The sequence below is a fragment of the Streptomyces sp. NBRC 110611 genome (genome assembly GCF_001590865.1).
Classification (GTDB): domain Bacteria; phylum Actinomycetota; class Actinomycetes; order Streptomycetales; family Streptomycetaceae; genus Streptomyces.
Map to the genome: position 1 here is coordinate 111580 of NZ_BBUY01000012.1, position 57671 is coordinate 169250.

48 protein-coding genes and 1 pseudogene (2 of these 49 only partly in view) are annotated in these 57671 nt (G+C 71.3%); 22 read left to right on the plus strand and 27 right to left on the minus strand.

Going from position 1 to position 57671, the window contains the following annotated elements; genetic code table 11:
* The 5 genes in view from AZE13_RS23200 to AZE13_RS23220 are tightly spaced (at most 53 nt apart) and all read left to right on the plus strand, a layout consistent with a single transcriptional unit that may run on beyond the window.
* Window positions 1–253: the final stretch of an extracellular solute-binding protein gene (locus tag AZE13_RS23200; protein ID WP_066935309.1), read on the plus strand. Its footprint begins 1028 nt before the window's first position; the window shows 253 of its 1281 coding nt (coding positions 1029–1281); its start codon lies off the left edge, out of view; its stop codon occupies window positions 251–253.
* A 53-nt stretch (window positions 254–306) separates the two neighbouring features.
* Complete coding sequence (locus AZE13_RS23205; RefSeq protein ID WP_398780206.1) at window positions 307–1185, plus strand: carbohydrate ABC transporter permease; 879 nt, start codon at window positions 307–309, stop codon at window positions 1183–1185.
* A 2-nt stretch (window positions 1186–1187) separates the two neighbouring features.
* Window positions 1188–2024, plus strand: coding sequence for a sugar ABC transporter permease (locus AZE13_RS23210; RefSeq protein WP_066935315.1), 837 nt, complete (start codon window positions 1188–1190; stop codon window positions 2022–2024).
* Window position 2025: 1 nt separating this feature from the next.
* Window positions 2026–3669 (plus strand): glycoside hydrolase family 13 protein, encoded by a 1644-nt coding sequence (locus tag AZE13_RS23215; RefSeq protein ID WP_066935319.1) that lies wholly within the window; start codon window positions 2026–2028, stop codon window positions 3667–3669.
* The gene (locus AZE13_RS23220; RefSeq protein ID WP_398780204.1) at window positions 3657–4748 is read left to right on the plus strand and encodes a LacI family DNA-binding transcriptional regulator; all 1092 of its coding nucleotides are present in this window, start codon (window positions 3657–3659) and stop codon (window positions 4746–4748) included. Before AZE13_RS23215 ends, AZE13_RS23220 begins: the two co-directional genes overlap by 13 nt.
* On the opposite strand, the gene AZE13_RS23225 is transcribed toward AZE13_RS23220, so the two are convergent.
* Together AZE13_RS23225 and AZE13_RS23230 are read right to left on the minus strand one after the other, a co-directional pair.
* Complete coding sequence (locus AZE13_RS23225; RefSeq protein WP_066935325.1) at window positions 4708–4914, minus strand: DUF397 domain-containing protein; 207 nt, start codon at window positions 4912–4914, stop codon at window positions 4708–4710. The two genes, AZE13_RS23220 and AZE13_RS23225, sit on opposite strands and share 41 nt — an antisense overlap.
* Window positions 4911–5756: a helix-turn-helix domain-containing protein gene (locus AZE13_RS23230; RefSeq protein ID WP_066935328.1), complete on the minus strand. Its 846-nt coding sequence runs from the start codon at window positions 5754–5756 to the stop codon at window positions 4911–4913. The genes AZE13_RS23225 and AZE13_RS23230 overlap by 4 nt, the downstream gene beginning before the upstream one ends.
* Window positions 5757–5910: 154 nt before the next feature.
* Between AZE13_RS23230 and AZE13_RS23235 the strand changes: the two genes are divergently transcribed.
* Entirely contained in the window at window positions 5911–6405 is a 495-nt protein-coding gene (locus AZE13_RS23235) for an ATP-binding protein (RefSeq protein ID WP_066935331.1), read from the plus strand.
* A gap of 73 nt (window positions 6406–6478) precedes the next feature.
* Window positions 6479–7333, plus strand: coding sequence for a DUF3592 domain-containing protein (locus tag AZE13_RS23240; protein ID WP_181690421.1), 855 nt, complete (start codon window positions 6479–6481; stop codon window positions 7331–7333).
* Window positions 7334–7357: 24 nt separating this feature from the next.
* Here AZE13_RS23240 and AZE13_RS23245 read toward each other — a convergent pair whose 3' ends face one another.
* Window positions 7358–8236 carry an SAM-dependent methyltransferase gene (locus AZE13_RS23245; protein WP_066935339.1) on the minus strand — a complete coding sequence of 293 codons (879 nt, stop codon included), beginning with the start codon at window positions 8234–8236 and terminating at the stop codon, window positions 7358–7360.
* A 244-nt stretch (window positions 8237–8480) separates the two neighbouring features.
* Between AZE13_RS23245 and pulA the strand changes: the two genes are divergently transcribed.
* A complete protein-coding gene (gene pulA, locus AZE13_RS23250) occupies window positions 8481–11147 on the plus strand; it encodes a pullulanase-type alpha-1,6-glucosidase (RefSeq protein ID WP_079124294.1) in 2667 nt (888 codons plus the stop codon).
* On the opposite strand, the gene AZE13_RS23255 is transcribed toward pulA, so the two are convergent.
* Genes AZE13_RS23255 through AZE13_RS23265 form a run of 3 tightly spaced genes read right to left on the minus strand, consistent with a single transcriptional unit; the run spans window position 11144 to window position 13780 of the window.
* The gene (locus AZE13_RS23255) at window positions 11144–11662 is read right to left on the minus strand and encodes a GNAT family N-acetyltransferase (protein WP_066935343.1); all 519 of its coding nucleotides are present in this window, start codon (window positions 11660–11662) and stop codon (window positions 11144–11146) included. The two genes, pulA and AZE13_RS23255, sit on opposite strands and share 4 nt — an antisense overlap.
* Before the next feature lie 23 nt (window positions 11663–11685).
* Complete coding sequence (locus AZE13_RS23260; RefSeq protein ID WP_066935546.1) at window positions 11686–12825, minus strand: PDR/VanB family oxidoreductase; 1140 nt, start codon at window positions 12823–12825, stop codon at window positions 11686–11688.
* A 10-nt stretch (window positions 12826–12835) separates the two neighbouring features.
* A complete protein-coding gene (locus tag AZE13_RS23265; protein ID WP_066935348.1) occupies window positions 12836–13780 on the minus strand; it encodes a metal-dependent hydrolase in 945 nt (314 codons plus the stop codon).
* Between the two features lie 604 nt (window positions 13781–14384).
* Between AZE13_RS23265 and AZE13_RS23270 the strand changes: the two genes are divergently transcribed.
* The 5 genes from AZE13_RS23270 (at window position 14385) to AZE13_RS23290 (ending at window position 19355) form a co-directional block, all read left to right on the plus strand.
* Entirely contained in the window at window positions 14385–14798 is a 414-nt protein-coding gene (locus AZE13_RS23270) for a hypothetical protein (RefSeq protein WP_147264704.1), read from the plus strand.
* A 674-nt stretch (window positions 14799–15472) separates the two neighbouring features.
* A complete protein-coding gene (locus tag AZE13_RS23275; protein ID WP_066935355.1) occupies window positions 15473–16387 on the plus strand; it encodes an ABC transporter ATP-binding protein in 915 nt (304 codons plus the stop codon).
* 11 nt (window positions 16388–16398) lie between these two features.
* A complete protein-coding gene (locus tag AZE13_RS23280; protein WP_066935358.1) occupies window positions 16399–17247 on the plus strand; it encodes a hypothetical protein in 849 nt (282 codons plus the stop codon).
* 154 nt (window positions 17248–17401) lie between these two features.
* Window positions 17402–18622 (plus strand): S8 family peptidase, encoded by a 1221-nt coding sequence (locus AZE13_RS23285; protein ID WP_066935361.1) that lies wholly within the window; start codon window positions 17402–17404, stop codon window positions 18620–18622.
* Window positions 18623–18755: 133 nt separating this feature from the next.
* Window positions 18756–19355 carry a 2'-5' RNA ligase family protein gene (locus AZE13_RS23290; RefSeq protein WP_066935364.1) on the plus strand — a complete coding sequence of 200 codons (600 nt, stop codon included), beginning with the start codon at window positions 18756–18758 and terminating at the stop codon, window positions 19353–19355.
* A 102-nt stretch (window positions 19356–19457) separates the two neighbouring features.
* Here AZE13_RS23290 and AZE13_RS23295 read toward each other — a convergent pair whose 3' ends face one another.
* From AZE13_RS23295 to AZE13_RS23305, 3 genes and pseudogenes are all read right to left on the minus strand, one after another.
* Window positions 19458–21470, minus strand: coding sequence for a hypothetical protein (locus tag AZE13_RS23295; protein WP_079124295.1), 2013 nt, complete (start codon window positions 21468–21470; stop codon window positions 19458–19460).
* Between the two features lie 86 nt (window positions 21471–21556).
* Window positions 21557–21811 carry a DUF397 domain-containing protein gene (locus tag AZE13_RS23300; protein ID WP_066935367.1) on the minus strand — a complete coding sequence of 85 codons (255 nt, stop codon included), beginning with the start codon at window positions 21809–21811 and terminating at the stop codon, window positions 21557–21559.
* A gap of 85 nt (window positions 21812–21896) precedes the next feature.
* Window positions 21897–24515, minus strand: a pseudogene (locus AZE13_RS23305) (alpha-N-acetylglucosaminidase TIM-barrel domain-containing protein); the annotation flags it as partial.
* Between the two features lie 284 nt (window positions 24516–24799).
* On the opposite strand from AZE13_RS23305, the gene AZE13_RS23310 reads away from it, so the two are divergent.
* Both AZE13_RS23310 and AZE13_RS23315 read left to right on the plus strand, forming a co-directional pair.
* A complete protein-coding gene (locus AZE13_RS23310) occupies window positions 24800–25639 on the plus strand; it encodes a GNAT family N-acetyltransferase (RefSeq protein ID WP_066935370.1) in 840 nt (279 codons plus the stop codon).
* Window positions 25636–26559: a lysophospholipid acyltransferase family protein gene (locus tag AZE13_RS23315; RefSeq protein WP_258527943.1), complete on the plus strand. Its 924-nt coding sequence runs from the start codon at window positions 25636–25638 to the stop codon at window positions 26557–26559. The genes AZE13_RS23310 and AZE13_RS23315 overlap by 4 nt, the downstream gene beginning before the upstream one ends.
* A 47-nt stretch (window positions 26560–26606) precedes the next feature.
* Here the strand turns inward: AZE13_RS23315 and AZE13_RS23320 are convergent, their stop codons facing one another.
* From AZE13_RS23320 to glnII, 3 genes are all read right to left on the minus strand, one after another.
* On the minus strand, window positions 26607–27245 hold the full coding sequence (locus AZE13_RS23320) for a winged helix-turn-helix domain-containing protein (protein ID WP_066935374.1): 639 nt from the start codon (window positions 27243–27245) through the stop codon (window positions 26607–26609).
* A gap of 364 nt (window positions 27246–27609) precedes the next feature.
* Window positions 27610–28263, minus strand: coding sequence for a rhomboid-like protein (locus tag AZE13_RS23325; RefSeq protein WP_181690422.1), 654 nt, complete (start codon window positions 28261–28263; stop codon window positions 27610–27612).
* 113 nt (window positions 28264–28376) lie between these two features.
* Window positions 28377–29399, minus strand: a complete 1023-nt coding sequence (gene glnII, locus AZE13_RS23330) for a glutamine synthetase (protein WP_066935377.1) — start codon at window positions 29397–29399, stop codon at window positions 28377–28379.
* A gap of 276 nt (window positions 29400–29675) precedes the next feature.
* On the opposite strand from glnII, the gene AZE13_RS23335 reads away from it, so the two are divergent.
* The gene (locus AZE13_RS23335) at window positions 29676–29948 is read left to right on the plus strand and encodes a hypothetical protein (protein WP_066935380.1); all 273 of its coding nucleotides are present in this window, start codon (window positions 29676–29678) and stop codon (window positions 29946–29948) included.
* 68 nt (window positions 29949–30016) lie between these two features.
* Here the strand turns inward: AZE13_RS23335 and AZE13_RS23340 are convergent, their stop codons facing one another.
* Entirely contained in the window at window positions 30017–30640 is a 624-nt protein-coding gene (locus tag AZE13_RS23340) for a PadR family transcriptional regulator (RefSeq protein WP_079124296.1), read from the minus strand.
* Between the two features lie 109 nt (window positions 30641–30749).
* Window positions 30750–32780, minus strand: coding sequence for an FAD-dependent oxidoreductase (locus AZE13_RS23345; protein ID WP_066935383.1), 2031 nt, complete (start codon window positions 32778–32780; stop codon window positions 30750–30752).
* Window positions 32781–33132: 352 nt separating this feature from the next.
* Between AZE13_RS23345 and AZE13_RS23350 the strand changes: the two genes are divergently transcribed.
* Both AZE13_RS23350 and AZE13_RS23355 read left to right on the plus strand, forming a co-directional pair.
* Complete coding sequence (locus AZE13_RS23350; RefSeq protein WP_066935385.1) at window positions 33133–34002, plus strand: arpA protein; 870 nt, start codon at window positions 33133–33135, stop codon at window positions 34000–34002.
* A gap of 195 nt (window positions 34003–34197) precedes the next feature.
* A complete protein-coding gene (locus tag AZE13_RS23355) occupies window positions 34198–36147 on the plus strand; it encodes a choline/carnitine O-acyltransferase (protein ID WP_066935388.1) in 1950 nt (649 codons plus the stop codon).
* 4 nt (window positions 36148–36151) lie between these two features.
* Here the strand turns inward: AZE13_RS23355 and AZE13_RS23360 are convergent, their stop codons facing one another.
* The gene (locus AZE13_RS23360) at window positions 36152–36388 is read right to left on the minus strand and encodes a hypothetical protein (protein WP_147264705.1); all 237 of its coding nucleotides are present in this window, start codon (window positions 36386–36388) and stop codon (window positions 36152–36154) included.
* A gap of 148 nt (window positions 36389–36536) precedes the next feature.
* On the minus strand, window positions 36537–37946 hold the full coding sequence (glnA, locus tag AZE13_RS23365) for a type I glutamate--ammonia ligase (RefSeq protein WP_066935394.1): 1410 nt from the start codon (window positions 37944–37946) through the stop codon (window positions 36537–36539).
* 314 nt (window positions 37947–38260) lie between these two features.
* Here glnA and AZE13_RS23370 point away from each other — a divergent pair, with 314 nt between their 5' ends.
* On the plus strand, window positions 38261–38728 hold the full coding sequence (locus AZE13_RS23370) for an RDD family protein (RefSeq protein ID WP_181690423.1): 468 nt from the start codon (window positions 38261–38263) through the stop codon (window positions 38726–38728).
* A 271-nt stretch (window positions 38729–38999) separates the two neighbouring features.
* Here the strand turns inward: AZE13_RS23370 and AZE13_RS23375 are convergent, their stop codons facing one another.
* The 4 genes from AZE13_RS23375 to lipB all read right to left on the minus strand — a co-directional run bounded on the left by AZE13_RS23375 (window position 39000) and on the right by lipB (window position 42157).
* Window positions 39000–39713: a DUF4191 domain-containing protein gene (locus AZE13_RS23375; RefSeq protein WP_066935400.1), complete on the minus strand. Its 714-nt coding sequence runs from the start codon at window positions 39711–39713 to the stop codon at window positions 39000–39002.
* Between the two features lie 10 nt (window positions 39714–39723).
* Window positions 39724–39954, minus strand: a complete 231-nt coding sequence (locus AZE13_RS23380; protein ID WP_066935403.1) for a hypothetical protein — start codon at window positions 39952–39954, stop codon at window positions 39724–39726.
* 250 nt (window positions 39955–40204) lie between these two features.
* Window positions 40205–41194 (minus strand): lipoyl synthase, encoded by a 990-nt coding sequence (gene lipA, locus AZE13_RS23385; RefSeq protein ID WP_066935406.1) that lies wholly within the window; start codon window positions 41192–41194, stop codon window positions 40205–40207.
* Between the two features lie 123 nt (window positions 41195–41317).
* Entirely contained in the window at window positions 41318–42157 is an 840-nt protein-coding gene (lipB, locus tag AZE13_RS23390; protein WP_066935409.1) for a lipoyl(octanoyl) transferase LipB, read from the minus strand.
* Between the two features lie 282 nt (window positions 42158–42439).
* Here lipB and AZE13_RS23395 point away from each other — a divergent pair, with 282 nt between their 5' ends.
* A complete protein-coding gene (locus AZE13_RS23395) occupies window positions 42440–44026 on the plus strand; it encodes a regulator (RefSeq protein ID WP_066935412.1) in 1587 nt (528 codons plus the stop codon).
* Between the two features lie 137 nt (window positions 44027–44163).
* Here the strand turns inward: AZE13_RS23395 and AZE13_RS23400 are convergent, their stop codons facing one another.
* The 3 genes from AZE13_RS23400 to AZE13_RS23410 all read right to left on the minus strand — a co-directional run bounded on the left by AZE13_RS23400 (window position 44164) and on the right by AZE13_RS23410 (window position 47528).
* A complete protein-coding gene (locus AZE13_RS23400) occupies window positions 44164–45534 on the minus strand; it encodes an FAD-dependent oxidoreductase (protein WP_066935414.1) in 1371 nt (456 codons plus the stop codon).
* 288 nt (window positions 45535–45822) lie between these two features.
* A complete protein-coding gene (locus AZE13_RS23405) occupies window positions 45823–46722 on the minus strand; it encodes a TIGR01777 family oxidoreductase (RefSeq protein ID WP_066935417.1) in 900 nt (299 codons plus the stop codon).
* A gap of 287 nt (window positions 46723–47009) precedes the next feature.
* The gene (locus AZE13_RS23410) at window positions 47010–47528 is read right to left on the minus strand and encodes a DUF4240 domain-containing protein (protein ID WP_066935420.1); all 519 of its coding nucleotides are present in this window, start codon (window positions 47526–47528) and stop codon (window positions 47010–47012) included.
* Between the two features lie 371 nt (window positions 47529–47899).
* Here AZE13_RS23410 and AZE13_RS23420 point away from each other — a divergent pair, with 371 nt between their 5' ends.
* Window positions 47900–49957, plus strand: coding sequence for a hypothetical protein (locus tag AZE13_RS23420; RefSeq protein ID WP_079124307.1), 2058 nt, complete (start codon window positions 47900–47902; stop codon window positions 49955–49957).
* Window positions 49958–50113: 156 nt separating this feature from the next.
* Entirely contained in the window at window positions 50114–51079 is a 966-nt protein-coding gene (locus tag AZE13_RS23425) for an SDR family oxidoreductase (RefSeq protein ID WP_079124297.1), read from the plus strand.
* 224 nt (window positions 51080–51303) lie between these two features.
* Here AZE13_RS23425 and AZE13_RS23430 read toward each other — a convergent pair whose 3' ends face one another.
* From AZE13_RS23430 to sucB, 4 genes are all read right to left on the minus strand, one after another.
* Window positions 51304–52326: a helix-turn-helix transcriptional regulator gene (locus AZE13_RS23430; protein WP_066935429.1), complete on the minus strand. Its 1023-nt coding sequence runs from the start codon at window positions 52324–52326 to the stop codon at window positions 51304–51306.
* Window positions 52327–52626: 300 nt separating this feature from the next.
* On the minus strand, window positions 52627–55323 hold the full coding sequence (gene aceE, locus AZE13_RS23435) for a pyruvate dehydrogenase (acetyl-transferring), homodimeric type (RefSeq protein ID WP_066935432.1): 2697 nt from the start codon (window positions 55321–55323) through the stop codon (window positions 52627–52629).
* A gap of 345 nt (window positions 55324–55668) precedes the next feature.
* Complete coding sequence (locus tag AZE13_RS23440) at window positions 55669–56292, minus strand: GntR family transcriptional regulator (protein WP_066935435.1); 624 nt, start codon at window positions 56290–56292, stop codon at window positions 55669–55671.
* A gap of 202 nt (window positions 56293–56494) precedes the next feature.
* Window positions 56495–57671: the 3' portion of a 2-oxoglutarate dehydrogenase, E2 component, dihydrolipoamide succinyltransferase gene (sucB, locus tag AZE13_RS23445; protein ID WP_066935438.1), read on the minus strand. Its footprint extends 569 nt past the window's final position; only the last 1177 of its 1746 coding nucleotides appear in the window; its start codon lies beyond the right edge, outside the window; its stop codon occupies window positions 56495–56497.

Here is a 57671-nt window from a genome sequence, read left to right on the forward strand (position 1 = left end):
CGAGCAGCTCAGCCTGCTGCCCACCCGCACCTCCGTATACGACCTGCCGGCCGTCAGGAAGAACGAAATGGTCACGTTCTTCAAGCCGGCCGTCAACGGTGCCGTACAGCGCCCCTGGATCGCCGAGGGCAACTCCCTCTTCGAGCCCGTCAAGGTCCAGATGAACAAGGTGCTCACCGGCGCCGCCACGCCCGAGGAGGCCGCCAAGGCGACCGGCGACGCCTACCGGAAGCTGCTCAAGGACTACAAGTGACCTTCGCTGTACGGGTACGCCGGGCGCTCGGCACCCACTGGTACGCATGGACGATGGTCGCCCCGGTGGTACTCGTCATCGGGGTGATCATCGGCTATCCGCTGGTGCGCGGCGTCTTCCTCTCGCTCACCGACGCCAACGAGGCCAACGTCGAGCGGCACATCGGCGTCAACCACATCCCCGCCACCTACACCTTCACCGGCCTGGACAACTACCAGGCCGTGCTCACCGACGGCGTCTTCTGGGACCGCCTCGGCTGGACCGTCGTCTGGACGGTCTCCTGCGTCGGGCTGACCTTCCTGATCGCCCTGACGCTGGCGAACATGCTCAACCGGAAGCTGCGCGGCCGCACCTTCTACCGCCTCGCGCTGATCCTGCCCTGGGCGATCCCCGCCTTCGTCTCCGTCTTCACCTGGCGGATGCTCTACAACGAGAAGCACGGCATCCTCAACAAACTGCTGGCCGGCGGCGGCCTGGACGGCATTCCCTGGCTCAACGACCCGACCTGGGCCAAGCTCTCGGTCATCGCCGTCAACGTCTGGCTGGGCGTGCCCTTCATGATCGTCGCGCTGCTCGGCGGCCTCACGTCCATCCCCGGCGAGCTCTACGAGGCCGCCGAGATGGACGGTGCGAGCGCCTGGCAGCGGTTCCGCCACATCACCCTGCCCGGACTGCGGGCCGTCAGCAGCACCGTCATCCTGCTCTCCACCATCTGGACCTTCAACATGTTCCCGGTGATCTTCCTGCTGACCCGGGGCGGCCCCGGCGACGCCACCGAGATCCTGGTGACCTACGCCTACCGGCTCTCCTTCGTCGACAGCCCCCGCGACTTCTCCGGGTCCGCGACCTGGGGCGTCCTGATCCTGGCACTCCTGTCGGTCGGCGCGGTGGCCTACCGCCGGGCGCTGCGCAAGCAGGGAGAGGTGTGGTGACCATGACCCGCAAACGCAACCAGCGCAGCCCGCTGGCCTCCGTCGGGCTGCACACCGGTCTGGTGCTCGCCGCGGTGGTGGCCGTCTTCCCGCCCCTCTGGCTGCTGGTGACGTCCTTCAAACCCAAGAACGACGCCTTCTCCACCAGCCTCGTCAGCCACTTCACCCTCGGCAACTACACCCACGTACTCGCCGATACGAAGTTCCTCACCTGGTTCGGGAACTCGGCGCTGATCGTCGGCCTGACCACCGTCCTGGGCGTCTTCACCGCCGCCACCACCGGCTACGCCGTCAGCCGCTTCCGCTTCCCCGGAATGCGCCCGCTGATGTGGCTGCTGCTGATCACCCAGATGTTCCCGGTCGCGATCCTGATCGTGCCGCTGTACAACCTGATGGCCGGCCTCGGCCTGCTCAACCAGCCGGTGGGCCTGGTCATCACCTACCTGACCATCGCCGTCCCGTTCTGCGCCTGGATGATGAAGGGCTTCTTCGACACCATCCCGGTGGAGATCGACGAATCGGGCCGGGTCGACGGCCTCAACCCCTTCGGCACCTTCTGGCGGCTGGTGCTGCCGCTGGCCCGCCCCGGCCTCGCCGTCACCGGCTTCTACACCTTCGTCACCGCCTGGGCCGAGGTCGCCTACGCCTCCGCCTTCATGACCGGCGAGGAGAACCTCACCCTCGCCGGCGGGCTGCAGACCTTCGTCAACCAGTACACCAACGACTGGGGTGCGATGACCGCCGCCGCCGTGATCATCGCCGTACCGGCCGCGCTCGTCTTCGCCTTCGCCCAGCGCCACCTCGTCGCCGGACTGACCGCCGGCACCACCAAGGGATGACATGACCACCCCACAGCCCAACTCCACCGCGCCGGCCCCCGAGGCGCCCCAGGTCTCCGAGGCGCCCCCGGCCCCCCAGGCCCCCGACTGGTGGCGCGACGCGGTGATCTACCAGGTCTACCCGCGCAGCTTCGCCGACGGCAACGGCGACGGCATGGGAGACCTCCCCGGCATCCGCAGCCGGCTGCCGTACCTGCGCGACCTCGGTGTGGACGCCGTCTGGCTCAGCCCCTTCTACGCCTCCCCGCAGGCCGACGCCGGTTACGACGTGGCCGACTACCGCGCCGTCGACCCGATGTTCGGCACCCTCGCCGACGCCGAGGGGCTGATCACCGAGGCCCACCGGCTCGGTCTGCGCCTGATCGTCGACCTCGTCCCCAACCACTGCTCCGACCAGCACGCCTGGTTCCGCCGCGCGCTGGCGGAGGGCCCCGGCTCCACCGCCCGCGACCGCTTCCACTTCCGCAAGGGACGCGGCGAGAACGGCGAACAGCCACCCAACGACTGGGAGTCCCTCTTCGGCGGCCCCGCCTGGACCCGCGTCCCCGACGGCGAGTGGTACCTCCACCTCTTCGCCCCCGAACAGCCCGACTTCAACTGGGACCACCCCGCCGTCCACGACGAGTTCCGCTCCATCCTCCGCTTCTGGCTGGACCGGGGCGTCGACGGCTTCCGGGTCGACGTCGCCCACGGCCTGGTCAAGGCCCCCGGCCTGCCCGACATGGGGCACACGGGCGAGCAGCTGAAACTCCTCGGCAACCAGTCCCTCCCGTTCTTCGACCAGGACGGCGTCCACGCCATCTACCGCACCTGGCGCACCGTCCTCGACGAGTACTCGGGCGACCGGATAGCCGTCGCCGAGGCCTGGACCCCCACCGCCGAGCGCACCGCCCGCTACCTCCGCCCCGACGAACTCCACCAGGCCTTCAACTTCCACTACCTGGGCACAGGCTGGGATGCCACAGCGCTGCGGGAGGCCATCGACGCGTCCCTCGACGCCATGCGCCCCGTCGGCGCCCCGACCACCTGGGTGCTGTCCAACCACGACGTCGTACGCCACCGCACCCGCCTCGGCGGAGACCTGGCCCGCGCCCGCGCGGCCACCCTCCTGATGCTGGCGCTGCCCGGCTCCGCGTACCTCTACCAGGGCGAGGAACTCGGCCTGCCCGAGGTCACCGACCTGCCCGACGAGGTCCGCCAGGACCCGTCCTTCTTCCGCGACACCGGCCAGGACGGCCTGCGCGACGGCTGCCGGGTGCCCCTGCCCTGGGCCGGCGAGGAGCAGCCGTACGGCTTCGGCTCCGGCGGCAGCTGGCTGCCGCAGCCCGCGGACTGGGCCCCGCTCACCGTCCAGGCCCAGACCGGCGACCCCGCCTCCACCCTGGAGCTCTACCGCACCGCCCTCCACCTGCGGCGTACGCATCCCGGCCTCGGCGCGGGCGACGCCGTCGAATGGCTGGACGCGCCCGACGGCATCCTGTCCTTCCGCCGCCCCGGCGGCCTGGTCTGCACGGTCAACACGACCGATGCCCCGGTCCGCCTGCCCGCCCCCGGCCGCCCGCTCCTCTCCTCCTCCAGTCAACTCCCCGTCCTGGACGGCGATTTCATCCTTTCCCCCGACACCACCATCTGGTGGGAGGAGTGACCCGACCCGATCCTCGTGAACCCGCCCCGTCCGCTCCCCGGCTCGCCCACATCGCCGCCGAGGCGCAGGTCAGCGAGGCGACCGTGAGCCGGGTCCTGAACGGCCGGGCGGGCGTCGCGGCGAGCACCCGTCAGCGCGTGCTCGCCGCGCTCGACCTCCTCGGACACGAGCGCCCCGTACGGTTACGGCGCCGCAGCGCGGGCCTCGTCGGGCTGGTCGTCCCGGAGCTGACCAACCCGATCTTCCCGGCCTTCGCCCAGGTCATCGAGCAGTCCCTGGCCGGTCACGGCTACACGCCGGTGCTGTGCACCCGTATCCCCGGCGGCGCCACCGAGGACGAACTGGTCGAGCAGCTGGAGGAACGCGGCGTCACCGGCATCGTCTTCCTCTCCGGACTGCACGCCGACACCCGCGCCGACCCCGCCCGCTACCACCGGCTGACCGCCCGCGGCGTCCCGTACGTCCTGATCAACGGCTACCACGAGACGATCGACGCGCCGTTCGTCTCACCCGACGACGGCGCGGCGGCCCGGATGGCCGTCCGCCACCTCGCCGAACTCGGACACGAACGGATCGGACTGGCCGTCGGCCCCGCCCGCTACGTCCCGTCCCGCCGCAAGGCCGAAGGCTTCGTGGCGGCGCTGGGGGAGTCGTTCGGCCTGTCGAGAGGGCAGGCCGAACGGCGCGTCCAGCACACCCTGTTCAGCGTCGAGGGCGGCCACGCGGCGGCCGCCGCACTGCTCGACGCGGGCTGCACCGGCATCGTCTGCGGCAGCGACCTGATGGCGCTCGGCGTCGTACGGGCGGCCCGCGGGCGCGGCCTGGACGTACCGGGACAGCTCTCCGTGGTCGGCTTCGACGACTCCCCGCTGATCGCCTTCACCGACCCACCGCTGACCACGGTGCGCCAGCCGGTACGGGCGATGGCGACCGCCGCGGTGGGCGCCCTGATCGAGGAGATCCACGACCGCGCGCAGGGCCGGACACCCACCCAGCGAACGGAGTTCGTCTTCCAGCCGGAACTGGTCGTACGGGGCTCTACCGGCCCCGTGCGTGCCCCTGCGCGGCGGCGTACGTGACGAACGCCGCCCAGGCGGTGGCCGGGATGCGGAGGTGGGGGCCGTCCGTGTCCTTGGAGTCGCGGACGTGGATGGCGGTGGGGCAGGGGGCGATCTCTACGCAGTCGCCGGAACTGCCGCTGCTGTAGGTGCTTTTGAACCAGGCCAGTTCGGGGGTGCTGCTCATAGCGCTCCTCGGATCTGCTTCAGCAGGCTCCCGGAGTCTTCGGGGGTGAGAGCCTGCGAAAGCAGTTTCGCATAGCGCATGTAGAGAGTACTGATCGTCTGCGGGTCGGTGATGAACTGGCTGCTCTCCTGTCCCTCGCAGTAGCCGAACCACTGGTTGTCCGGCGTCTCAAGAAGTTGCATCGGCCCGTCCAGCCCGGGATGGATGCCCTGGCTCAGCGGCATTACCTGCACATCGACGTTCCGGAGCGTCATGCACTCCAATACGTGGTCGATCACTCCCCGTATGGTGTCCGCGCCGCCGGTGGGGCGCAGGAAGACGTGCTCGTCGATGACGAAACTGAAGGTCGTGTTCGGCCGGTCCCGCAGGAGCTTCTGCCGTTCCAGGCGGGCGGCCACCTGGGTGTCGACCTCCTCCTCGGACAGCAGCGGGACACGGTTCTCGAACAGCGTCCGCGCGTACGACTCCGACTGTAAAAGCCCAGGCACGAGTCGGCACTCGTACGTATACAGACTGATCGCCTGCTTCTCCAGCTCCGCCCACTCCCGGAACCACCGCGCCAGCCCCGGTTGCTTCGACAGCCACCTGGCCGCCTTCCGCAGCACCCCGTTCGTGTGGAGCGCCTCTTCCGAGCGGTCGATGAACTTCTTCGACGGGAGGCGGCGGCCCTGCTCGACGGAGCCGATGTAGTGCGCCGAGTACCGGATCGTCGGGGCCAGGGACTCCTGCGTGAAGCCCGCGTTCTCGCGGAACCCTTGATAGACGGCGCCGAAGGTCCGCAGACTGCCGGATGGCTCGGGCCGGCCGCCGTTGTCGTAGTTGTCGGTACTGCTGTCGTCCATGTTTCGGGTACTCCCGATGTCACTGGTTCTGACCCCGCAAGTCACCTATGGTTACGGCTCGTTGCTCGCCCCGTCCACGTACTCAACTCGTACAGTTACCGAAGTACGAGTTGAGTTCGTGGCGTACGGGCCTGCGACCAGCAGCGTTGGCCGCATGCCAGCGCACATCATGGCCCGGGCTACCCAAACCCCGGTCACCGTACGTATGTTCACCCAGCGTTTCAGCGCCACCCGCCTGGGGGCCCGACTCGCCCGGCATCTCGCCGCCCACCGGCTCGACGTGTGGGGTTTCCCCTACGGCACCCGGTCGTCCAATGCCGCCTGCGCGATCGTCGCCGAGCTGACCGCCAACGCCGTGCTGCACGGCCACGTAGCGGGGCGGGACTTCGAGTTGAGTCTCGCGACCCTGTGTTATGCCGATATCGCTGCCGACGTCGGCACGGCCGCCGCCCGGCCCGGCACCCTCCGGATCGACGTCGCCGACACCCGCACCGAGCGGCGGCCGCCGCAGCCCGGCGGGCTCGCGGTCCCGGCGCGCGACGCCGAGGCCGGGCGCGGGCTGCTCGTCGTGTCGGCGCTCGCCACCCGTTGGACGGTGCTCGACCGCCACCCGATCGGCAAAGTCGTCCGCGCCGAACTGGACCTGTGAGCAGACCGGGCTTTGTGCCCGCCCGTCATATCCGCTTTCCGCCTCCTTTCAGTGGCCATTTATGATCTTGATCATGGAATCGATACCGGACATGGTGCTGCGGGGACGAGGTGTCGTCTTCCGGCTGGAGGCGTACTGGGTACGCGTCGTACGCGGCCGTACCACCTGGACGGTCCCGCTGGCGGCGATCAGCGATGTCGGGTACGCCGAAGGGCGTGTCCGGCTGGAGCTGGCCGCTGGTGGTGAGGGCGACTCGGTCACCCTCACCACCCGCAACACCACCGCCGCCGATGCCTTCGTGCGGCGGCTGCGGGACGCCGTATCGCGGGTGCCGACCGCCGAGAACGGGCCGGCCATGGTGATCGCGGAACACCGTGAGCGTCCTCGGCTGCGGTTGCCGGGACGGCCGCTGGTGTGGCTGGCGTGCCTCGCGGTGGTGCCGTATTTCTGGTACTTCGGAACGGCCATCAAGCTGGTCGGCGGGGACGACAGTGCAGCTGGCGCCCTGCTGGGCGTGAGCATGCTCTACTGCCCCTGGGGAGTGGTGCTCCTCGTCAAGGGCTGGCGTGATGTGGTCCGCGACGCGCTGATCCTGTGGCGGCGGGGCATCACCGTTCCCGGACGTGTCCGGGCGTACAAGTGGAGCAGTACGGGGAGCGACGGGAGCGGGGAGTACCGCCCCGTCTACGAATTCCGGACGCTGGAGGGGCACAAGCGCAGGGTCACCCAGTCGGTCGCTCACACCCACAAGGGCGAGGAGGGCCCGGTGGATGTGACCTACGACCCGCTGTCGCCGACCCGGGTCAGAGGCGAGCGCCAACGGCAACTCCTGGTGCGCGGCACGGTGATGATGTTCTTCGGCGTGCTCTCGGTTGTCCTGTTGCTCGTCCCTCTGTGCGTGATCGTGGTTTCGCTGCTGACGGACTGAACCGATCCGGTCGTGGTGGGCGGCTCAGACGACGGCGCGGCGGGCGTGGAAGAGGCCCCAGCGCAGCAGTCCCCGGTGGGTGATGTCCGCCCACAGGGGGAGGTTGGTGAGCAGGTCGTCGACGTAGGCCGGGCTGATGACCTTCCGCAGCTCGGCCGCGCGGCGGTGGACGTCCTCGTCGAGGCGGGCGTAGTGGGTCGCGAGGTCCGGGGTGCGGTCCTCGAAGGTGGTCTTGAGGCCGAGCCCGGACAGCTGGTCGAGGTAGAACGCCGATGTCGCCGGAGTACGTACGCCCAGGCGGGAGAATGCGGGCCGGACAGCCTCCACGGACTCTTCCTCGGCGGCCATGATGTCCGAGAAGACCAGGGCGCCCTCCGGTTTCAGTACGCGGACGGCTTCGGCCAAGGCGCCCGCGCGGTCCTCCACATGACACAGGACCTCCAGGGACCAGACGACGTCGAAGCGCCCCGCCTCGAAGGGCAGGTCGTTGAGGGAGCCGGTGACGACCTCGATCAGGCCGTCCAGGCCCCGTTCGGCGTTGGCCGCGCGGTGGCGCCGGTTGTGCTCCTCGCTGAGGTCGAGGGCCACGACCCGGCAGCCGAAGCGTTCGGCCAGCGCGCGGGACGATCCGCCATAGCCCGAGCCGAGGTCGAGCACCGTCGCGTCCGGGCCGAGCAGGTCCGGGACCCGGTCGGCGGCGCGCTCGACGGTGCGGTGCGAGGCCTGGGCGATCGCCTCCTGTGGGTGGGAGTAGATGCCGACGTGGATGTCCTCGCCGCCCCAGACGCTGTCGTAGAAGGCGTCGACATCGCCGGTTTCGTAGTAGCGGCGGGTTGATTCGGCATGGGTCGGTGCGCTTGCGTCGGCTTTGGTGCGGTCGTCGTCTTTGGTCTTGTCGTCCATGGCGGGTGGATTACCCGCCTTTCCAAGGTCAATTCACCCCGCTCGCCAGCTTGGCTGACTATGCGCCACATGGCCGAGAGGGGAATCCGGGGGGGCTGGTCGGCCGGTCCGGCCGGTCGGGCGCGTGGGCCCGTCGTGACGGACCTCCGGCCGGCCGGACCGGCTACCTGGGGAACGTAACACCGTTGCAATGTCTTGCGTAAGGTCTTGCAACAAGGAAGTGGTGCGGCTAGAACCATGACCCATGCCCTCCCACACCCGCCGGCCCGTCCGTCGCTCGGCCGCGGCCCTCGCCCTCGCGCTCGGTGCGACCCTGCTCGCCGCCTCCCCGCACGCGCCCGCCCAGGCCTCCCCGGCCGCCCCGGACCAGGCCCTGGCGCAGTGGATCGACCGTGACACCGTGGTCTGGAAGGGCGCGGAACGCGTGGACGCCCAGCTGGAGTTCGGTGAGCAGGGGAGTGCGACGGGCGGGCGCATCCGCCTCACTCCCGGCACCCTCAGCCCGGCCGAACGCGCCGCCTTCCCCCACCTCACCGGCTACCCGGCCTTCACCGTCGACCCCCGCGACCGTGACCTGGCCCGTACTGCCCTCCGTAGCCGACTGGTGGCCGTTCAGCGCCCGGCGGCCGGCCGTCGCACCGCCGCCGCCACCACCACCGGCGTACAGATACCCGGTGTCCTGGACGACCTCTACGGCGCCCGCGCCCAACGCGCCCAGCTGGGACCGGCCTTCCACCACGGACGCCCCACCCTCTCCGTCTGGGCGCCCACCGCCCGTACCGTGGCCCTCGAACTCGACGGCCGTACGGTCCCGATGACCCGGGACGACAGCAGCGGCGTCTGGCGCGTCCAGGGGCGGCGCGACTGGGCCGGGAAGCCCTACCGCTACCTCGTCACCGTCTGGGCGCCCGCCGCTGGGAAGACCGTCACCAACAAGGTCACCGACCCCTACTCCACCGCGCTGACCGCCGACTCCGCCCGCAGCCTCATCGTCGACCTCGACGACCCCGGGCTCGCCCCCGAAGGCTGGGCGGACCTGCACAAACCCGCGGCGGTGCCGCTGCGCCGGGCCCGTATCCAGGAGCTGCACATCCGCGACTTCTCCGTCGAGGACCGCACCTCCCGCCACCCCGGCCAGTACCTCGCCTTCACCGACCGCGGGTCGGACGGTATGCGGCACCTGAAATCCCTTGCAGCGGCTGGAACGTCTTACGTCCACTTGCTGCCGGCTTTCGACTTCGCCACCGTCCCGGAGAAACCCGGAGACCAGCAGCGCCCCGGCTGCGACCTCACCGCCTACGCCCCCGACTCCGACAGCCAGCAGGAGTGCGTGACCAGGACGGCCGCCCGCGACGCGTACAACTGGGGCTACGACCCCCTGCACTACACGGTCCCCGAAGGCTCGTACGCCTCCGACCCGTCCGACCCCTCGGGAACCGCCCGCACCGTTGAATTCCGCCGTATGGTGCAGGGCCTGAACGGTGCCGGCCTGCGCACCGTCATGGACGTCGTCTACAACCACACCGCCGCCGGCGGCCAGGACCCGCGCTCCGTCCTCGACCGCATCGTCCCCGGTTACTACCAGCGGCTCCTCGACGACGGCAGCGTGGCCACCTCCACCTGCTGCTCCAACACCGCGCCCGAGCACACCATGATGGGCAAGCTCGTCGTCGACTCCGTCGTCACCTGGGCCAGGCAGTACAAGGTCGACGGCTTCCGCTTCGACCTCATGGGCCACCACCCCAAGGCCAACATCCTCGCCGTCCGCAAGGCCCTCGACGCCCTCACCCCGGAGCGCGACGGGGTCGACGGCAAGGCGATCGTCCTCTACGGCGAGGGCTGGAACTTCGGCGAGGTGGCGAACGACGCCCGCTTCGTCCAGGCCACCCAGAAGAACCTGGCCGGCACCGGCATCGCCACCTTCAGCGACCGGGCCCGGGACGCGGTACGCGGCGGCGGCCCGTTCGACGCCGACCCCCGCATCCAGGGCTTCGCCACCGGCCTCTTCACCGACCCCAACTCCTCACCCGGGAACGGGGATTCCGCCACGCAGCGGGCCCGGATCCTCCACTACCAGGACCTCATCAAGGTGGGACTGACCGGCAATCTCGCCGACTACACCTTCACCGACACCACCGGCCGCCGCGTCAAGGGCTCGGACATCGACTACAACGGGGCACCCGCCGGCTATGCAGCCGCCCCCGGTGACGCTCTCGCCTACGCCGACGCCCACGACAACGAAACCCTCTACGACGCGCTCGCTTACAAACTTCCGCAAGAAACCAGCGCCGCCGACCGCGCCCGGATGCAAGTCCTTGCGCTCGCCACCGCGGCCCTTTCGCAAGGACCTGCGCTCTCCCAGGCCGGTACCGACCTCCTCCGCTCCAAGTCCCTGGACCGCAACTCGTTCGACAGCGGCGACTGGTTCAACGCCCTGCACTGGAACTGCGCCGACGGTAACGGGTTCGGCCGCGGACTGCCCCCGGCCGCCGACAACAAGGACAAGTGGCCCTACGCCAGGCCCCTGCTCGCCGGCTCCGCACTCGGCCCCGGCTGCTCCGCGATCAACAGCGCCTCCGCCGCCTACCGCGACCTGCTCCGCATCCACGCCACGGAACCGGCCTTCGGCCTCTCCACCACCGCAGCGGTTCAGTCTGCCCTCGCCTTCCCCCTCTCCGGCGAGCACGAGACCCCCGGCGTGATCACCATGCGCCTCGACGGCCTGGTGATCGTCTTCAACGCCACCCCGCACCCACAGCGGCAGACCGTCCCCGCCCTGGCAGGCGCGCCCTACGCCCTGCACCCCGTCCAGGCACACGGCGCGGACCCCACAACCGCCACGGCCTCCTACGACCGGCCGTCGGGCACATTCACCGTCCCGGCCCGCACGGTGGCCGTCTTCCGTCGTTAGGCGGGTTCGAGCAGCTTCTCCAGGAGGGTGACGGCGTACGGACTCCCGCCGCCGTCCCTCTTGCCGGGCTGCTCCCCGACGACGGTGTACCCGGCAGCCTCGTAGTACGTCCGCAGCCGCGGATTGGACGCCAGGCAGTCCAGCCTGGACCACCCCCGCCCCGCCGCGGCGATCCGGTGTTCGGCATGGGCCAGCAGCGCCCGCCCGGTACCGGCCGGCGCCTGCCCGCGGTCCACCATCAGCCGGTGCACATAACCCGCCTTCGGCGGCTGCGGCCCCCACGCCGGCTCGTCCTCCCACCACAGTTCGAAGGCGCCCACGATGCGCCCGGCCGCCTCCGCCAGCCAGACCTCGCCTTCCTTCATCCGCAGCCGGAAGTGCGCCGCATCCTTCCCGCCGGGCTTCCACTGGTCTATGCCGTTCCGCTGCATCCAGCGCGCCGCGGCGTCGTAAAGCTCCACCAGGACCCCGGGATCGGCGCCGTCATCGGCCGGCCGGAACGTGATCTCATCCATGGCGCAATGGTGACGCAACGGGATCAGAGATCGAGCACCAGCCCGCCGTCGCCCCGCGCCCGTGAGACGCAGATCAGCAGCGAGTCGGCGCGCTCGGCGTCGGTCAGCAGCTGGTCGCGGTGGTCCACCTCACCGGCCAGCACCCGCTGTTGGCAGGTACCGCAGAACCCCTGCTCGCAGGAGTACGGCAGATCCGGCAGCGCTTGTGCGCGGACGGCGCGCAGCACGCTGGTGTCCGCGGCCACCTTGACCGTCCGGCCGGTGCGCCGCAGCTCCACCTCGAACGGCGCGTTGTCGCCGGAGGACGCCGCGGGGGCGGCGGGCGTGAACCGTTCGGTGTGCAGGGTCAGGCCCTCGGGCCCGTCCGGCAGCAGCGCGGCGACCGCGTCCATCAGCGGGCCGGGGCCGCAGCAGTAGACGGCCGCGTGCGGGGGCGCGCCGGCGAGTGCCGCGGCGAGATCGGGGCGGCCGTCCTCGTCCTCGGCGACTACCGTGACCCGCCCCGAACCGGCCCCCGCCAGCCGCTCGATCTCCTTGAGGAACGGCATGGAGGCCCGCGACCGGCCGGCGTACAGCAGCTGCCACGGCACCCCGGCCCGCTCGGCCTGCCGCACCATCGGCAGGATCGGGGTGATGCCGATACCGGCCGCGATGAAGAGGTAGGCGGGGCTGTCGCGGAGCGGGAAGCGGTTGCGCGGTCCGCGGATCTCCACCTCCGTCCCCGCGTGCAGTTGCTCGTGCACCTCGCGGGAGCCGCCCCGGCCGTCCTCGATCAGCCGGGTCGCGATGGTGTACGAGCCGGGCTCCGCGGGGTCGCCGCAGAGCGAGTACTGGCGTACCGCCCCCGAGGGCAGCACCAGGTCGATATGGGCACCGGGCTCCCACGCCGGGAGCTGCGCGCCCTCCAGGCGCAGCCGTACCACGCCGTCGGCCTCCTCCGTCCGTTCCGCGATCAGCAACCGCCGGGCGGACGCGGGGCGTTGTGGGCCTCGGCGGCCCTGGTGACCCCGGTGGCCCCGGCCCGAGACGGGCTCGTCCAGAGCGGGTATCGGCCAGAGCGGCGAGGCCTTGATCCGTCGGCGCAGCGCCCGCCGGGTGGCCAGCGCCACCGCGGCGACCACCACAACCGTCCGCATACGGGGTATCTGCGTCATCTCTGTCATATCCGGCACCTCAGGCACCTCCACCGGGCATGCGGGCCTCGGCTGCGGTTGCGGGCGTGCGGGCCTCGGCGGCGGTCGCGGCGGGGGAGATGGCGAGGTAGGCGACCGCCTGCGCGGTGCTGCCGTGCTGTGAGGGGTGGTATCCGCGGCTGAGGTACTGCGGGATGGAACGGGCCATCGCCCCGGTGGTCGGCAGCACGCCGTGCCGCCCGGCGCGGAAGAACTCACGGAAGCCGGCCTTGCCGTCGACCAGTACCGGGTCGTTCGCCATGAAGAACCGGACGCCGCGCTGCCAGAGGAACACCAGCGCGGTGAACGCCGTGGCCCAGGTGCGCACCCGCCGCCGGTAGCCGCCGTCGAGGTGCATGAACAGGTCGAAGGCGACGGATCGGTGCTCGACCTCCTCGGCGCCGTGCCAGCGCAGCAGATCGAGCATCGTCGGGTCGGCGCCCCGGGCGTCCAGCGCCTCGGCGTTGAGCACCCAGTCGCCGAGGAACGCGGTGTAGTGCTCGATGGCGGCGATGATCGCGACTCGCTCCAGCAGCCACCAGCGGCGGGCCCGGCCCGGCGGCAGGGTGCGGTCACCGAGGAGCTTCTCGAAGAGCCAGTCCACCTGAGCGGTGTACGGAGTCGGGTCCAGGCCCTGTGCCTTGAGGTGCGGCAGCACGTCGTCGTGCGCCTGGGAGTGCATCGCCTCCTGCCCGATGAACCCGATCACGTCCGCGCGCAGCCGACGGTCGCGAATGTGGGGCAGGACCTGCTTGTACACATGCACGAACCAGCGTTCGCCGGCCGGTAGCAGCAGGTGCAGCACATTGATGGTGTGGGTACTGGCGGGGTCGCCAGGTATCCAGTGCAGGGGGGTGTCCGTCCAGTCGAAGACGACGTTGCGGGCTTTCAGCGGGGTGTGCTCGGACGCGACCGCCTGGGGCCGCAGCGAGGCCTTGTTAGACATGGCGTCAATGTACTGACGGGTAAGGGATACCGATAGCCCTCCGACGGCGATCCGACGAGGAATACCGTCCGTCCTCAGCCGGTTGCGGTCCCGCAAGGGAGCCTCGCTGCCCACCTTTTGATAGGCGTGGCAAAGTTCTCAAACCACCCGGCATGGGGCCTTGTCGGACACGTCGTCCGGCTCGACGAGGAGGGGGTGCCGGAAAGCCTGGAAAGTAATGCGCGGTCATTCTCTGGGAGGGGGGGGAACAACTGGCGCTCAACTCCGCCCACTTGATGATTGGTCACCCGGCTGAATGGTGAGAGCTGATCTTTCTCGCGCGTCAGCCACTGTCGGCATCTTCCAAAGGAACAGCTTCAGTTCGCTGTAGTGGCCACGTGATCGATTGAAGGGTAATGTTCCCGGTGTTCGGCGCCCGAAGGGTTCGAAGGACTCGAAGTGCGAGGTGCGCCGAACGGCGTCGTATTCCTCATTGACCACGAGGAGTTCGGCAACTTTAATAATCGGGGGAAAGAAGTCCAGGGGGACCTTTCGGTTTCCACGCCTGTTCAGGTTGCCCTATGCGGGCTTCCTCCCCCTTGCGACGACGCAAGGGATAGAACCCATGAATCGCAACACTCTCCGTATGGCTGCCGTTTCGGCTATCGCAACCATCGCCCTCGGTGGGACGGCGGGGCTGGCCCAGGCTTCCCAGGCCCCTGCGGCCGTCTCGGTCACCCAGCAGGCCGAGGCGAAGCAGGCTGCGCGCACCCTGCTGGCGAGCCCGCTGGCGGCCAGCCTCTCGGATGCCGAGCAGGCCGAGATGAGCAAGGTCGCCAGTGGCGAGTTCTCGGCTGCCGGCAAGTGGAGCGCCATCAAGGCCGCCTTCAGCAAGGTCGGCGGCTTCGCCAAGGCCGTTGGCGGCAAGTTCAGCGACTTCAAGAAGTGGTACGACGGTCTGTCCTGGTGGGTGAAGCTTCCGCTCCAGGCCGTCTCTCCCGGCCTGACGCTCCTGGAGATCTACAACGCTCTGCACTGATGACGGCTTGGTCGCGCGCTGCGTGCCCTTCCAGTAGCTGCTGAGTGATGTTGGTTGGGGATGTCCGGACATCCCCAACCGGCACCCGTACCACAGACACGGAGCATTTCGTATGACGGATATGAAACCTTCTCGCGCCGCGACCGAAGGCACGTGGATTGGGCCTCTTCTGCTGCTGGCGCCAGTGGTGGCAATAAGACTGCTCGCTGAGCCTTCCACGCTATGGAAGGCCCTTTCCTGGGGGTTCTGCGGACTGTCCGCCGTATTGGTGGTCGTCGGATGGACGGCGGTGGTCCGGCATGGGATGCGTGGGCTTTCGGCATGGATCTCTTGCATCCTTGTGCACGCACTGCTTGCCTGGCAGGTCATTGCCTTGGTGACGCAATAGCTCATAGGTAACGACACGCAGGTGTGCGTGTTTCGTTTGCCGGTCAGATGCCGGTCAGAAGCCGGTCTGATGCCAGTCAGACGTTTAGTCGTCAGACGTGTAATCGGGGGAAGAGGCCCATTTGGGGACCTTTCGGTTTCCACGCCTGTTCAGGTCGCCCTTCGAGGCCCCCTCCCCCTTGCGATAACGCATGACAACCCTACCTGAACCGCCGCAGCCATGATGTGCGGGGCCGCGAATGATGGCCTCGCCGACCCGGCTGACCGGTCTGTGAAGGAATCACACATTGAAGAAGGGCGACGTACTCGTCGAAGCCCGTGGCCTTGGCCGGTCCTTCGGCGCCAAGCGGGTTCTGGACAGCGTCTCACTTGACCTACGCGCAGGTGAGGTTACCGGCTTCGTAGGAGCCAACGGGGCCGGGAAGACAACAGCGATCCAACTCATGCTCGGGCTGTTGAAGGGAGAAGGACGCACCCATTTCTTCGGCCGCCCGATGGATGAGTGGGGCGCGCCCGGGACCGTCGTGGGTGCCGTCCTCGGCGGTGTGGCGGGACATCCCCGACACCGCCTGCGCGCTCATCTGCGTATGGTCGCCGCCGGAGCCTCCGTACCGGACAGCCGTGTGGACGAGATGCTGGAGACCGTCGGCCTTGCCGCTGCAGGCCGGTTGAGGCTTTCGGAACTGTCGCTGGGCATGGCACAGCGCTCCGGCATCGCGCAGGCGCTCCTCGGGGATCCACCTGTCCTGATTCTCGACGAGCCCGCAAACGGGCTCGACCCCCATTCGCTCCGCTGGCTGCGGGAGTTCCTGCGCGTTCAGGCGGCGCTGGGGCGGGCGGTGCTGGTCTCCAGCCACCTGCTGAGCGAGATGGAGCAGATGGCCGACCGTGTGGTGGTGCTGACCCGAGGCCGTGTTGCGGTGGATGCGCCGATGGCGCAGGTACGGGAGCGTGCGGCCGGTCTGCGCGCGGTGCGGGTGGAGGCCCCGGACCTGTCGGCACTGGCCTCACCGGTGGCAGCGAGCGGCGGGCAGCTCACCGCCACAGGCGGCCAGTGCGCGATCGTCACAGGCCTGGACCGGGTGCGGATCGGAACCCTCGCACTGGAGGCGGGGGTGCCCCTGTACGAACTGCGCGAGGAGCAGCCCTCGCTGGAGGACTTCTACTTGGGCATCGCGGAAGAGGAGTTCAAGATCTCGTGAGAGGAACCGGGATGAAGCCCCCCGCGTGTGTGGGGCCTGCTGATGCGTTCATCCGAGCGTGCCGGTACGAGTGGCGGCATCTGGCCGCACTGACATCGACATGGATCCTGCTCGCCGCGGTGGCGTCCCTCAGCGTGCTGACGGGCCTCACGGTCCTTCTCGACCTGGACAAGCAGCACACGGTCAGTTCCATGACGGTGGCGGACGCGATCGCCTGGACTCCGTTGTCCACGCAGGTCCCGGCCCTGTGCTTCTTCACGCTCATCCTGGGCACCGGACCCGTCTCGACCGATCTGATCTCGGGTGGCGCCCGGACGACGTGGCTGGCCGTGAACGGCCGCCGCACCGCGTACCTGGCCAAGTGCGCGGTCGGTTTCACCGTCGGAGCCGCCGTGGCCGCCGTGAGTGCGCTGGTAGGGGCGCTGTCCTGTGCGGCGGCGCTGGCATTGGCCGGTGCGCACCAGCCGGCCTGGGGCGGAGTGGTGGCTCCAGGCGTACGGTTCGTCGGCTGGATGGGGTGCTGGGCACTGCTGTGTCTGGCTCTGGTCGCACTGGTCCGCAGCCGGATGGTGGCGGTCCTGCTCCTGGTCCTGTGGCCGCTGATCGGTGAGCGCATCGCGGGCGCGCTGCTCGAGTACCTGGGGTTGGACGGCGTGGGCGACTGGCTGCCGTTCGCGGCCGGCCGGGCGATGCTGACCGATGTCTCGGCCTACTCAGCTGACGAACGGCCCTTTGCTCAGGCACTCGTCGGCTCCGAGCTGTCCCCACCTGTCGCCACGGCGGTGTTCCTCGCGTACGCGGCGGCCATTACGGCAGCGGGATGGTGGGCCTACAGCTCCCGAGATGCCAAGACGCCCTGATCAGGCCCGTTCCACGACCCGGTCCTGAGTATTCAGCCTGCGACGGTCGTGCAGGGCGGGCGGCGCGGCGCCTGACCCCCCGGTCCGAGCACAGGCCCCTCCTGCCACGGCCCTGCCCGCGACGCCACACCACTCATCAAGGAGACCAATCCCCATGCCGTTTGCACCAAGAGCTGTTGCGGGCCTGGCACTCAGCCTTCTCATGCTGGGCACCTCGACTGGCGCCGAAGCCGTTGCTGCCTCCGCGACTGCGATCGGACAGAACCGCACGACATACGAGCGCGACACGAGCAGCACCGTCCCCGGCAGCTACATCGTGACACTCAAGGACGCTGCCACCCACGCCGATTCGGCCGAGGGCAGAGCGATAGCCGAAAAGTACGGCGCAACCATCAAGCGGACCTATCGCACAGCCATCAACGGGTACTCCATACGAGCTTCGGAGACTCAAGTGAAGCGGCTGGCTGCGGACTCCGCAGTCAAGGCGGTGACACAGAACCGCACCCTCCACGCCGAAGGCGGCCGAGGCAGCCAACCCACTCCGCCGTCTTGGGGCCTGGACCGGATCGACCAGAAATCCCTTCCCCTCGACCGCAGCTACACCTACCCGAAGAACGCCGGGAAGACGGTCACGGCGTACGTCATCGACAGCGGCGTCCGCATCACCCACCAGGACTTCGGTGGCCGTGCCTCATACGGTTACGACGCCGTCGACCACGACAACATCGCCCAGGACGACAACGGCCACGGCACGCACGTCGCCGCCACCGTCGCAGGCAAGAAATACGGCGTTGCCAAGAACGCCAAGATCGTCGCAGTGCGGGTACTCGACGGCCTCGCCAAAGGCACTACTGAGCAGATCGTCGCAGGCATCGACTGGGTAACTCAGCACGCGGCCAAACCGGCAGTCGCCAACATCTCGATCACCGGCGGGGCAGACCCTGTGGTCGACCAGGCCGTGCAGAGATCCATAGCATCCGGCATCACCTACGTTGTGGCCGCGGGCAACGACAACAAGGATGCCGCCGGCTACTCTCCGGCGCGGGTGCGGGAAGCCATCACAGTCGGCGCCACAACGAAGGGCGACGCCCGCTACGAACTCTCCAATTACGGCTCCACGGTCGACATCTTCGCCCCGGGCTCGTCGATCACTTCGGCGTGGGGCAGTAGCGACCGGGCGTTCCTCGCCGACTCCGGTACGTCGATGGCTGCCCCGCACGTGGCAGGCGCGGTAGCCCTGTACCTGGCCGGCCACCCGAGCGCGCCCCCGAGCCGGGTGGCATCAGCCCTGACCGCTGCGGCCACGACCGGAGCAGTCACCGACACGCATGGCTCGCCCAACCGGCTCCTGAACATCGCACCACGCCAAAAGTGAGGTCCCCCGCTGCGTGGCGGCGCTCGCGAGCCGTCGACCTGTTGCGATGACAGGCCATGCCTCGGCGCGCGCCCCTTCGAATTCGAAGAGAGCTCTGGACGGTTTTCCCAGCCCGATTTGGGACCATGGTGAGGTGAACGGGAATCCGGATTTCGGCGGGGCCGAGCCGGTAGATGCGCTCGAGGTGGCGCCGACGGCCCGGACGGCGGTCGCGTGGCTGCCGCCGCGGACGCTCTGGCCGGTGATTCAGGACATCCGCTGGGAGCACGATCCGCAGGTACGGCGGTGGCCGCCGCACGTGAATCTGCTGTTCGGCTTCGTACCGGAGGAGGCGTTCGCGCAGGCTGTGCCGCTGCTCTCCGCCGGGGCGGCACAGAGCACGGCGTTCACGGCGCGCCTGGCCGGAGTGCGGTACTTCCGGCACCGGCACTACGCGACGTTGTGGCTCGATCCGGCTGCGGCCGACCCGGCACCGTGGTCCCGTCTCCACCAGGAGCTGGGGCTGCGGTTCCCGCTGTGCCACGGGCGCGTCGGCCGCTTCACCCCGCATCTGTCCCTCGGTCGCACCCAGGACCCCAAGCGCCTGGCCACCGAGTGTGCCGTCCGGCTCGGCGCGCTGTCGGCGGTGGTCGAGGAGGTGGTCTTGCTCTCCCGACGCGGTGAGGGACCCATGCAGCCCCGGGCCGTGATCACACTGGGCACGGGCGAGGTCCGCCGACCGCAGAAATGCTAGGGCCTTTCCGGCGGATCTTCGTGGCGCCCGGTCACTCGTCAGGTGGACCTTGGGAAGGAACGATCCGCCGTCAGGCCCGTCACGCGACCCGTCGGACAGGCACTAGTGCAGCGCCTCGATCCGCCCGCCGTTCGTCAGGCGGCCGGTCAGGTCCGCTCGGGTACCCGGTTGCGCGCGGAGTGTCAGGAATCGGCCGGGGGCGAGGCCGTTGACCCCGCCGGTGGCGGCGATCGACGTGACCTGATCGCTGCCGGCGGCCAGCAGCCACCGCTGTCCGCTGTCGCCTTGCCAGATCACCCCGGCCAGCGCCTCGGGCGACCGCGGCCCGCAGGCCGTGCCGCCCTCGGCGCGCGCCGCCACCACCCCGGCTGCGTACGGCCGGCCGGCCGGCGCCGGGGTCAGGATCTGGGCCATCGTCCGGCTGCCCGTCCCCCGCCAGGTCTCGGCCCGGGTGCACAGCCAGGCCGCGCTGCCCACCCCGCCGGGGAGCGGCTGCCGGGCGAACTCCCAGGCGTTCACCGTGCGGACGCCCCGCCCGCGCATCGCCGTCAGCTGGCAGCCCGTCCGCGCCCACGCCGCACCGCCCTGGGGGCCGTTCACCTCACCCGGCCCGCGCGGTGTGCCGTACGTCAGCCGGGCCGGGGCCAGCTCCCCGAGGTCGGTCAGCAGCCGGCCGCCCGTCCGCAGCGCGGGCCAGGTCGTGCACTGCTCGGCGGAGGCGGGCCGCGGTGTGGGCACCGGAGCCGTCAGTCCGTTCGCGTCCCGGTGCACCGGCTGCCCCGGCGCGTCCGGCGTCAGCAGATCGACCAGCCGCACCGACGGCACCCACGGGGCCGTCAGATAGCGGACGTTGGCCTCCGTGCGGCTCACCACCAGGGCGCCCGCCGAGTCGGCCGTCGCACCGTCCGTCCGGGCGAAGTCCAGCGCCGCGCCGGTGCCCGCGGACCGGCCCTCCCCGTCCGCGGCCTCGGCGTAGCGCACCACCCGCAGACCGTCGTGGAGGAGCACCACCACGGCATGGTCCACCGCCCCCGCGAAGAGCAGCTGCGGCGGCCCGGCGGCCGGGCCGGTCGTGGTGCCCGGGGTCGCCGACACCGGCACTCCGGCGCCGGGCCTGGCCCAGACGGCCAGTGCGCGGCGCAGCAGCGCCTTGTCGTGGACGCGGTCGCCGCGGGCCGGCCAGACGGAGAAGTCCTGCCGCTCCGCCGACGTCCAGGCCGTCGCCGGGGCCAGGGTCAACTTGCCGGGATCCAGGGCCGCCTCGGCCGCCGCGTTGCGCGCGTACGACGGGGCGGCCGCACCATCCGGGCCCCAGCCCTCGCCCGGCAGCCCCAGCAGCGCCCCGCACACCAGCACCGCCGCGCCCGCTGCCAGCACCGCCCGCCCGTGCTGCCGCCGGCGGATCAGATCCGTCGGCCTGGCCTGCAGCGCGCACGGGTCGAACTCCGGCGACTCCAGCAGCAGCCGGTCCCGGCTGCCGGCCGGCGTCTGCGCCTGCTCCGCCTCCTCCAGCGCCTCCCGTGGCTGCGCCACTCCGGCGGCCTCCAGCACCCGGCGCGTCTCGGGAGCGCTCAGCCGCTCCAGGTCACGCAGGACGAACGCCGCCCGGGCCGGTCCGGACAGCGCCGACAGCGCCTGATCCAGGGCGAGTTCATCGGCCCCGCCGGAACGGGGGAACAGCCGCAGCCCCCACACCTGCGGAAACACCGGTGGCAACAGGGCGCGCCGACGGCAGGCGGTCAGGGCGTTCCGCAGGACCCGCAGCCGTACGAAGGCGTAGCCGGGGTCGATGGCCGCCTCCGCGCCGGCGCGCTGGCCGGGCAGGCCGAGGCCGCGGGTGGAGCTGCGCTGGCGCGGCAGAGTGCGCTGCACCACGCCATGGGCGGCCAGTACGCGGCGGCTGCGGCTCTGGCCCGGCGGCAGCACGAGGTAGGCCAGCCGGACCAGCCGGGGGTAGTGCTCGACCAGCGCCGCCTCGGCCTGCTCTACGTCGATGACGTCACTGATGTCAGCGAAGTCGCTGACGCCATTGCTGTCCCTGACGTCTCCGACGTTCTCGGCGCTGCCGGGGGAGGTGCGGTCCGGACGCTTCGGTGTCGCCTGCTGCTGTCTCACGTTCGGTGAAACGAGTGAATCCTGCGTGGGTCACCGACGCGCCCGGAAGCCCCCGACGGGTGATCCGTTACCCGACGGGGGATGTGTTACTCGGGGGCGGGCCCGTGGTGCCGGTCGAGGTCGAACTCGCCGTCCCGGGCGCCGAGGACGAACGCCCGCCACTCCGCCTCGGTGTAGCGCAGTACCACGTCCGGATCCGTGGAGTTGCGCATCGCCACCGCCCCGCGCTCCAGGAAGGCGATCTCCACCGCCTCCGCATCAGGGTCGCCCGGGGCGCGCTGCCAGGTGGCGTCGGAGATGTCCAGGCCGTAGAGCCACTCTTTCTCGGCTGCGGTACCCATAACGTGGTTCCCCTCGCTCGTGATCCGTTCTCCGGCCCTGGACCGGAACGGTCAGCGTACGTGGTGAGCAGGTCGGCTAACCAGCGAACAGCGTGCCGTGCCGACTTGCTCGCACCGGGGGCTCACCCTGCGGCCCGTAGGTGACGGTGACGGTGACGTCGTAGTCGTGGGCGTGGGCGTGGGCGTGGGGGAGGGGCCGCGAGGGCTCGTCCAGGGGGGCGGCCGGGGCGGTGACCCGCCATCGGGCCGTGCCGGTGCCGCCGGGCGGGATGGACGGCAGGGACACGGGGCCCGGTCCCGGTCCTGGTTCCGTGCCCGTGCCCCGGCCCGTGCCCGGGTGCAAAGCGGTGGCTGTGGCGCCCTGGGCGTGGAGTGTCAGGGTGAAGTCGACGCGGCCCGTCGCGCGCAGCCCGTTGACGTTGTGCAGTGTCGCGGTGACGGTGGCCCGGCCGCCCGGCGGCAGCGTGGACGGGACGGCGGTGACGGTGAGGTGGCCCTGGTACGGCGCCCTGGCGAGGGCGTCGTGGACCCGGCGCGCGGTGCGGTACGCGTCGGCGGTGGGGCGCAGCGGATGGTCCTTGCGGGCATGGGTCCAGGGCTCTTCCCAGGCGTACCAGTCGAAGGTCTTCGGCGGCCGGTCCGCCGTCAGCGCGTCCGCCAGTTCGTCCAGGTACGCCTGCCACTGCGGGAGGTGCACCTCGCCGACCAGGCCGTGCCAGTCGCGGTTGGCGTAGTTGGCGAGTCGGCCGCCGTCGGCGGTGGACCGGTCGGCCCAGGTCGTGATCAGCGCGCGGGCGCCGTGCTCCAGCCGGGCCGCCTCCTCGGCGCCGGACGCCATGGCCCGGGCGTCCGCCAGCCACGGCCCGAGCAGGAACCGCCGGTGGGCGCCGGTGACCTCCTCGCTGAGCCGCATCAGCCGCAGCCACAGCCCGGACAGCGCCCGGAACGCGGCCACGTCCCGGCGCCGGTGGGCGTCGTACAGCTGGGGGAGCAGCTGCCAGGACCGGTTGGCGAGCGCCTGCCGGGCGGCGTCGGTGAGATCGTGCCGGTAGGCGTCACTGCGGCGCAGCGCGGGGCGTACCGCGAGCAGCGCGGCGAACGCGGAGTCGAAGACGGCCGGGTCGAAGGCGGGGGTCTGGGTGGCGTACGTGGTGCCGGCCCGCGCGGTCAGGCTGGGCCGCGCGGCGAACAGCGAGTCGTGCGGCCGGCCGTCCTCGCTGCTGATCTGGTACGCGCTCACCCGCAGCGCGGCGAACGCGGCGCGGGCCCGCTCGTCACGTCCGCCGTACCGCAGATCGGCATAGCCGTCGAACCACGTCACGCGGTCCACCGGGAGGTCCCGCCAGGCCAGTTCGCTGAACAGCTCGAAGGCCGCCGGATCCCGTTCCGCGGCCTCCGGCAGGTACGCCGTCCCGACCAGCCGGCTGCCCGGCTTGTCGCGCCAGGCCGTGAAGCGCTCGGCCCAGATGTGGGTCTTGGCGCCGAGGGTGGTGCGGCCCCCGAAGTTGGGGATGGAGCCGAAGGCGTACGGCACGCCGCCCCAGTCCGCTTCCCGGTCGGTGACCGTGTCCAGGTCGCTGAGGCCGTCCAGGATCAGCATCCGGTCGTGGTCGACGGCGTCCAGCAGATCGCGGCGCGGGTTCCGCTGCCAGCCCAGGATCACCCAGGTGGCGCCGGGGCGGGCGGTGCGCAGCGCCTTCTCCACGGCGCGGGCGGCGTCCGGCACCGGGACGTCACCGGGCTCGCCGCCCTCGTGCAGCAGATCCATCTTGAAATGGTCGGTGGGGCCCAGGAGTTGCTCCTGGTGACGGTAGAAGGCGGCGGCCACCCCGGCGAAGACCGCGGTGCGCGGATCCAGCCAGTCGGGGCGCGGCAGGCCCGCCCACCGGCCCTGCGGGACCGTCCTGGCGCCGGGGTTGCGGACGGCGAACCCGTCCGGGACGGTGCCGAAGTAGCCGGGCAGTACCGGACGCATGCCCAGCGCCCGCAGCCGGTCACAGATCCGGCGCCCCAACGCGGCACGTCTGTCGATCAGTTGGGGGCTCACCGGCCCGCCGTAACGGCTCATGTTCTCCAGCAGCCACCACGGCTGGTGCGAGGGCGCCGGGATCCAGGCGCGGGCCTCGGCGTCGGAGTAGCCGAAGCCGGTCAGCAGCCGGTGGTAGACGGCCTCGGTCCCCGGGGTGACCAGTACCTCGTTCACCCCGTGCAGTGCCAGGATGTCGATCAACCGCTCCCAGCGCGGCCAGTTCGCGTACGGGGCGGTGTAGCCGTCGTGGGTGTCGTTGAGGGCGAAGCGGTGCGGCAGGGAGGTGGCGCGCTCGAGCGGGGCGGCCGGAGCGGGCAGCCGGTCCGGCAGGCCGAGCTGGTCTCCGGCCCAGGACAGGTGGGCCCGGCAGGTGTACTTGAGGTACCAGTTGACGCCGGTCAGCAGCGTGGCCGGGGAGGTCCCGGCGACGGTGATCCGGCCCGTCGTGCCTTCGACCCGGAACCGGTCGGTGACGCCTCGGAGCGGAACGAGTGGGACGAGCCGGAACTGATCGGCGTGCCCGGGCAGCAGCCGGGCCAGCGCCGCCCGGGCCGGCTCCGTGTCGTACGCGGTGCCGCGCGGCGGGATCCCGGTCGCGGCGGCCCCGCCGAGCGCCGCCCGTGCGCCGATCGCCCCCGCGGTGCCCAGCACTGTACGTCGTGACGGTGAGCTCACCCGCGTCACGCTACAGCGGCCGCCGGCAGCCTCCCCGGGCCGTGAAGCGCAGAGTTCGGCGGAGGCTCATCCGTTTGCCCCCTGGGCTTCACGCGCCCGGCCGTACCGCGCGGGAACAGTCTGCCGCGTAGCGAAGGGCCAGGCCGTGTCTGCCGCCAGAGAGGGGCGCAGGTCATGTGCCGCGCAGAGACGGGCGCAGGTCATGTGCCGCGTGGCGAAGGACCAGGTCATGGTCGGGGCCCGTCGGTCCACCGCAGCCTCCCCACTCCCCATGGAGGGCTCCCATGAGCATGGCAACGACCGCATCCGCTTCCCTCCCCGGTCCTCTCCCCGCTCCTCCTCTCCCTGCTCCTCCTCGCCCCGATTCCCTCCCCGATTCCGTCCCCGCCGTTCCGGCCGCCCCCAAGGTCCCGGATTACACCGCGCGGATCGCCGATACCGTGGCGCAGATCCGTGCTGCTCAGCGGCTGCGTCATCAGGTCTTCGCCGGCGAGCTGGGCGCGGCCCTGGACACCCCGCTGGCCGGTCATGACATCGACGCCGTCGACGAGCTCGCCGACCACCTCGTCGTCACCCACACCGCGACCGGCGAGGTGGTCGGCACCTACCGCCTGCTGCCACCCGGCCGCAGCCCCCGGCTGTACTCCGACGGGGAGTTCGACCTCGGTGCGCTCCAGGCGCTGCGCCCGTCGCTCATCGAGGCCGGCCGGTCCTGCGTCCACCCCGATCACCGTGATGGCGCGGTGATGACCCGGATGTGGGCCGCGCTAGCCCGCTACACCCTGCTCTCCGGCCACCGCTATCTGGCCGGCTGTGCCTCCGTCCCGCTCGCCGACGGGGGCACAGCGGCCGCCCACGCCCAGGAGCTGGGCCGTACCCGCTACGCCGCCCCGCCCGAGCTGCGGGTCACCCCGCATCATCCCTGGCACTCCACGGTCCCGGTCCCCGAGCGGCCCAGCGCAGCCCAGCTGCCTCCGCTGCTCCGCGGCTATCTGCGGATCGGCGCCGTCATCTGCGGCGCGCCTGCCCACGACCCCGCGTTCGACGTCGCCGACTTCTTCGTCGTCCTGGACATGGAACGGCTCGGCGACCGCTACCGGCGCTACTTCCTGGGGGAGCGGTGACCGGGGGAACGGTGAACGGCCCCTGGGACACCCGATCCGACTGCACCTTGGACTGTGCCGCGCACGCCCTGCCCCGGGTGCCGGCGACCGGCATCGCACGGCGCTCCGCGGCGTTCGCGCACCGGGTGGGCCGGGCACTGGCGGACGGCGGCCGGATGGCCGATCCGGCGCGGCTGCGCAGCCACGCCCAGGCGCTGCTCGATGCGCTGGGCATACGGCTGGAGGGCCCGGAGCGCATAAGGCAGGACGTAGGGCAGGGCATATGGCTGGAGGGCCCGGAGGCAGGGGGCGGCGCGTTCACCGTTCGGGGCGGCGGGCCCGGCACCCTGATCGTCGTCAACCACATCTCCTGGCTCGACATCCCGGCCCTGTTGGCCGTCGAACCGGTCACCCTGCTCGCCAAGCGTGAGGTGGGCGGCTGGCCGGTCGTCGGCGGTCTGGCCCGCCGCGCCGGTACGGACTTCATCGACCGTACGCACCCACGGCGACTGCCCTCTACAGTGCGGGAGTTGGCGGACCTGCTGGCCTCCGGGCGGTCGGTGGCGGTGTTTCCGCAGGCCACCACCTGGTGCACCGCGGATCGGGGCACCTTCCGGCGGGCCACGTTCCAGGCCGCTCTCGACGCGGGCGCGCCGGTGCGGCCGGTGACCGTCGCGTACACCCAGCAGGGCCGGTCCAGCACGGTGGCCGCTTTTTGCGGCGAGGACACTTTCCTCGCCTCGCTGCGCCGGGTGCTCGCCGCCCGCGCGCTGACCGTGCGGATCACCGTGCATCCGGAGCTGACGGGGGAGGGGCTCGACCGGCGCTCCCTGGCCGCATCGGCGGAGCGCGCCGCTCTGGGCACGGGGCGCGGGGCCGGGGGCGGCGGGCGGCGCGCCCTCCCGCCGCCGCGCGAGCGGGAGGGCGCCGGCTCCCGGTAATCCCTCTAGTCCCGGTAGTGCTGGTGGCCTCGGTGGTCCTGCTGTGCTCAGGCGCTGGGCACGTACTTGTAGCCGACCCGGCGCACCGTCACGATCGAGGACCGGTGTTCCGCGCCCAGCTTGCGGCGCAGGCGGGCGACATGGACATCGACGGTGCGGCCGTCGCCGATATGGCCGTAGCCCCACACCGTGCTCACCAGCTGGTCGCGGGTGTGTACCCGGTGGGGATGCGCGACCAGGTGGGCCAGTAGCTCGAATTCCAGGTACGTCAGGTCCAGCGGGCGGTCCTGGACGTGCGCGGTGCGCTGCTCGGGGTCGATCCGTACGACGGCGTCGCCGGTCGGCGCGGCAGCGGCAGGAGCAGCGGGAGCGGCGGCGGACGGCTCCGCGGACGCCTCCGCGGTCGTTTCGGTGGCGGGCTCGGTGGCCGGTCGGGGCACGGCCGTGGTGGCGTGGTCGGCCGGTACGAGGACGAGGTAGCCGACCATCGGCGGCTGGCCGGGCCGCGCGGGCAGGCTGTGCGGGGGCGCCGGGAGCCAGGTGGCGCCGGAGTTCAGCAGCTCGGCGACGGGTGGGATCTCGTCGGGTGTCACGGCGCGCAGACGGTGGCCGCGCCGGTGCGGGGCGGTACGGGTGGAGAGAGGGGCCGTCGTGGAACCGGCGGTCAGGGTGCGGACGTTCGTCATGGGGCGTCAGCTCTTTCGCGCAGAAGGGGCGTCGGGGACGTCATGCGCGCGGGCAGGGCTGGGGACGCCGGTCGGCGGCGTCGGGGAGGTGTGTGCGGGCCCGCGCTCAGTGCGCGCGGCAACACAGACGATCGAAGGCGTGTGCCTGCCGGGACGGCCAGAAGGGCTCGAGGTCGCTGCGACCTGTTGCGCTGTCGGTAAGGCTGGCCATGGCCCCATTGAACCAGACGGCTGATGATCTGTCCCTCGTGTAAGCCGCACTCTGGCGGGATCCAGCCGCCCCCGGCCCGCGCGGGCTGCGGGACGCACGCCCACCTCGACTCCCACCCCTCGCCGACTCCCACGCCTACGCCGACTCCCACGCCTACGCCGGCTGCCGCTTCGTCTCCGCCGCCCGCATCGCGCACCCGGTCGCCACTCCGAGGGCTATCGCCACCAGATGCCCGGTGTCGGTGAACGTCCGGCCGCGCCGCAGTACGGGACGTATCCCCAGCGCCAGCAGCCCGGCCGTCGCCGTCGCCCGGGCGCCGCGGTGCGGGAGCGTTGAGGCGAGGGCGCCCAGCGTCGCGTTGAAGCCATAGCTCGCGCCGACGTCGAGGGCGTGCGCAGTGGCGTCGCGGGGAATGTGCTCGTCCCCCATGGCCTCAAGGGCAGAGGAGGCATCCCCACGCAACCGGCCGCGCAGCCCCGCGTAGACCAGCAGGCTGGCGCCTATGTGGCCGACCGCGAACACCCCCGCGGCACGGGCGGCACCCCAGCGCGCCTCGGCCGTGCCGAGGGCGGTGAGCAGCCCCGCGCCGTACGGCACCGGGAGCGGTTCCTCGACGAACGCGGCGCTGGTGACCAGCGTCTCCCACCGGCCCACGCGCAGGTTCGTGACGTTGGTGGAGTGTCTGCGCAGCAGCTCCGTACGCCGCCGCTGCGGCAGCCGGGCGGCGGCGTACGCGCCGAGCTGTACGGCGCCGACGTACAGCGGCGCGACCCAGGGCAGACGGCTCTTGCCGTTGATCGCAAGCATGTCCCCAAGCCTGCCAGCCACCACTGACAATCGGCGCTGCCCAGGGTGCACTTCGTCCGCCTCAGCCCTGGTCGCGCCGCGTCCGCCTCAGTCCTGGTCGCGCCGCGCCAGCCTCAGACCTGCTCGCGCCGCGCCAGCTCCGAGCAGCAGGTGTCCACGATCAGCCGGGTGACCACGTACGGATCGACGTTGGCGTTCGGCCGCCGGTCCTCGATGTAGCCCTTCTTCTCGACCTCGACCTGCCAGGGGATCCGCACCGAGGCACCGCGGTCGGAGGCGCCGTAGCTGAACGCGTCCCAGGGCGCGGTCTCGTGCGCACCCGTGAGCCGCTCCTCGATGCCGGTGCCGTACTGGCGGACGTGCTCCAGCGGCTTGTCGCCCGCGCCCAGCGCCTCACAGGCGGTGATGATCGCGTCGTAGCCCTCGCGCATCGCGCGGGTGGAGAAGTTGGTGTGCGCGCCCGCGCCGTTCCAGTCGCCCTTGGCCGGCTTGGCGTCCAGCGATGCGGTGACGCCGAACTCCTCCGCCGTACGGTGCAGCAGCCAGCGTGCCACCCACATGTGGTCGGCGACCTCCAGCGGCGACAGCGCGCCGACCTGGAACTCCCACTGGCCGGGCATGACCTCGGCGTTGATACCGGACAGGCCGAGGCCGGCCGCCAGGCACCGGTCGAGGTGCTGCTCGACGATCTCCCGGCCGAAGATCTCGCCCGCGCCGACACCGCAGTAGTAGCCGCCCTGAGGGGCCGGGTAGCCGCCGCCTTCGGGGAAGCCCAGCGGACGGTCGCCCTTGAGGAACGTGTACTCCTGCTCGATGCCGAAGAGCGGCTCCTGCCCGGCGAACCGCTCCGCCACCGGACGCAGCAGCGCACGGGTGTTGGAGGAGTGCGGGGTGAGGTCGGTGTTGAGCACCTCGCACAGCACCAGCAGGTGGTCGCCGCCGCGGATCGGGTCCGGACAGCTGAAGACCGGCTCCAGGACGAGGTCCGAGGAGTGCCCCTCGGCCTGGTTGGTGCTGGACCCGTCGAAGCCCCACCGGGGCAGTGTGCCGCTGTCCGCAAGGATCTTGGTCTTGGAGCGGAGCTTGGCGGTCGGCTCGGTGCCGTCGATCCAGATGTACTCGGCCTTGATGGTCACGGGGTCCTCTTATACGGGTCGGTGCGGGTACGCGTGCGGGGCGTACGAGCGCACTCTCGCAACCGGCCGTTTCTCGTCCGTTGCCCGTATGTGAACCGCAGGTTACCCAGTCGGACATCCGGTCGATCAGGTCGATCAGGTCGACCGGATCGATCAGGTCGCTTCAGGCCTGTCGCAGGGGGGGCAAAGCCCTTCTGGCCAGGGGCTTTTGTCAGTGGTGGCCGGTAGAATGGGAACCAGTCAGTGAGGGTTTTCCGACGCTCCAGGAGGTCGCCGATGGCCGCTGCCACACTCATGACGAAGCCTCTCCCGGCCCACCCGCTGCCCAAGAAACCGCTGCCCGCCGGATGGCCGCGCGAGCGGTACGAATCCCACAACCGCCGCCTGAAGGCCATGCGGCTGGCCATAGCCCTGCTCGACACCGGCGTCTACCGCCCCGAGCAGGCCAACAACCACAAGATCCGCAACATCGCGCCCCAGATCGGGGTGCACACCCCCTCCGACACGACCTGCCGCCTGGTGCGCGCCCTGCTCTACGACAACTGCTGACGGCTGCCCGCCCGACCTACTCACGGCGCCGGCGGGCGGCCCGGGGGCACTCTCCCCGGGCCGCCCGCCTACCCCGTCTCCTCGCCTCCCGCCGTCTCCTCGGTTTCCGCCATCCCCGTTCCTTCCGCCGTCCCCGTTCCTCCCACCGCCCCCGCGCCTTCCGTCATCCCCTCGACCTCCGTCAGTGCCTCCTCCAGCCACTGCACCCAGAAGGTCTCCAGCCCGATCCCGGCCCGTAGTACGAGCTGCCGCAACCGGTCCTCGGGCTCGGCCGCAGCACCGAAGTCGCGGTCCTCGATCTCCTCGTACTCCGCCAACTGCCGCCGGTGCAGGGCCAAGTGGCGCCGTAGCTCCTCGTCCAGCCCCGTCCGCCCGACGACCGCCGCCGCCCGCAGTCGCAGCACCAGCGCATTGCGGACCGGCTTGGCCTCCTGCTCGCCGGATGCCCACGCGGTCAGCTCGGCGCGGCCCGCCGGCAGCACCTCGAACTCCTTCTTCTGCCCCCGGGACGGCTGTCGCGACGGCAGCACGCGGATGAACCCGGCCTGCTCCAGCTTCCCCAGCTCGCGATAGATCTGCTGATGCGTGGCCGGCCAGAAGTACCCGATCGACCGATCGAACCTGCGGGTCAGCTCCAGCCCCGATGACGGCTTCTCGAGCAGGGCGGTGAGGATCGCATGGGGGAGAGACATGACAGCAGCCTAGCCACGCCGACCAGGCCGCAGCCGCCCGGTCGTGCAGCCGTGGTCACACGGCCCGGTCACGGCAGTCCGCCCGCAGCCGTCCGGTCACACGGCCTGCTCACAGCGCGGCCGCCAGCTCCGTCCCCTGCTTGATCGCACGCTTGGCATCCAGCTCGGCGGCCACGTCCGCCCCGCCGATCAGATGTGCCGCCCGCCCCTCGGCGCGCAGCTCCTCGTACAGATCACGCCGCGGCTCCTGTCCCGTGCACAGCACGACCGTGTCCACGGCCAGCGTGGTGGCCACGCCGTCCACGGTGACATGCAGCCCCTCGTCGTCGATCCGCTCGTACGTCGCCCCGGCGATCATCGTCACGCCCCGGTGGCGCAGCTCCGTACGGTGTATCCAGCCCGTGGTCTTGCCCAGGCCCGCGCCGACCTTCGACGTCTTGCGCTGCAGCAGATGGACCTGGCGCGGGACCTTGGGCCGCTCGGGCGCCCGCAGCCCGCCGCGCTCACCGTACGCGGTGTCCACTCCCCAGGCGCGGAAGTACGTCTCCGGATCCCGGCTCGCCCCGTCGCCGGCGTCGGTCAGGAACTCCGCGACATCGAACCCGATGCCGCCGGCCCCGATGATCGCCACCCGCTCGCCCACCTCCGCACCGTCCCGCAGCACATCGAGGTAGCTGAGCACGCTCGGGTGCCCGGTCCCCGCGATCTCCGGAACGCGCGGCGTCACGCCCGTGGCCACCACGACCTCGTCGTAATCCGCGGCCGTCAGATCGGCCGCCGATACGGAGCGGTTCAGCCGCACCTCCACGTCGCGCAGCGCCAGCTGCGCCCGGAAGTAGCGCAGCGTCTCGTCGAACTCTTCCTTCCCCGGCACCCGCTTGGCGATGTTCAGCTGCCCGCCGATCTCCGCCGCGGCGTCGAACAGCGTCACCCGGTGCCCGCGCTCGGCGGCCGCGACGGCGCACGCCAGCCCGGCCGGTCCGGCGCCGACCACCGCGACCCGCTTGCGCAGCCGGGTCGGCGCGAGCACCAGCTCGGTCTCGTGGCAGGCCCGGGGATTGACCAGGCAGGACGTGATCTTCCCGCTGAAGGTGTGGTCGAGGCAGGCCTGGTTGCACCCGATGCAGGTGTTGATCTCCTCGGCGCGCCCGTCCTCGGCCTTGCGGACGAACTCCGGATCGGCGAGGAAGGGCCGGGCCAGCGACACCATGTCCGCCCGTCCGTCGGCGAGCAGCTCCTCCGCCACCTCGGGGGTGTTGATCCGGTTGCTGGTCACCAGCGGCACCGAGACCGACCCCATCAGCCGCTTGGTCACCCAGCTGTACGCCCCACGCGGCACCGAGGTCGCGATCGTCGGAATACGGGCTTCATGCCAGCCGATACCGGTGTTGATGATCGTCGCGCCCGCCGCCTCGATCTCCTTGGCGAGCGCGATGACCTCCGCCAGCGACGAACCGCCCGGGACCAGATCCAGCATCGACAGCCGGTAGATCAGAATGAAGTCCGCGCCCACCCGCTCCCGGGTACGCCGCACGATCTCCAGCGGGAACCGCACCCGGTTCTCGTACGACCCGCCCCACCGGTCGGTACGGTGATTGGTCGCGCCGGCGATGAACTCATTGATCAGGTATCCCTCGGACCCCATGATCTCGACACCGTCGTACCCGGCCGCCCGGGCCAGCTCCGCCGCCCGCACATAGTCCTCGACGGTCCGCTCCACCTCGTCGTCCGTCAGCGCGTGCGGAGTGAAGGGGCTGATCGGCGCCTGGATCGCGCTGGGGGCCACCAGGCCGGGGTGGTACGCGTACCGTCCGAAGTGCAGGATCTGCATCGCGATCCGACCGCCCGCGGCGTGCACCGCGTCGGTCACCGTCCGGTGCTGGGCCACCTCCGCCTCGGTGGTCAGCTTGGCCCCGCCGTCGTACGGACGTCCCGCCTCGTTCGGCGCGATACCGCCGGTGACCATCAGTCCGACGCCGCCCCGCGCCCGCTCGGCGTAGAAGGCGGCCATCCGCGCGAAGCCGTTCTCGGCCTCCTCCAGGCCGATGTGCATCGACCCCATCAGCACCCGGTTGGGGAGTGTGGTGAACCCGAGGTCGAGCGGGCTCATCAGGTGTGGGTACGGGGTCACGGGGCTCATCGGGCCTCCTCGCACGGTGGGTGTACGCACCGTTGTAGACGAGCCCCGACCCCTTATGCAACAAGTTGCAAAAACTGTGAGCCACGCGACGCGACGCGGCTGTCCGCACCGGGGCCCCGCACCTGCCATGCCTCCCTCGTCGTGCCTCCCTCATCGTGTGTCGCGTCATAGACAGCGCCCCAGCCCCTGCGGCAGCGTCAATTCCACTTTTTCCCAGGGTAGTTGGAAGGGAAGTCAAAGGCGCGAGGGAAAGGCGCGCACCCGGAAGTCCCGCACCGGGAGAGTCCCGTACCCGGACAGGCACGCACCCGGAAGTCCGCACCAGGACAGTCACGCACTCGGGAAGGAACGAATGAGCACCTTAGAAGCCATGACGCTGGACCAGGTGGTCGACACAGCCCGGTACCCCCTGCTGGAACCGGACGGCGCCGAGAGCCGAGCGGTGGTGTCCCGGGCCCGGCGCGAGCTGGCCACCCTCGGTTGCACCGTGCTCCCGGACTTCATCCATCCCTCGCAGCGCGATGTCCTCCGGCGGGAGTGCTCCGCCCTCGCGCCCCGCGCGCACTTCGACGTCGAAACCGTCAACGTCTACAACATCGCCGTCGAGCCGTCGCTCCCGGCGGACCACCCCGGTCGCCGGGCTTTCGACCGGGGCAACGCCTTCGTCGCCCGAGACCGTATCCCCGCAGGCTCCTTGATCAGCCGGCTCTACACCCACGAGGCGTTCCAGCGCTTTCTCGCCCGCTGCTTCCACCTGCCACGGCTGCACGAACTGGCCGACCCGTACTCCGGGCTCGTCCTCAACGTGGTCGAGCCCGGCAAGGAACATCCCTGGCACTTCGACACCAACGAATTCACCGTGAGCATGCTCACCCAGGAGGCGCAGGCCGGCGGCGTCTTCGAGTACTGCCCGAACATCAGGTCCGCGCATGACGAGCGTTTCGACGACGTCCGGGACGTCCTGGCCGGCCGGGGCGAGCGGATGATCAAGCGTCTCCCTCTCCGCCCCGGTGACCTGCAGCTCTTCAGGGGCCGCTACTCGCTGCACCGGGTCAGCCCGGTCCGGGGCGAGACCGCCCGCCACTCGGCGATCTTCGCGTACAGCGAGCGCCCCGGCGTCATCGGGAGCGTGGCCCGCACCCGGCAGCTCTTCGGCCGGGTGCACCCCGCACACCTGGCCGCCGAGGGCCGGTCCGTACGCGGCGACCAGCTGCTGGACTAGGACCGGACCGCGGCCTGCCCGATCCGATGGCTCGGGCTTGGGCTTGGATCTGGGCCGGGGCATGCGCCCAGCCCTCGGCCCTCCCCGGGCCAAGAGCTGTTCAAACCCCAGCGTCCAGCTTCTGGGGAGGGCAGGCTCTCCAGAAGTCCCACGGTACCCGCACGCACCCACCGACAACCGGAATCGAGACCGCACGTGACCGACAGCCAGGTCGCCCCAGCCGCCCCCGCCGCCCCCACACCACCCCCGAGCACCACCTTCGCTCTGGAAGACAGCCTCCCCCGCGTCCCCCTGCCCGCCCTCGACGACACCTGCGAGCGCTTCCTCGCCTGGTGCGCGCCGCTGCTCACCTCTGACGAGCTGGCGGCGACCAAGGCCGAGGTGGCCGCCTTCCTCCGCCCCGACGGCCCCGGTCGCGACCTGCAGGCGGCCCTTCAGGAGTACGACGCCACGCCCGGCGTGCACAGCTGGCTCGACACCTTCTGGCCGTACCGCTACCTAGGCCGCCGGGACCGTATCGCCCTCAACGCCAACTTCTTCTTCCTCTTCCAGGACACCGGGCAGCCCCAACTGCCCCGCGCCGCCGGCCTGATCGCCGCCGCCCTCCACTACAAGCACCAGCTGGACCGGGAACTCATCCCGCCCGTGATCCAGCGCGGACAGCCCCAGAGCATGGAGCAGAACACGTTCCTGTTCTCCACCACCCGGATCCCCGGCCCGGAACAGGACACCGTCCGCGCCCCGTACAGCGAGGCCTGGCCGGGCCCGTCCGACGCCCGCCACATCGTCGTCTTCTTCCGCGGCACCATGTACAAACTGGACGTACTCGGCGCGGACGGCGCACCGCACAACCTGGACGAGCTGGAGAACGCCCTCCGCACCATCGTCCACGCGGACACCGGCGCCACTCAGCCCACCGGCCCCGACACAGCCCCCAACACCAACCCCGGCCCAACCCCCAACACAGACACAGACGCCGAAACCGACACCTCGGACACCTCGGATGCCTCCGATACTTCGGACACCTCGGTGGGCCACCTCACCACCATGGCCAGAGCCGAGTGGGCAGCCGCCCGCGAAGCCCTCCTGAGCAACCACCCCGCCAACGCCGCCGCCCTGGACGACATCGAAACCGCCCTGTTCTGCCTGTCCCTGGAGGACTTCGCCCCGGCGGACACCCAGCAGGCCTGCGACGAACTGCTCTACGGCGACCGCGGCAACCGCTGGTTCGACAAGGCCGTCACCTTCATCGTCTTCGCCGACGGCCGCGCCGGTATCAACGTCGAACACTGCGGCCTCGACGGCACGACCATCCTCAGCTTCGTCGACACCCTGCTCGCCACCCCCGCCGAGGAACACTCCCGCCGGTCCGGCGCCCATTCCCAGGGCCTCCCTGTCCCGAAGCCCCTCACCTTCCACCTCGACGAGGCCCTCCGCGCCCAAGTCCGCGCCGCCGCCGAGTCGTTCGCGCAGTACGGCGCCGAAACCGCGACGCAGACCGTCTCCTTCGACGACTTCGGCGCCGCCACCGCCAAGTCCCTCCGGATCTCCCCGGACGCCTTCGTCCAGCTCGCCTACCAACTCGCCCACCAGCGCGCCAAGGGCCACCTGGGGGCCACCTACGAGTCGATCGCCACCCGCCAGTGGCGCGGCGGACGCACCGAGGCGATGCGCGTCGTCACCCCGGAGATTGTCGACTTCGTATCCGCCATGCAGGACCCGGCCACCGGCCCCGACGCCCGCCGCGCCGCCCTGCGCGCTGCCGCCCGGGCGCATGTCACCCGTGCCAAGGAGTGCCAGGCCGGCGACGCCCCCGAACAGCACCTCTGGGAGCTGGAGCTCATCCAGCGCCGCCGCGGCCCGGAACTCGGCATCGTCGAACAGCCCGCCCTCTACCGCACCCCCGGCTGGCTCACCCTCCGCGACGACTACCTCAGCACCAGCTCGGCCCCCTCCGCCCACATCCAGTACTTCGGCTTCGGCTCCACCAGCAGCCGCTGCATCGGCGTGGCCTACGTCCTCCTACCCGACCGCTTCCACGTCTACCTCAGCACCCCCCGCCCGGTAGCCACCCAGATGCACACCTTCGCCCACCGTCTCCGCGAGGCGGTACACGAACTCCGCGACCTGCTGACCTCCGAATGAACCATCAATTGCACATGAGGACGATGACGCAGTGGTAGTCGTCGCCACCGCCGCCGCCCATCGGGCTCGACTGGGCAGCCGGGGCCTTTGCGGCGACGTGCGTGGCGGGCGTCGCGTGCGTCGCGGCCGCGGCGGACCCGGCCGTCGCCGCCCCTGCCGCAAGAGCAAGGCCCAGGGCAGCGCCGACCGCGAGTACTCGTGAAACAGCCTTCTCGGGGCAAACCATCGGCATACTGTTCATACGCATCACGCTGCCCACCCTCACGGCCACGGGCACGCCGAGCATGGCTGAACGGGTGTCCAAAGACGGCATTCGGACGCCCAAGACACCAAGGGCTGCCACCCCCGACCGGGGACGGCAGCCCTCACTGCTGCTCTGACGACACGTCTTAGATGTCGTAGTAGAGCTCGAACTCGTGCGGGTGCGGGCGGAGCTGGATCGGGGCGATTTCGTTGGTGCGCTTGTAGTCGATCCAGGTTTCGATCAGGTCGGCGGTGAAGACGCCGCCCTGCTGGAGGTACTCGTTGTCCTCTTCGAGGGCGTCGAGGACGGCCGGGAGGGAGGTCGGGACCTGGGGGACGCCTGCGTGCTCTTCCGGGGCGAGCTCGTAGAGGTCCTTGTCGATGGGCTCGGCCGGCTCGATCTTGTTCTTGACGCCGTCGAGGCCCGCGAGGAGGAGGGCGGAGAAGGCGAGGTAGGGGTTGGAGGACGGGTCGGGGGCGCGGAACTCGACGCGCTTGGCCTTCGGGTTCGATCCGGTGATCGGGATGCGCATGGCCGCGGAGCGGTTGCGCTGCGAGTAGACCAGGTTGACCGGGGCCTCGAAGCCGGGGACCAGGCGGTGGTACGAGTTGACGGTGGGGTTCGTGAAGGCGAGGAGGGAGGGGGCGTGCTTGAGGATGCCGCCGATGTAGTAGCGGGCGGTGTCCGAGAGGCCCGCGTAGCCCTGCTCGTCGTAGAAGAGGGGGGCGCCCGCCTGCCACAGGGACTGGTGGACGTGCATGCCGGAGCCGTTGTCACCGAAGATCGGCTTGGGCATGAAGGTCGCGGTCTTGCCGTTGCGCCAGGCGACGTTCTTGACGATGTACTTGAAGAGCATCAGGTCGTCGGCGGCGGCCAGGAGGGTGTTGAACTTGTAGTTGATCTCGGCCTGGCCCGCCGTGCCGACCTCGTGGTGCTGGCGCTCGACCTGGAGGCCGGCCTTGTCCAGCTCCAGGGAGATCTCGGCGCGCAGGTCGGCGAAGTGGTCGACCGGCGGGGCCGGGAAGTAGCCGCCCTTGTAGCGGACCTTGTAGCCGCGGTTGTTCTCCTCCGAGCCGGTGTTCCAGGCGCCGGCCTCGGAGTCGATGTGGTAGAAGGACTCGTTCGACTTCGTCTCGAAGCGCACGTTGTCGAAGACGTAGAACTCGGCCTCGGGGCCGAAGTACGCGGTGTCCGCGATGCCGGTGGAGGCGAGGTAGGCTTCGGCCTTCTTGGCGATGTTGCGCGGGTCGCGGCTGTACTGCTCGCCGGTGATCGGGTCGTGGATGAAGAAGTTGATGTTGACCGTCTTGTCCCGGCGGAACGGGTCCACCCGGGCCGTGGACAGGTCGGCGCGCAGGGCCATGTCGGACTCGTGAATGGCCTGGAAGCCGCGGATCGAGGAGCCGTCGAACGCCAGCTCATCGGCCGGGTCGAAGGCCGCTGCCGGGATCGTGAAGTGCTGCATCACACCGGGCAGGTCGCAGAAGCGGACATCGATGAACTTGACGTCCTCGTCCGCGATGAACTTCTTGGCCTCGTCGGCGTTCTGGAACATCCAACTCCTCCTAGCCCGGTCACCGGTCGGCGGACGCGGGATAGCTACTCGGAACGCGGCCATGTGCGGTGGCGCGCTCGCCCGACCATAGGCAGGTGGGATTTCCCAAGCATGACCCATTTGTTTCGCCGAGGTTAATCGCCGCGCTGTCGCCCTTATCCCCCAGTGTGCGTCAAATGGGGACATTTTGAGTGGTGCGCTGCGGACTGTCGAGCTGATCACGGTCGAGCTGGTCACTGTCGACTGACCTGATCACTGTCGACCGAGGGCAGGGCCCGCGTAGGGAACGTATGCCGTCGCAGTACCGTGGACGGGTGGACAACAGGCAAGCAATCGGATCGTGGATCTCCGGGCCGCGCGCGGCAGCCGAGGACATGGGCGTCGAGTTCGGATACCGCGGACAGCGGCTCGGGCTGCCGGAGGAAGGGCCGGGCTCGCTGGCCCGCCCCGGCCGCCGCTTCGCCGCGCTCTTCGTCGACTGGGCGCTGTGCCTGCTCATCGCATACGGCCTGCTCAGCGGAGGCAAGGCAGAAGCCGCGAGCAACTGGGCGCTGGTGGTCTTCGCGGTGATGAGTGTGCTCACGGTGGGGACGGTGGGATTCACCCCGGGCAAGCGGCTGCTGGGTCTGCGGGTGGTCGCGGAGAGCGGCGGCCGGATCTCGGTGCCGCGGGTCGTCCTGCGCACGCTCCTGCTCATCGTCGTCATCCCGGCGGTGATCTGGGACCGGGACGGCCGGGGGCTGCATGACCGCCTTACGCGTGCGGTTCAGGTGCGGATCTAGGGCCGGCGGCGGATCCGGGGCGCCGGGTGCGGATCCGGGGCTGGGTGCGGATCCAGGACCGGATGTGGATCCAGGACCGGATGAGGGTGTGCCGGATGCGGATGTGTATGCCGGGTTGCATTCAGAGTGAGCCAAGTCGAATACGTTGAATGTCGAATACGTCGAATACGTTGAATACAGAGAAACGGGTGGTCGGGACCGTTTGGTCCCGGCCACCCGTTTGAGGTGTGCGGCCGTTTGATGTGAGGTATACGGCCCGTCCCCCGGCGCGTCAGCGCATCTTGCCGCCGCCCTTGGGCATCCGCATGCCCTTCCCGGGAATCGGGCCCTTGGGGATGGGCATGTTGCTCATCAGGTCGCCCAGTGCGCGCAGTCGGTCGTTGACCGCCGTGACCTGGGCGCCGGGCAGTACCCGGGGCAGCTTGAGCAGGGTCGTACGGAGCTTCTTCAGCGGTACCTGGCCCTCGCCGTCGCCCACCACGATGTCGTGGACCGGGGCGTCCGCGACCGTGCGCGCCATCCGCTTCTTCTCGGCGGCCAGCAGACCGCGCAGCCGGTTCGGGTTGCCCTCGCCGACGAGCACGATGCCGGCCTTGCCGACGGCCCGGTGGACCACGTCCTGGCTGCGGTTCATCGCCACCGCGGGGGTGACCGTCCAGCCGCGCCCGACGTTGTCCAGTACGGCCGCGGCCGCACCGGGCTGGCCCTCCATCTGCCCGAAGGCGGCCCGCTCGGCGCGTCGCCCGAAGACGATCGCCATCGCGAGGAACGCCAGCAGGAAGCCGAGGATGCCCGCGTAGACGGGGTGGCCGATCAGGAAGCCGAGGGCGAGGAGAACGCCGAAAACGACGATGCCCACGCCAGCGACGACAAGACCGACCTTGGAGTCGACCCGACGGGTCATCTTGTAGGTCAGGGCGATCTGCTTCAGCCGCCCGGGGTTCTCAGCGCCGGCAGCGCCGTTGGAGTTTGCCTTCCTCGCCATACAGCGAAGTTTACGTGGCGTGCGGGTGCTGGGTCGCCGCGGCCTCCAGTACGTACTGGGCCTCGTACCGGTCCTTGGCGCGGCGGCGGTCCTCCAGGACCGATGTCCAGGCGTTACGGCGGGCGGTGCGCTGCCCGCCGCGCATCAGTACGGCCTCGACGGCACGCAGGGCACCGGTGACGGTGACGGAGACGGAAGGGATGGGGAAGGCGGGGGTTGCGCGGAGCGGCGCGGCCGGCATCGTGGGTGACTCCCTCTCTTGCTGTCGGTGAAGCGGGGGTGAGGTGCGGGAGCGGTGCGTGCCTCCATCGTCACGGAAAGGTGTTACCAACGGATGACCTGCTGGTCAAACACCTATGAAACGTTGACACGAACCATCCGGAACAGTGCGGAACGTTGACGCGGCCCGCCACGCCCCCCGTCCTGGGGGAGTGCGCGGGCCGCGTACGTCCAGCATGTGCCACGGTTCACAAGATGGCGCGCCGGGGAACTCAAACCGCCTGACTGGACGCCGTGGCCTCGCCCTGGTGCGAAGCGCCTGCTAGACGCTGTGCGATGGCCTGCTGGTAGAGGCGGCCGGCACGGTAGGAGGAGCGGACCAGGGGGCCGGACATCACGCCGGAGAAACCGATCTGGTCGGCCTCGTCCTTCAGCTCCACGAACTCCTGCGGCTTGACCCAGCGCTCCACCGGGTGGTGACGCACGGACGGGCGCAGGTACTGCGTGATCGTGACCAGCTCACAGCCCGCGTCGTGCAGCTGGCGCAGGGCCTCGCTGATCTCCTCGCGGGTCTCGCCCATGCCGAGGATCAGGTTCGACTTGGTGACCAGTCCGTAGTCGCGGGCCTCGGTGATGACCTTCAGGGAGCGCTCGTAGCGGAAGCCGGGGCGGATGCGCTTGAAGATCCGGGGGACCGTCTCGACGTTGTGCGCGAAGACCTCGGGCCGGGAGGCGAAGACCTCCGCCAGCTGCTCGGGGATCGCGTTGAAGTCCGGCGCGAGGAGCTCGACCTTGGTGTGCCCGCCCTCGCGGTCGGCGGTCTGCTGGTGGATCTGGCGCACGGTCTCCGCGTACAGCCAGGCGCCGCCGTCCTCCAGGTCGTCACGGGCGACACCGGTGATCGTGGCGTAGTTCAGGTCCATGGTGACCACGGACTCACCCACGCGGCGCGGCTCGTCGCGGTCGAGCGCCTCGGGCTTACCGGTGTCGATCTGGCAGAAGTCGCAGCGGCGGGTGCACTGGTCGCCGCCGATGAGGAAGGTCGCCTCGCGGTCCTCCCAGCACTCGTAGATGTTGGGACAGCCCGCCTCCTGGCAGACCGTGTGCAGCCCCTCGCTCTTCACGAGGCTCTGCATCTTCGTGTACTCGGGACCCATTTTCGCCCGGGTCTTGATCCACTCGGGCTTGCGCTCGATGGGGGTCTGGCTGTTCCGGACCTCCAGGCGCAGCATCTTGCGTCCGTCGGGTGCGACTGCGGACACGTCCGGCTCCCTACGACTTCGTTTCCTTGGCGTACACCAGGGTACGCCCGTCAATTCGCACGTCTTTACGTGCTGTGCCACTCGTACGGCAACCCCTGGCCGGAGGGGTTCATTCCCCGTGCGTCAGACCGCCCGGGGCAGCAGCTCGGCGTTCTCCAGCACGTCCCTCAGGTGTTTCTCGACGACCGGCAGTACCTCGGCGATGGTGACGTCGCGGCCCAGCTCCCCGGCGAGCGAGGCGACGCCGGCGTCCCGGATGCCGCACGGCACGATCTTGTCGAACGAGGTGTTGTCCGGGTTCACGTTCAGCGAGAAGCCGTGCATCGTGACGCCCTTGGCGACGCGGATGCCGATCGCGGCGAGCTTGCGGTCCTCACCCCGCTGGCCGGCGTTGGACGGCGCGTACTCGGGGCCCATCAGCCGCGCGTCGTACATGTCGTCGTCCGCCGCCGTGCCGGGAGTGCCGGGAGCGCCCGGAGCGAGGTCCAGCTTCAGCCCGCCCAGGGACGGCCGCTCGGCCACCGGGTCGCCCAGTACCCACACACCGCTGCGGCCCTCGACCCGGGTGCCCGCGATGCCGAACTCGGCGCAGACCCGGATCAGCGCCTCCTCCAGGCGGCGGACGTGGGCGACGACATCGACCGGGCGCGGCAGCTTCTGGATCGGGTAGCCCACCAGCTGGCCGGGCCCGTGCCAGGTGATCTTGCCGCCGCGGTCCACGTCGATGACCGGGGTCCCGTCCAGGGGGCGCTCGTCGTCCGTGGTGCGCCGGCCCGCGGTGTACACCGCCTGGTGCTCCAGCAGCAGGCAGGTGTCGGGCACCTCGTCGGCGAACCGGGCGGCGTGCACCCGGCGCTGCTCCTGCCAGGCCGCCTCATAGTCCACGGCGTCGGCACCGAAGCCCAGGTGTACGAAGCGCAGCGCCTCGGATACGGGGGGCGTCCCCGGAGAGATCGCGGTCACGGCAGCAGCTCCTCTTCGAACCTCTGGTGCGTCTGGTGTGCGCCCATGCCACTGTACGGCGGCCGGTTCCGGACCTTTCAGGCGCCCGGTGTACGCACCATCCGTGGACCATCCGCAGACCTCCGCCCCTGCTCACACGATCGGATGAACGTGTGGCTGAGGTGGCCAGAAACGTTCCAAAGGCCGTTACATTCACGCCGTTCTACAAGGGCGATGAGCATGCCGGACGGGGTCTGCCGAACCCGGCTGCCCGGCCCGGAAGGCAGGAGACCGGTAAAGCTGATGACGGATCGACCCGCGCACCACACCCCCAACCGCCAGCTCGCCGCGCTCATCGCCGAGGCGGGATTCTCCAACGCAGGGCTGGCCAGACGCGTTGATCAGCTCGGCATCGAGCACGGCCTCGACCTGCGCTACGACAAGACCTCGGTGACCCGCTGGCTGCGCGGCCAGCAGCCGAGGGGCACCACACCCGCGCTGATCGCGGAGGTGTTCACCCGCCGGCTGGGGCGCCGGCTGTCCGCCCAGGACCTCGGCCTGGACGCCTGTGCGCCGGTGTACGCCGGCCTGGAGTTCGCCGCCACCCCGAGCGAGGCGGTGGACATCGTCAGCGGTCTGTGGCGCAAGGACTCCGGCAGCCATGCCGAGCTGCGCAAGATCGCCTTCACCCCGGCCGGGCTCGTGGTGCCCAGCCGGGACTGGCTGATCGGCCGCCCCGACGAACGCGTCGCCCGCGGCGAGCCCGCCGCCGAGGCCGGGTCGGGCCGGGTGCCCGCCCAGAGCAGCCAGAGCGGTCAGGGCAACCAGAACATCCAGAGCGGCCAGGGCAGCCCGAGCGGCCAGAGCAGCCCGCTCGGCCCGCTCGGCCCGAGCGGTCATGGCAACCAGAACAGCCGGAACAGCCGGAACTCGGTGCCCCGCCAGCGCCGTACCGACCGGGGCGACCGGGTCGACCGCACCCAGGGCTCCCGGGTCACCTCCGGCGACATCGCGGCGCTCCGCTCGGTCGGCGAGCTCTTCCGGGCGCTGGACCACGCGTATGGCGGCGGTCACGCCCGGCAGGCGCTGGTGCGCTATCTGGAGCACGAATGCGAGCCGATGCTGCGCGGCACATACGGGGAGGCCACCGGCCGCCGGCTGTTCGCGGCCGCCGCCGATCTGACCCGGCTGGCGGGCTGGACCTCGTACGACATCGCCGCACACGGCCTGGCACAGCGGTACTTCGTCCAGGCACTGCGGTTGGCCCAGGCCGCCGGCGACCGGGCGTACGGCGCCTACGTCCTGGTGACGATGAGCCGACAGGCCGTCTATCTGGGGCACGGCAGGGAAGCCGTCCAGCTGGCACGCGTCGCCCAGCAGGGCATCGGCGGCAGCGCCCCGCCCGCCGTACAGGCGCTGCTGCACTCCGCGGAGGCGCGCGGCCACGGCGTGATGGGCGAGGTCCGGGCCTGCACGGCGGCGCTGGCCCGCGCGGAACGCGCGCTGGAGACCGCCCGCCCCGGTGACGACACCCCGTACTGGGCGCGATTCTTCGACGAAGCGCAGCTCGCCGACGAGTTGGCGCACTGCCACCGCGATCTCCAGCAGTACCGCGCGGCCTCCCAGCACGCCGAGCGCTCCCTTCAGCTGCGCGCCGCCGGGTTCGCCCGCAGCCGGCTGTTCTGCCGGGTGGTGCTGGCGACCGCGCGACTGGGGCTGGGCGAGCTGGAGCAGGCCTGCACGCTGGGCGCGGAGGCGGCGCTCCAGGCCTCCGAGATGCGGTCCGCACGCGCCCATGAGTACGTCAGGGAGTTCGAGCGACGGCTGGAGCCGTACCGGGACGCGGCGGCGGTCCGCGGTTACAGGGAGCGGGTGGCGGCGCTGGGCTGAGTCCGCTGGGCTGAGTCTGCTGGACTGAGTCCGCTGGGCGGGCGGAGCGGTTGGCCGGGGGGCGGCTGACTGGAGCGGCTGGGCGGAGGGGCTGGCTGGCGGAGCCGCTCATTCCGCGCGGTTCGGCACGGTACGGATCATGCCGCCGCGGACAGCGTGTCGTCCGGATCCGTCGTCAGGGCCGGCAGGCCGAAGTCCTGGAGGACGGCGCGGGCGGCGCGGCGGCCCGAGTTCAGTGCGCCCTGGAGTGTGCTCGTATCGCGGTGGTCGCCGCACACATACAGGCCGGACAGCACCCGGACGGGGCGCTCCGGATCGTGTGGCGCGGGCATCGCCGGTACCGCGTACGGGTCGTGATGCCCGGTCAGCAGCTGCCAGTCCTCGGCGCGCCCGCCATGGAGCCGGGCCAGCTGCGGCCGGACCGTCTTGTCGAGGACGGACAGCGGGAGCCCCGCCGCGGCGCCGAGCACGGTCGTGGTGACGAGGGACCGGCCGGGCGGCGTACGGGACGGGTCGATCGCGCCGGCGAGATAGCTGAATCCGGCGGGCCCGTCCGTCGGGAGGATGAGCGTCCGGTCACGGGTCGGCCCGCCGCTGCGGCCTCCGGACGTGGCCCCCGTGGTGTGGTGCAGCACCGTCACCGGGTGGAAGGCGGGGACCCGCAGCCCCGGCAGCAGCTCGGCGGCATCGCGCGCGCCGGTGGCCACCAGCACCGCCCGGCAGGGGATGGGGCCGTGCTCGGCGGTGCCGACACCTGTGGTGGAGACCGAGGTGACCCGGACGGACGTACGGACCGTGCCGGGCGGCAGTCCGGCGGCGAGCAGCTCGGGGACGGCCGCGGCACCGCCGGCCGGCAGCCACAGCCGGCCCTCCGCGTACGCCCGTAATGCGGCCGCCGCACCACGGCTGGATCCGCGCAGTTTGGGGTCGCACAGCAGCGCGGCCAGCAGGGGCCGCAGGAACGCGTCATGGGCGCGGGGCGGGAAGGCCGGGCGGCTCGCCAGGGCGTCGTGGATGGGGCGATCGGGCGGGGCGGTGGCCGGGGACGGACCGAAGGCGGCAAATGTGGCGAAGGTGGTGAAGGTGGCGGCGGGGGTCGGGCGGTCGGTACGGCCGACGGCGCGGCGGTCCGTGTGCGGGTGGAAGCGGTGGTCGGCGCGCGAGAGGGCGCGTGCCGCGGCGTGTGCGCCCCTCGTGCTCCGGGGGGCGCCGATCCGGTGCATCCGCTGGCCGTTGTGGACGCTCAGACCGGGCGCGAACGGACGGGGTGTCAGGTCCGCGAGCCCCGGCGTACGGCGCAGCTCGGCGGCGGAGACGGCGAGCGGCCGGCCGCAACGGTCCAGCCGGAAGCCGTCCAGCAGGTCGGTGACCGACCGGCCGCCGATCCGTTCCGCGGCCTCCAGGACCGTGACCGACACTCCCGCGCCGGTCAGATGCCGGGCGGCGGCGAGACCGGCCGGCCCGGCTCCCACGATGACGACGTCCACAGTCGATGTGGTGCGCAGCACATGCCCCTCCCGGTGGTCGGTCCCAGCTGTGGCGCACGGTTGTCATGCCCGCTGCCACACCCTGGAATGCCAGTGCGGAATGCCGAGTGGTGCGTGCGAGGACGGTACGGAGGCGGTGGCCGCTACGGCAGGGGGCGTCCGGGGCGCGCCGGGGCGCCGTGGGGAAAGGGACGGGGGAGACGGGGCGTCTACCCGGCCTGGACGGGCCGTACGGCCCCTATGCCTTGAGGGGAGCGACACGTCGGCGCGTCGGCACGTCAGCGCGTCGGCACGTCAGGCGTAAGGGCATCAGGGCGCGTCCCGTGTGGCGGATCGGATCGCGTCCAGGATGCGCGGATGGTCGAACGTGAAGCCGGAGTCCAGCAGCCGCCGTGGCACCACCCGCTGGCTGCCCAGTACGTCCTCGGCGAAGTCCCCGAGAGCGATCCGCAGCACCGGCGCCGGAACGCCGAACAGGGTGGGCCGGTTCAGTACGTGGCCCATCACGGCGGTCACCTCGCGGTTGGTGACCGGTTCCGGGGCGGTGAGGTTGACCGGTCCGGCCAGCTCCTCGGTGTCGATGAGGTGGCGGAGCGCCCGGATCTCATCGTGCAGGGAGATGAAGCTCCAGTACTGGCTGCCGTCGCCGAGCCGCCCGCCCAGGCCGAGCCGGAAGATCGGGAAGAGCCGGCCCCAGGCGCCGCCCGAGCGTGCCACGACCAGCCCGGTGCGGGCGAAGACGGTACGGATCCCCGCGTCCTGGGCCGGTTTCGCCGCCCGCTCCCAGGCCACGCAGACCTCCGGCAGGAACCCGGAGCCGGCCGGCCCGCTCTCGTCCGTACGCCGATCGCCGGTGTCGCCGTAGTAGCCGATCGCGCTACCGCACACGAAGACTCGCGGCGGGGCGGCCATGGAGGAGAGCGCCGTGGCGAGGGTCCGGGTGCCCAGCACCCGGCTGTCCCGGATCTCCTGCTTGTACGCCGCCGTCCAGCGGCGGTCGCCGACCCCGGCGCCGGCCAGATGTACCACTGCCGTGCAGCCGGTCAGCCCGGCCGTGTCGACCTCCTGCCCCTTGGGGTCCCAGCGCACCTCGTCGACGGCCTCCGGTTCGCGGCGGACGAGCCGGACGACATCGTGGCCGTCCGAGCGCAGGGACCGTACGAGTGCCTTGCCGATGAGTCCGGACGAGCCGGTGATCGCGATCCGCATGGGGCCATACTGCCCGCCATGCCGGAGCACTGCCCGCCATGCCGGAGCGTGGCCCGCCGTGCCGGAGCGCGGCCCGCCGTGCCGGAGCGCGGCCCGTCATGTGGGAGCGCGGCTCGGCGAGCACGCCGCGAGCCACGCCGTGAGCCACGCCGCGAACCCTGCCGCGAGCCACGGGAATGCCGCCCGCCCCCGTTGTGTTGTGGCCCCGCAGGGGGCGCTCGCGACCCTTAGGGGATGTGTTCGACCGCCCCTTAAGGGAACCCATGGCCAGGGCGTAGCGCAGGGACCTATGGCCGGAAGCGGTCCCACAGGGTGGGGAAGCGCTCCGCCAAGGCGTCGTCGTCTTCGAAGTCGATCACGGTGCCCAGCGGTTCGCGTGGTTGCGGCGGAAGCCCCAGATCCGGCATGGGGGACCCGGTGAGTTGCTCGTACGCCTCGTCCGCCGCATACCCCAGCTCCTCCCCGTCCCCGTCGACCTCGTCGTCGAAGTCGTCCAGAAGCTCGGCGAGGTCGTCCGGGTCGTGCAGCGCGCCTTCGAAGACCTCCCGGCCCTGGCCGATCAGCCAGCACCGGAAGTAGTCGAAGACATCGTCGCTGGCGCCGTCCAGGAGCACCGCGGCCGCCGCCCACAGGTCCCAGGTGTACGCGCGGTGGTAGCGCGCCTCGAAGTGACGGGCGAAGTCCAGCACGGAGTCCGGGTCGAGCTGCAGCAGCCGCTCGACCAGCACATCCGCCTGCTCCTGGGGATCGCCCTCGGCGACCTCGCGTGAACCGTCGATCAGCTCCCAGAACTCCGTCTCGTCCATCACCGCTCCAGCATCTGTCCTGCCGCCGCCCGCCGCATGCGGAGTGCCCCAGATGCGATGGGGTCGTTATCGGGGGGCGTGGCCGACCGGGCGGTGGCGGGCGGTACGGGGCCACGGCCGGTCAGTTCGGGGCGAAGGCCGGTCAGTCGGGGGGGCAGGCAGTCGGGGGCGGGCCGGTCAGTCGGTCCGGCGGTGCCCGGGCGGTGGCTGGGCGGCGTGTCGATGGTGCTCCGTACCGATGAGCCGTCGCGGGTGACCGTCACCAGCACCACTCGTTGGACGGCCTGCAATGACCAAAACGGTATAGACGGAAAAATCCGCCAATTCGCGAAGGGCTGTCCCAGGCCATGCCCATGCCTATGCCCATGCCCATGGACGAAGACCCGCGGGCCCCTCTCGAACGGGCCGAGGCGGCCATCGTCGAGCACTATCCACGGCTCGTCCGTCTCGCCTACCTCGTACTGCCCCCGTCGATGGGGCGCCACCGCCGGGTCCTGACCGCCCACGGCCTGGTCCAACGGGCGCTGCCACGGGCCGGGCGCCGCCGGCCGGCCGGCGGGCTGCCCGCGCAGCGCGGTCCGGTGCCCGAAACGGGCTACGACCTGGTGCGGCTGCGCACCCTGCGGCTGGCCCTGGCGTACGAGCGGCGGCAGGGCCGGGGGCTGCCCCTCCTGCCCGACGTGCGGGGGCTGCCCCTCCTCCCCGTCGTGTGGGGACTGCCGTTTCTCCCCGTCGTGTGGGGGTTGCGGCTCTTCCCGCGCGCCGGTGGTGCCGAGGAACTCGCCCTGGACCAGGCGCTGTCCGCCGCCCCGGCCTCGGTACGGGCCGCCATCGGGCTGTGGCAGCTGGAGGGCCTGGACGAGGACACCGCGCGTGCCGTCCTGGGGCGGGCCGGGGCGGAGGAGCCGGAGGCGGCCCAGCGGGCGGCCGAGCGGCTGGACCGGGAGACCGAGGGCGGCGCCGCGGCGCTGCTGGCCTCGGGGGAGTTCGACCCGTGCACGGTGCAGGCCCGGCCGACGGACCTGCTGCGTCGTCGGCAGCGGCTGCGCGCCTCCGCCGCGCTGGCCGCAGTCCTGGCGATCGGCGGTGTGGTGGCGGCGTTGGGCGGGGGAGCGGACCTGCCCGGCCGCACCGGGACCGCCGCCCAGCAGGCGCTGGACCCGGCCCGGCTCGTACGCACCCCCAACGAGCAGTGGGCCGACACCTCCCGGGTCGACTTCACCGCCTGGCCCGCCCGCGGCCGGCAGGCCGGTGACAAGGAGCTGCTGGGGCGGGCGCTGCGGGTCTGGGCGGCGCCGCCCGCCGACGCCCGGATCACGGCGGCCGCGGGCACCTCCACCCGCCCGCCCGGCCACCCGCCGCAGCTGCTGTACGCCGGGCTGATCGACAACGTCATGGTGGTGGTCTTCCACGACGGCGAGCGCCTGGTCCGCTACGCCGAACCCGAGGGCGCCACCCCCACCCTGCACTTCGCACGCGTCGACAACGCCGACCTGACCACCGGCGCGGGACTGGTGATCGGCCGCGGCAACGGCTGGATGCGCTATCTGCTCGCACCGTGGATCTCCGACGTCGGCACCCGTGACCTGCTGGCCCCGGGCCTCCCGCCGCACGGGCTGCACGTCGCCCCGGACGGCGTCACCGACCGGATCGCCACACCACCCCCGGCAGGCGCACCGTGCGGACGGTGGCCGGTGGCGCAGTTCCGCCCCTCGACCCGGCTCGGGACGGCCGCCCCGGCCTTCTTGCTGGCCGACCTCGACGACCTCGTACCTGTCCATCTGACGTATATGCCGCCGCCCTCGACTGGGGGGCCCGCCGGCGGACCCACCGGTGGACCCCCCGGCGGACCCGGTGGACCCGCCGAGGGGCCGTCCTCCGCTGCGGGGCCGCATCCCGCCTGGGGGCCGCGTGAGGCGACCGACGCCCCGGCGCTGCGGAGCTGGGCCCGTACCGCGTGCTCGCTGGGGGCGCTCCGGGGGGCCGGTGTACGGTCCGTCAACGACTGGGCGTTCGCCGAACAGGACCTCCCCGAGGGCGGCGGGCGGGCGTTCTGGGTGTGCTCCCGCGCCGACACCTGGCGCGGGCCCGGCACCGTCACCGTCCGGTTCCTGCCGCCCGCCGCCCGGCCCACCGACCCCGGCCGGATCGCGGGACGCGCCACCGGCACGGCCGCCTGCAGCCGCTTCGGCCCGCACGTCGTCGGGGACGTCCGCTGGCAGGCGAAGTCCGGTACGTGGTACCTGCTCGCGGCCGGCAGCCGGGACGTGAGCGGCCTCGACGCCACGGGCGGCGGCGTCCGGGCCGCCGGGACGACCAGCACACTCGCCGCGCCCGCCGGACCGGACACCCGGGCGGAGACCGGGGCGGAGACCGCGGTCGTCGGACGGCTGCGGGACGGCAGGACGGTCCGCGCGGTCGAGCCGTAGGAAGCGGCGCAGGAATACCGGTCCTGGAATGACGAGGCGCCGGAATAACGCGGTGCCGGAATCCAGACAGAAGGTGTCGGGTTTCGCTGTCAGGGTCGGGGCGTGCCGTACGAGGGCCCGCCGGGTCCGGGCATTCGACACCGAGGAGCAACGCATATGACGGGACATCAGCAGCAGGCGCGGGCCGAGCGTACGGACGACCGGCCCGTGGCGGCGGATCTCACCGGCCGGGTGGCGCTGGTCGCCGGGGCGACCCGGGGCGCGGGCCGGGCGATGGCCGTGGAGCTGGGACGGGCCGGCGCCCTGGTGTACGTCACGGGGCGGACGACCCGCGAGCGGGTCAGTGAGGTCGGCCGGCCCACGGAGACGATCGAGCGGACCGCGGAACTGGTGACCGCGGCGGGAGGCACCGGGATCGCCGTACCGACCGACCATCTGGAGCCGGCCCAGGTCAAGGCGCTGATCGAGCGCATCGACGACGAGCAGGGGCGACTGGACGTCCTGGTGAACAGCCTCTGGGGCGGCGACCGGCTGATCGAGTTCAACACCAAGCTCTGGGACCTCGACCTGGACAGCGGGCTGCGGATGTTCCGCCTCGGCGTCGACAGCCACGTCATCACCAGCCACTACGCGCTGCCGCTGCTGATCAGGCGGCCCGGCGGGCTGGTCGTCGAGATCACCGACGGCACCGTCGACTTCAACCGCGTCTACCGCGACAACCTCTGCTTCGACCTGACCAAGAACGCACCGCACCGCATCGCCTTCGGCCTCGCCGCCGAATTGAAGGAGTACGGCGGCACGGCGGTCTCGCTCACCCCCGGCTTCCTGCGGTCCGAGGAGATGCTGGACCACTTCGGGGTGACGGAGGAGACCTGGCGCGATGCGATCGCCAAGGAGCCGCACTTCGCGATCGCCGAATCGCCGGCGCTGATCGGCCGTGCCGTACGGGCACTCGCCGCCGACCCGGACAAGCGGCGCTGGAGCGGCCAGTCCCTCTCCAGCGGCCAGCTGGCGAAGGAGTACGACTTCACCGACACCGACGGCTCCCGCCCGGACGCCTTCGGCTACTTCGAGGACGTGGTCATGGGCGGGAAGGCGGGGACGGAGGCGGACTACCGTTAGGGGGAGGTATCGGGGAACTCTCGCTGAACTCCGGAGTTTCCCTTACGGGGCGGTCGAACAGATCCCCTAAGGGTCGCAAGCGCCCCCTGCGGGGCCACAACAGACTGAGGCAGGGCGGTATTCCCGTAACAATCCTGCGGGCTGCGTCCTGCGGGGCAGCGGGCTATGGCCATGAGCGCTGAGCGTTAGCTCTGGGCCGTGCGCTCTGGGCTGTGAGCCGTGAGTTATGTGTACAGGGCCGCTGTGCGGTGGGCGGCGGTGGTGAAGCGGGCGCGGAGTTCGGAGGGGGCGAGTATCTCGCCTTCCGGGCCGAGTGCGAGGAGTTGGGCGTAGGCCACCTCGGCGGACTCCACGGGCAGCGTGACGGTCAGCCGGCCGTGCTCGTCGGGTCCGCCGGCCGCCCGGGCCTTGTCGATCGCCTCGCGGGCCGCCGCGCGCTCCGTGACGTACGGCAGCTGCAGCACACCGCGCGCGGAGAGCCGTACCACCACCTCCTCGCGCAGGAGCGAGCGCGCGAACTGCTCGGCCCGTTCCGCCCAGAACGCCGGCAGATCGAACGACGCCTCGCGCGCGAACCGGCCACGCCCACCGCTTTCAGGGTGTTCGCTGTCGGTCGCGATGGAGTCGAACGTGATGGAGTCGATCGCGATGAAGCGGTCCACTCGGTACACCCGGAAGTCGCCCTGGGTACGCGCCGCCAGATACCAGACCCCGGCCTTCAGTACGAGTCCGTACGGCTCCAACTCCCGCTGCACCTCGGTGTCCTTGCGGAGGTACCGGGCGACGATCCGGCGGTCGTCCCAGACCGCGTCCGCGAGGGCGGGCAGCAGGGCGGGGGTCTCGGGCTCCTGGTACCAGGCGGGCGCGTCGAGGTGGAAGCGCTGGGCGGCGTCCGTCGCGGCGCCCCGCAGCTCGGGCAGCAGCGCGGCGGAGACCTTCAGCCGGGCGGCGGACGCGGCGTCCGCCAGGCCCATCTCGCGCAGCGCGGAGGGCACTCCGGACAGGAACAGCGCCTCCGCCTCGCTCCGGCCGAGGCCGGTGAGGCGGGTGCGGTAGCCGCCTATGAGGCGATAGCCGCCGGCCCGCCCGCGGTCGGCGTAGACCGGAACTCCGGCCTCGGAGAGGGAGAGCACGTCCCGTGCGACCGTACGCTCCGAGACCTCCAGCTCCCGCGCCAGCTCGGCGCCCGTCATCGACGGCCGCGACTGGAGCAGCAACACCATCTTGATCAGCCGTGCAGCACGCATGCCCTCATGATGCCGCCGCCCACTGACAGCGCCCACTGACAGCGCTCACCGGCAGCGTGCGCCCCGGCGCCGGACAAGGGAAAGGCCCGGCCGTAGTCAGGGCGTGGCCGGCCGGGCCGTGGGTTCCCGGGCGGAGGATCCGGGCGCGGGGAACGCCGCCTCCGCACGGGAGTTTCAGGTCCCCCGTAGGCGCGGGTGGCGCCCGGTGTCGGCCGGGGCCACCTGCGTCATACGCGTCACCCGCGTCATACGCGGCACGTGCGTCCTACGGGGAGCCGCTGTGTCGCGCTCAGAGCCCGTTCAGAGCCCGTAGCGCTCGCGGGCCTCCTTGACCGCGGAGACGGCCACCTCGCCGCGGCGGGCGAGCTGGGCCAGCGCGGCGACCACGACCGACTCGGCGTCGACGCCGAAGTGGCGGCGGGCCGCGTCACGGGTGTCGGACAGGCCGAAGCCGTCCGCGCCGAGCGAGGAGTAGTCCTGCTCGACCCACTGCGCGATCTGGTCCGGGACCTGGCGCATGTAGTCGGAGACCGCGAGGACCGGGCCCTCGGCGCCGTGCAGCGCCTGGCGGATGTACGGGACACGCTCCTCGCCGCGCAGCAGCGCCGCGTCCGCCTCCAGGGCGTCACGCCGCAGCTCGCTCCAGGAGGTCGCGGACCACACATCGGCGGCCACACCCCACTCCTCGGCGAGCAGCTGCTGTGCCTTGAGGACCCAGTGGATCCCCGTGCCCGAGCCGAGCAGCTGGATGCGCGGCGCGTCGGGGGCGCTGATGTCCAGGCCCGCGGACTCCGCTGTGTTGAACCGGTACAGGCCCTTGACGATGCCCTCGTCGATCCCGAGCCCGGCCGGCTTGGCGGGCTGCGGCAGCGGCTCGTTGTAGACCGTGAGGTAGTAGAAGACGTTCGGGTCCTCGCCCGGCTTGGCCTCGCCGTACATCCGGCGCAGACCGTCCTTGACGATCGCCGCCACCTCGTACGCGAACGCCGGGTCGTACGTCAGCGCGGCCGGGTTGGTCGCGGCGATGACGGGCGAGTGGCCGTCCGCGTGCTGCAGGCCCTCACCGGTCAGGGTGGTGCGACCGGCGGTGGCGCCGACGAGGAAGCCGCGGCCGAGCTGGTCACCGAGCTGCCACATCTGGTCGGCCGTGCGCTGCCAGCCGAACATCGAGTAGAAGATGTAGAAGGGGATCATCGCCTCGCCATGCGTCGCGTACGACGTCGAAGCGGCGATGAAGTCCGCCATCGAACCGGCCTCGGTGATCCCCTCGTTGAGGATCTGGCCGTTCTTGGCCTCCTTGTAGTACATCAGCTGGTCGCGGTCGACCGGCTCGTACGTCTGGCCCTTGGGCGAGTAGATGCCGAGGGAGGGGAAGAGGCTCTCCATGCCGAAGGTGCGCGCCTCGTCGGGGACGATCGGCACCCAGCGCTTGCCGGTCTCCTTGTCCCGGACCAGGTCCTTGACCAGGCGGACGAAGGCCATGGTCGTCGCCACGTTCTGGGAGCCGGAGCCCTTGTCGAAGGAGGCGAAGGCCTTCTCGGCGGGGGTGGGCAGCGGGGCGATCGCGTGCGTGCGGCGGGCCGGGGCCGGTCCGCCGAGGGCGGCGCGGCGCTCCTGGAGGTAGCGGACCTCGGGGGAGTCGGCGCCGGGGTGGCCGTAGGGGACCTGGCCGTCGACGAACTGGCTGTCGGAGATGGGCAGTTCAAGAAGGTCACGCATGTTCTTGAACTCGTCCACCGTCAGCTTCTTCATCTGGTGGTTGGCGTTCTTGGACGCGAAGCCCTCGCCGAGCGTGAAGCCCTTGACCGTCTGGGCCAGGATCACCGTCGGGGCGCCCTTGTGCTCCAGCGCGGCCTTGTACGCGGCGTACACCTTGCGCGGCTCGTGGCCGCCGCGGGACAGGTGGAAGCACTCCAGGATCTTGTCGTCGCTCAGGAGTCCGGCCATCTCGACGAGCGCCGGGTCGGAGCCGAAGAAGTCCTGGCGGATGTAGGCGGCGTCGCGCGTCTGGTACGTCTGCACCTGCGCGTCCGGGACCTCGCGCAGCCGGCGCACCAGGGCACCCGTGGTGTCGAGCGCGAAGAGCTCGTCCCAGGCGTTGCCCCACAGCGACTTCACGACGTTCCAGCCGGCGCCGCGGAACTGGGCCTCCAGCTCCTGCACGATCTTGAAGTTGGCGCGGACCGGGCCGTCCAGGCGCTGCAGGTTGCAGTTGATGACGAAGGTGAGGTTGTCCAGGCCCTCACGGGAGGCGAGTGCCAGTGCGGCGGTCGACTCCGGCTCGTCCATCTCGCCGTCGCCCAGGAACGCCCACACGTGGGAGGCCGAGACGTCCTTGATGCCGCGGTTGGTGAGGTAGCGGTTGAAGCGCGCCTGGTAGATCGCCGACAGCGGGCCGAGGCCCATCGACACCGTCGGGAACTCCCACAGCCAGGGCAGGCGGCGCGGGTGGGGGTAGGACGGGATGCCCTTGCCGCCGGCCTCCCGGCGGAAGTTGTCGAGGTGCTCCTCGGTGAGGCGGCCGTCGAGGAAGGCGCGGGCGTAGATGCCCGGGGCGGCGTGGCCCTGGATGTAGAGCTGGTCGCCCGAACCGTCGCCTTCCTTGCCGCGGAAGAAGTGGTTGAAGCCGGTCTCGTAGAGCCAGGCGGCGGAGGCGAAGGTGGCGATGTGGCCGCCGACCCCGTACTTCGAGCCACGGGTGACCATCGCGGCCGCGTTCCAGCGGTTCCACGCGGCGATCCGGGCCTCCATCGCCTCGTCGCCCGGCACGGCGGGCTCGGCGGAGGTGGGGATCGTGTTGAGGTAGTCGCTCTCCAGGAGCTGGGGCAGGGTGAGCCCCGACTCCTCCAGGGTGCGGCGCATCAGGTACGCGGCGCGGTGCGGGCCCGCTGCCTCGGTGACCGCGTCAAGCGACTCGCGCCACTCGGCGGTCTCCTCGGGGTCGCGGTCCGGGAGCTGGTCGAGCTGGCTGTACGGCAGGCGCACGGGATCGGGCATGGGTGGCCCCTTTCCGGACGGGGGGAAGCTCCGGGGGTGCCGTCGAGGCTCGGCCGCGCCCTGGGGCGACGGCGGGGTCTCGACGACACCCGGTGCGAGTTCGGCAGTTGCAGGTTCGGCAGGTTCAGCAGGTTCGACAGGCAGGGTGTCGCGCCCCAGCGGACGACGATACGCCCCTGATCGATGATCGATCAACGTCGACCGGGTCAAAAACCGCAGGTCGGCACGGGGTGTCACAAATCTCGGCACGCGGTGCCAGCTCCGGAGCCCGCCTCCGCTACGCCCCGCAGTCCCGCCCGGACCCTGGGTGCACACCTCGCCTCTCGGAGAGCGGCCCCTCCGGTCTCAGACCCTCGGTGCGCAGCTCAGCACATGCGCCTTCAGCAGGCTGCCGATCTTCGGATCGCGCCGCCGGAACGCGTCCACGATCTCCTGGTGTTCCTGGGCGTGCGAGCGGTGCTCCGGGCTGAACCAGCGGATCGACAGCGTCGTCCAGACCTCGATGCCCAGCGACTCCCAGGTGTGCAGCAGCACGGAGTTCCCGGCCGCCCGCACGATCTCCCGGTGGAAGGCCACCGTATGCCGCACCTGCGCCTCCCCGTCGGCCGCCCGCTCCGCCTCCCGCAGCGCGGCCACCTCCCGCTCCAGCGCCGAGGTGTCCTCGGCCAGCCGCCCGGCGGCCAGCTCCGCGGCCACCTGCTCCAGCCCGGCCCGCACCGGGTAGCTCTCCTTGAGATCGTCCGCGGTCAGATTCCGTACCCGGACGCCCTTGTTCGGCGCCGACTCGATCAGCTGGAGCGACTCCAGCTCGCGCAGCGCCTCCCGTACGGGCGTCTGGCTGACCTCCAGCTCCACCGCGATCCGCCGCTCCACGATCCGCTCACCCGGCTGCCAGCGGCCGCTGACGATCCCCTCAAGGATGTGCTCGCGGATCTGCTCGCGCAGCGAATGGACGACGGGCGGGGTCATGAGGTGCTCCTTCAGAGCGGGGGTGGCGAGGGCCGGGGCCGCTGGTGGGGGCCATTATCCGGGACACGGACCAGCGCGGGAGCCGGCTGCGAAAGCCGGCGTCCGGGACGTTGACGTGCGGAGATGAGGACGCAAAAGGGGCCGGTCCCGGTTCGTCGACGGACGAACCGGGACCGGCCCCTGCTGAACCTGCCTGCCGTGCTTAGAGACCGATCTCGGTCTCGAACTCGGCGGCCTCCAGGATCTGCTTGACCGTGGTCAGGTAGCGGGCGGCGTCGGCGCCGTCCACCAGACGGTGGTCGTAGGAGAGCGCGAGGTAGGTCATGTCGCGCACCGCGATGGTCTCGCCGAGCTCCGGGTGGTTGATGACCACCGGGCGCTTGACGGTCGCGCCGATGCCCAGGATGCCGACCTGGTTCGGGGGCACGATGACGGTGTCGAACAGCGCGCCGCGCGAACCGGTGTTGGAGATGGTGAAGGTCGCGCCGGACATGTCGTCCGGGCTGATCTTGTTGGAGCGGACCTTGCCCGCCAGCTCCGCCGTCTTACGGGCGATACCGGCGATGTTCAGGTCGCCCGCACCCTTGATGACCGGGGTCATCAGGCCCTTCTCCGCGTCCACCGCGATACCGACGTTCTCGGTGTCGAAGTAGGTGATGGTGCCCTCGTCGTCGTTGATCCGGGCGTTGACGACCGGGTGGGCCTTCAGCGCCTGGACAGCGGCCTTGACGAAGAACGGCATCGGGGAGAGCTTGACGCCCTCACGCTGCGCGAAGGCGTCCTTGGCCTTGTTGCGCATCCGCATGATCTTGGTGATGTCCACCTCGACCACGGAGGTCAGCTGCGCCTGGCCGTGCAGGGCCTTCATCATGTTGTCGCCGATGGCCTTGCGGATGCGCGGCATCTTGACGGTCTGACCGCGCAGCGGCGAGACCTCCAGCACCGGGGCCTTCGGCGCGGCGGCCGGGGCCGCGGCCGGAGCCGGCGCGGCGGCCTTGGCGGCCTCGGCGGCGGCGATGACGTCCTGCTTGCGGATCCGGCCACCGACGCCGGTGCCCTGGACCGTGGCGAGGTTGACGCCGCTCTCCGCGGCGAGCTTGCGCACCAGCGGCGTGACGTACGCGCCCTCGGCCTCACCCGCGGCCGGAGCCGGGGTGACAGGCGCCGGGGCGGCGGCCGGAGCGGCCGGGGCGGCGGGCGCCGGTGCCGGTGCCGGGGCAGCCGGGGCGGCGGGCGCCGGGGCAGCGGCGGCCGGAGCCGGGGTGACCGGAGCGGGGGCAGCCGCGGCCGGGGCCGGAGCGGCAGCGGGGGCCGGAGCCGCCGGAGCCGGGGCGGCAGCCGGAGCCGCGCCCTTCGCACCGATCACGGCGAGCTTGGCG

Coding starts and splice junctions, on each gene's coding strand:
- AZE13_RS23205 (WP_398780206.1), top strand. CDS start 307: ATGGTCGCCCCGGTGGTACTCGTCATCGGGGTGATCATCGGCTATCCG.
- AZE13_RS23210 (WP_066935315.1), top strand. CDS start 1,188: ATGACCCGCAAACGCAACCAGCGCAGCCCGCTGGCCTCCGTCGGGCTG.
- AZE13_RS23215 (WP_066935319.1), top strand. CDS start 2,026: ATGACCACCCCACAGCCCAACTCCACCGCGCCGGCCCCCGAGGCGCCC.
- AZE13_RS23225 (WP_066935325.1), bottom strand. CDS start 4,914: ATGAGCAGCACCCCCGAACTGGCCTGGTTCAAAAGCACCTACAGCAGC.
- AZE13_RS23230 (WP_066935328.1), bottom strand. CDS start 5,756: ATGGACGACAGCAGTACCGACAACTACGACAACGGCGGCCGGCCCGAG.
- AZE13_RS23235 (WP_066935331.1), top strand. CDS start 5,911: ATGCCAGCGCACATCATGGCCCGGGCTACCCAAACCCCGGTCACCGTA.
- AZE13_RS23240 (WP_181690421.1), top strand. CDS start 6,479: ATGGAATCGATACCGGACATGGTGCTGCGGGGACGAGGTGTCGTCTTC.
- AZE13_RS23245 (WP_066935339.1), bottom strand. CDS start 8,236: ATGGACGACAAGACCAAAGACGACGACCGCACCAAAGCCGACGCAAGC.
- pulA (WP_079124294.1), top strand. CDS start 8,481: ATGCCCTCCCACACCCGCCGGCCCGTCCGTCGCTCGGCCGCGGCCCTC.
- AZE13_RS23255 (WP_066935343.1), bottom strand. CDS start 11,662: ATGGATGAGATCACGTTCCGGCCGGCCGATGACGGCGCCGATCCCGGG.
- AZE13_RS23260 (WP_066935546.1), bottom strand. CDS start 12,825: ATGACAGAGATGACGCAGATACCCCGTATGCGGACGGTTGTGGTGGTC.
- AZE13_RS23265 (WP_066935348.1), bottom strand. CDS start 13,780: ATGTCTAACAAGGCCTCGCTGCGGCCCCAGGCGGTCGCGTCCGAGCAC.
- AZE13_RS23270 (WP_147264704.1), top strand. CDS start 14,385: ATGAATCGCAACACTCTCCGTATGGCTGCCGTTTCGGCTATCGCAACC.
- AZE13_RS23280 (WP_066935358.1), top strand. CDS start 16,399: ATGAAGCCCCCCGCGTGTGTGGGGCCTGCTGATGCGTTCATCCGAGCG.
- AZE13_RS23285 (WP_066935361.1), top strand. CDS start 17,402: ATGCCGTTTGCACCAAGAGCTGTTGCGGGCCTGGCACTCAGCCTTCTC.
- AZE13_RS23300 (WP_066935367.1), bottom strand. CDS start 21,811: ATGGGTACCGCAGCCGAGAAAGAGTGGCTCTACGGCCTGGACATCTCC.
- AZE13_RS23310 (WP_066935370.1), top strand. CDS start 24,800: ATGAGCATGGCAACGACCGCATCCGCTTCCCTCCCCGGTCCTCTCCCC.
- AZE13_RS23320 (WP_066935374.1), bottom strand. CDS start 27,245: ATGACGAACGTCCGCACCCTGACCGCCGGTTCCACGACGGCCCCTCTC.
- AZE13_RS23325 (WP_181690422.1), bottom strand. CDS start 28,263: ATGCTTGCGATCAACGGCAAGAGCCGTCTGCCCTGGGTCGCGCCGCTG.
- AZE13_RS23335 (WP_066935380.1), top strand. CDS start 29,676: ATGGCCGCTGCCACACTCATGACGAAGCCTCTCCCGGCCCACCCGCTG.
- AZE13_RS23340 (WP_079124296.1), bottom strand. CDS start 30,640: ATGTCTCTCCCCCATGCGATCCTCACCGCCCTGCTCGAGAAGCCGTCA.
- AZE13_RS23345 (WP_066935383.1), bottom strand. CDS start 32,780: ATGAGCCCCGTGACCCCGTACCCACACCTGATGAGCCCGCTCGACCTC.
- AZE13_RS23350 (WP_066935385.1), top strand. CDS start 33,133: ATGAGCACCTTAGAAGCCATGACGCTGGACCAGGTGGTCGACACAGCC.
- AZE13_RS23360 (WP_147264705.1), bottom strand. CDS start 36,388: ATGAACAGTATGCCGATGGTTTGCCCCGAGAAGGCTGTTTCACGAGTA.
- glnA (WP_066935394.1), bottom strand. CDS start 37,946: ATGTTCCAGAACGCCGACGAGGCCAAGAAGTTCATCGCGGACGAGGAC.
- AZE13_RS23375 (WP_066935400.1), bottom strand. CDS start 39,713: ATGGCGAGGAAGGCAAACTCCAACGGCGCTGCCGGCGCTGAGAACCCC.
- AZE13_RS23380 (WP_066935403.1), bottom strand. CDS start 39,954: ATGCCGGCCGCGCCGCTCCGCGCAACCCCCGCCTTCCCCATCCCTTCC.
- AZE13_RS23395 (WP_066935412.1), top strand. CDS start 42,440: ATGACGGATCGACCCGCGCACCACACCCCCAACCGCCAGCTCGCCGCG.
- AZE13_RS23405 (WP_066935417.1), bottom strand. CDS start 46,722: ATGCGGATCGCGATCACCGGCTCGTCCGGACTCATCGGCAAGGCACTC.
- AZE13_RS23410 (WP_066935420.1), bottom strand. CDS start 47,528: ATGGACGAGACGGAGTTCTGGGAGCTGATCGACGGTTCACGCGAGGTC.
- AZE13_RS23420 (WP_079124307.1), top strand. CDS start 47,900: ATGGACGAAGACCCGCGGGCCCCTCTCGAACGGGCCGAGGCGGCCATC.
- AZE13_RS23425 (WP_079124297.1), top strand. CDS start 50,114: ATGACGGGACATCAGCAGCAGGCGCGGGCCGAGCGTACGGACGACCGG.
- AZE13_RS23430 (WP_066935429.1), bottom strand. CDS start 52,326: ATGCGTGCTGCACGGCTGATCAAGATGGTGTTGCTGCTCCAGTCGCGG.
- aceE (WP_066935432.1), bottom strand. CDS start 55,323: ATGCCCGATCCCGTGCGCCTGCCGTACAGCCAGCTCGACCAGCTCCCG.
- AZE13_RS23440 (WP_066935435.1), bottom strand. CDS start 56,292: ATGACCCCGCCCGTCGTCCATTCGCTGCGCGAGCAGATCCGCGAGCAC.